At 69.8% G+C, this 54,457-nt stretch carries 58 protein-coding genes and 2 pseudogenes (2 of these 60 cut by a window edge); 22 read left to right on the top strand and 38 right to left on the bottom strand.

Annotation, left to right across the window (positions count from 1 at the left end):
* Positions 1-65: the start of a hypothetical protein gene (locus tag CRP56_RS48525; protein ID WP_257042097.1), read on the bottom strand. 70 nt of this gene lie to the left of the window's left edge; only the first 65 of its 135 coding nucleotides appear in the window; its start codon is at positions 63-65; its stop codon lies off the left edge, out of view.
* Between CRP56_RS48525 and CRP56_RS48520 the strand changes: the two are divergent.
* A pseudogene (locus tag CRP56_RS48520) lies at positions 37-219 on the top strand (LysR family transcriptional regulator); the annotation flags it as partial. The gene CRP56_RS48525 and the pseudogene CRP56_RS48520 sit on opposite strands and share 29 nt — an antisense overlap.
* 3 nt (positions 220-222) lie before the next feature.
* On the opposite strand, the gene CRP56_RS28000 reads toward CRP56_RS48520, so the two are convergent.
* The 10 genes and pseudogenes from CRP56_RS28000 to CRP56_RS48510 form a co-directional block, all read right to left on the bottom strand.
* On the bottom strand, positions 223-1,077 hold the full coding sequence (locus CRP56_RS28000) for a 4'-phosphopantetheinyl transferase family protein (protein ID WP_143664952.1): 855 nt from the start codon (positions 1,075-1,077) through the stop codon (positions 223-225).
* A gap of 458 nt (positions 1,078-1,535) precedes the next feature.
* Complete coding sequence (locus CRP56_RS47220; RefSeq protein ID WP_143664951.1) at positions 1,536-1,796, bottom strand: hypothetical protein; 261 nt, start codon at positions 1,794-1,796, stop codon at positions 1,536-1,538.
* Positions 1,793-2,695, bottom strand: coding sequence for an alpha/beta hydrolase (locus tag CRP56_RS27995; protein WP_097268571.1), 903 nt, complete (start codon positions 2,693-2,695; stop codon positions 1,793-1,795). Before CRP56_RS27995 ends, CRP56_RS47220 begins: the two co-directional genes overlap by 4 nt.
* Entirely contained in the window at positions 2,692-3,687 is a 996-nt protein-coding gene (locus tag CRP56_RS27990; protein WP_097268569.1) for an aromatase/cyclase, read from the bottom strand. Before CRP56_RS27990 ends, CRP56_RS27995 begins: the two co-directional genes overlap by 4 nt.
* Before the next feature lie 33 nt (positions 3,688-3,720).
* Positions 3,721-4,515 (bottom strand): 3-oxoacyl-ACP reductase FabG, encoded by a 795-nt coding sequence (gene fabG / locus CRP56_RS27985; RefSeq protein ID WP_097268567.1) that lies wholly within the window; start codon positions 4,513-4,515, stop codon positions 3,721-3,723.
* Between the two features lie 15 nt (positions 4,516-4,530).
* On the bottom strand, positions 4,531-4,806 hold the full coding sequence (locus CRP56_RS27980; RefSeq protein ID WP_179851133.1) for an acyl carrier protein: 276 nt from the start codon (positions 4,804-4,806) through the stop codon (positions 4,531-4,533).
* Positions 4,807-4,836: 30 nt separating this feature from the next.
* The gene (locus CRP56_RS27975; protein ID WP_097268563.1) at positions 4,837-6,030 is read right to left on the bottom strand and encodes a ketosynthase chain-length factor; all 1,194 of its coding nucleotides are present in this window, start codon (positions 6,028-6,030) and stop codon (positions 4,837-4,839) included.
* Positions 6,027-7,298, bottom strand: coding sequence for a beta-ketoacyl-[acyl-carrier-protein] synthase family protein (locus CRP56_RS27970; RefSeq protein ID WP_097268561.1), 1,272 nt, complete (start codon positions 7,296-7,298; stop codon positions 6,027-6,029). Before CRP56_RS27970 ends, CRP56_RS27975 begins: the two co-directional genes overlap by 4 nt.
* On the bottom strand, positions 7,295-7,627 hold the full coding sequence (locus tag CRP56_RS48515) for a TcmI family type II polyketide cyclase (RefSeq protein ID WP_257041995.1): 333 nt from the start codon (positions 7,625-7,627) through the stop codon (positions 7,295-7,297). The genes CRP56_RS27970 and CRP56_RS48515 overlap by 4 nt, the downstream gene beginning before the upstream one ends.
* 69 nt (positions 7,628-7,696) lie before the next feature.
* Positions 7,697-7,879: pseudogene (locus CRP56_RS48510) on the bottom strand (TcmI family type II polyketide cyclase); the annotation flags it as partial.
* Between the two features lie 154 nt (positions 7,880-8,033).
* Here CRP56_RS48510 and CRP56_RS27960 point away from each other — a divergent pair.
* The gene (locus CRP56_RS27960) at positions 8,034-8,459 is read left to right on the top strand and encodes a nuclear transport factor 2 family protein (protein ID WP_179851132.1); all 426 of its coding nucleotides are present in this window, start codon (positions 8,034-8,036) and stop codon (positions 8,457-8,459) included.
* A 64-nt stretch (positions 8,460-8,523) separates the two neighbouring features.
* Here the strand turns inward: CRP56_RS27960 and CRP56_RS27955 are convergent, their stop codons facing one another.
* The 7 genes from CRP56_RS27955 to CRP56_RS27925 all read right to left on the bottom strand — a co-directional run bounded on the left by CRP56_RS27955 (position 8,524) and on the right by CRP56_RS27925 (position 14,434).
* Positions 8,524-8,718, bottom strand: coding sequence for a ferredoxin (locus CRP56_RS27955; RefSeq protein ID WP_097268555.1), 195 nt, complete (start codon positions 8,716-8,718; stop codon positions 8,524-8,526).
* An 11-nt stretch (positions 8,719-8,729) separates the two neighbouring features.
* Entirely contained in the window at positions 8,730-9,950 is a 1,221-nt protein-coding gene (locus CRP56_RS27950; protein WP_179851131.1) for a cytochrome P450, read from the bottom strand.
* A gap of 100 nt (positions 9,951-10,050) precedes the next feature.
* Positions 10,051-10,854: a response regulator transcription factor gene (locus CRP56_RS27945; RefSeq protein ID WP_373559690.1), complete on the bottom strand. Its 804-nt coding sequence runs from the start codon at positions 10,852-10,854 to the stop codon at positions 10,051-10,053.
* Positions 10,855-10,890: 36 nt separating this feature from the next.
* The gene (locus tag CRP56_RS27940) at positions 10,891-11,319 is read right to left on the bottom strand and encodes a nuclear transport factor 2 family protein (protein WP_097268551.1); all 429 of its coding nucleotides are present in this window, start codon (positions 11,317-11,319) and stop codon (positions 10,891-10,893) included.
* 221 nt (positions 11,320-11,540) lie between these two features.
* Positions 11,541-12,062, bottom strand: coding sequence for a hypothetical protein (locus CRP56_RS27935; RefSeq protein ID WP_143664950.1), 522 nt, complete (start codon positions 12,060-12,062; stop codon positions 11,541-11,543).
* A 148-nt stretch (positions 12,063-12,210) separates the two neighbouring features.
* Positions 12,211-12,858, bottom strand: coding sequence for a TcmI family type II polyketide cyclase (locus CRP56_RS27930; protein ID WP_179851130.1), 648 nt, complete (start codon positions 12,856-12,858; stop codon positions 12,211-12,213).
* A gap of 61 nt (positions 12,859-12,919) precedes the next feature.
* Entirely contained in the window at positions 12,920-14,434 is a 1,515-nt protein-coding gene (locus CRP56_RS27925) for an MFS transporter (protein WP_097268545.1), read from the bottom strand.
* Between the two features lie 355 nt (positions 14,435-14,789).
* Between CRP56_RS27925 and CRP56_RS27920 the strand changes: the two genes are divergently transcribed.
* Positions 14,790-15,449 carry a TetR family transcriptional regulator gene (locus CRP56_RS27920; RefSeq protein ID WP_097268543.1) on the top strand — a complete coding sequence of 220 codons (660 nt, stop codon included), beginning with the start codon at positions 14,790-14,792 and terminating at the stop codon, positions 15,447-15,449.
* On the opposite strand, the gene CRP56_RS27915 is transcribed toward CRP56_RS27920, so the two are convergent.
* A complete protein-coding gene (locus CRP56_RS27915) occupies positions 15,381-16,079 on the bottom strand; it encodes a response regulator transcription factor (RefSeq protein ID WP_257041111.1) in 699 nt (232 codons plus the stop codon). The two genes, CRP56_RS27920 and CRP56_RS27915, sit on opposite strands and share 69 nt — an antisense overlap.
* Positions 16,080-16,415: 336 nt before the next feature.
* A complete protein-coding gene (gene ychF / locus CRP56_RS27910) occupies positions 16,416-17,504 on the bottom strand; it encodes a redox-regulated ATPase YchF (protein WP_097268539.1) in 1,089 nt (362 codons plus the stop codon).
* A 181-nt stretch (positions 17,505-17,685) separates the two neighbouring features.
* Here ychF and CRP56_RS27905 point away from each other — a divergent pair, with 181 nt between their 5' ends.
* Positions 17,686-18,225: a DUF6542 domain-containing protein gene (locus tag CRP56_RS27905; protein ID WP_097268537.1), complete on the top strand. Its 540-nt coding sequence runs from the start codon at positions 17,686-17,688 to the stop codon at positions 18,223-18,225.
* 1 nt (position 18,226) lies between these two features.
* Here CRP56_RS27905 and ppgK read toward each other — a convergent pair whose 3' ends face one another.
* Both ppgK and CRP56_RS27895 read right to left on the bottom strand, forming a co-directional pair.
* On the bottom strand, positions 18,227-18,970 hold the full coding sequence (gene ppgK / locus CRP56_RS27900) for a polyphosphate--glucose phosphotransferase (RefSeq protein WP_097268535.1): 744 nt from the start codon (positions 18,968-18,970) through the stop codon (positions 18,227-18,229).
* A 29-nt stretch (positions 18,971-18,999) separates the two neighbouring features.
* Positions 19,000-20,001 carry a 4-hydroxy-3-methylbut-2-enyl diphosphate reductase gene (locus CRP56_RS27895; protein WP_097268533.1) on the bottom strand — a complete coding sequence of 334 codons (1,002 nt, stop codon included), beginning with the start codon at positions 19,999-20,001 and terminating at the stop codon, positions 19,000-19,002.
* 114 nt (positions 20,002-20,115) lie between these two features.
* On the opposite strand from CRP56_RS27895, the gene CRP56_RS27890 reads away from it, so the two are divergent.
* The 4 genes from CRP56_RS27890 to CRP56_RS27875 all read left to right on the top strand — a co-directional run bounded on the left by CRP56_RS27890 (position 20,116) and on the right by CRP56_RS27875 (position 23,808).
* Entirely contained in the window at positions 20,116-21,486 is a 1,371-nt protein-coding gene (locus CRP56_RS27890; RefSeq protein ID WP_097268530.1) for an APC family permease, read from the top strand.
* Positions 21,487-21,618: 132 nt separating this feature from the next.
* Positions 21,619-22,827, top strand: a complete 1,209-nt coding sequence (gene xseA, locus CRP56_RS27885; RefSeq protein WP_097268528.1) for an exodeoxyribonuclease VII large subunit — start codon at positions 21,619-21,621, stop codon at positions 22,825-22,827.
* 9 nt (positions 22,828-22,836) lie between these two features.
* Complete coding sequence (locus CRP56_RS27880; RefSeq protein ID WP_059192564.1) at positions 22,837-23,073, top strand: exodeoxyribonuclease VII small subunit; 237 nt, start codon at positions 22,837-22,839, stop codon at positions 23,071-23,073.
* Between the two features lie 144 nt (positions 23,074-23,217).
* A complete protein-coding gene (locus tag CRP56_RS27875) occupies positions 23,218-23,808 on the top strand; it encodes a malonic semialdehyde reductase (RefSeq protein WP_097268526.1) in 591 nt (196 codons plus the stop codon).
* 64 nt (positions 23,809-23,872) lie between these two features.
* On the opposite strand, the gene CRP56_RS27870 is transcribed toward CRP56_RS27875, so the two are convergent.
* Positions 23,873-24,406, bottom strand: a complete 534-nt coding sequence (locus CRP56_RS27870; RefSeq protein ID WP_097268524.1) for a DUF4245 domain-containing protein — start codon at positions 24,404-24,406, stop codon at positions 23,873-23,875.
* Between the two features lie 127 nt (positions 24,407-24,533).
* On the opposite strand from CRP56_RS27870, the gene glpX reads away from it, so the two are divergent.
* Positions 24,534-25,568, top strand: coding sequence for a class II fructose-bisphosphatase (gene glpX / locus CRP56_RS27865; RefSeq protein ID WP_097268521.1), 1,035 nt, complete (start codon positions 24,534-24,536; stop codon positions 25,566-25,568).
* Positions 25,569-25,651: 83 nt separating this feature from the next.
* Here the strand turns inward: glpX and CRP56_RS27860 are convergent, their stop codons facing one another.
* Positions 25,652-26,029, bottom strand: coding sequence for a WhiB family transcriptional regulator (locus CRP56_RS27860; RefSeq protein ID WP_097268519.1), 378 nt, complete (start codon positions 26,027-26,029; stop codon positions 25,652-25,654).
* Between the two features lie 185 nt (positions 26,030-26,214).
* A complete protein-coding gene (locus CRP56_RS27855) occupies positions 26,215-26,934 on the bottom strand; it encodes a DUF1707 SHOCT-like domain-containing protein (protein ID WP_097268517.1) in 720 nt (239 codons plus the stop codon).
* Positions 26,935-27,118: 184 nt separating this feature from the next.
* Here CRP56_RS27855 and CRP56_RS27850 point away from each other — a divergent pair, with 184 nt between their 5' ends.
* From CRP56_RS27850 to CRP56_RS27835, 4 genes are all read left to right on the top strand, one after another.
* A complete protein-coding gene (locus CRP56_RS27850; RefSeq protein ID WP_097268515.1) occupies positions 27,119-28,786 on the top strand; it encodes a fumarate hydratase in 1,668 nt (555 codons plus the stop codon).
* A gap of 83 nt (positions 28,787-28,869) precedes the next feature.
* The gene (locus CRP56_RS27845) at positions 28,870-30,255 is read left to right on the top strand and encodes a class II fumarate hydratase (RefSeq protein WP_097268513.1); all 1,386 of its coding nucleotides are present in this window, start codon (positions 28,870-28,872) and stop codon (positions 30,253-30,255) included.
* Positions 30,256-30,327: 72 nt separating this feature from the next.
* The gene (gene fomD / locus CRP56_RS27840; RefSeq protein WP_097268509.1) at positions 30,328-31,020 is read left to right on the top strand and encodes a cytidylyl-2-hydroxypropylphosphonate hydrolase; all 693 of its coding nucleotides are present in this window, start codon (positions 30,328-30,330) and stop codon (positions 31,018-31,020) included.
* 292 nt (positions 31,021-31,312) lie between these two features.
* Positions 31,313-33,370, top strand: coding sequence for a SpoIIE family protein phosphatase (locus tag CRP56_RS27835; RefSeq protein ID WP_097268507.1), 2,058 nt, complete (start codon positions 31,313-31,315; stop codon positions 33,368-33,370).
* An 88-nt stretch (positions 33,371-33,458) separates the two neighbouring features.
* Here the strand turns inward: CRP56_RS27835 and CRP56_RS47215 are convergent, their stop codons facing one another.
* Complete coding sequence (locus tag CRP56_RS47215) at positions 33,459-34,064, bottom strand: hypothetical protein (RefSeq protein ID WP_143664949.1); 606 nt, start codon at positions 34,062-34,064, stop codon at positions 33,459-33,461.
* Positions 34,065-34,145: 81 nt separating this feature from the next.
* Here CRP56_RS47215 and CRP56_RS27830 point away from each other — a divergent pair, with 81 nt between their 5' ends.
* Complete coding sequence (locus CRP56_RS27830) at positions 34,146-34,532, top strand: hypothetical protein (RefSeq protein WP_143664948.1); 387 nt, start codon at positions 34,146-34,148, stop codon at positions 34,530-34,532.
* An 80-nt stretch (positions 34,533-34,612) separates the two neighbouring features.
* Here CRP56_RS27830 and CRP56_RS27825 read toward each other — a convergent pair whose 3' ends face one another.
* A complete protein-coding gene (locus CRP56_RS27825) occupies positions 34,613-36,901 on the bottom strand; it encodes a transglycosylase domain-containing protein (RefSeq protein ID WP_097268504.1) in 2,289 nt (762 codons plus the stop codon).
* A gap of 250 nt (positions 36,902-37,151) precedes the next feature.
* Between CRP56_RS27825 and CRP56_RS27820 the strand changes: the two genes are divergently transcribed.
* The 5 genes from CRP56_RS27820 to CRP56_RS27800 all read left to right on the top strand — a co-directional run bounded on the left by CRP56_RS27820 (position 37,152) and on the right by CRP56_RS27800 (position 41,951).
* On the top strand, positions 37,152-38,084 hold the full coding sequence (locus CRP56_RS27820) for an SPFH domain-containing protein (RefSeq protein ID WP_097268502.1): 933 nt from the start codon (positions 37,152-37,154) through the stop codon (positions 38,082-38,084).
* Positions 38,081-38,317: a hypothetical protein gene (locus tag CRP56_RS27815; RefSeq protein WP_059192575.1), complete on the top strand. Its 237-nt coding sequence runs from the start codon at positions 38,081-38,083 to the stop codon at positions 38,315-38,317. Before CRP56_RS27820 ends, CRP56_RS27815 begins: the two co-directional genes overlap by 4 nt.
* Before the next feature lie 105 nt (positions 38,318-38,422).
* Positions 38,423-38,947, top strand: coding sequence for a PadR family transcriptional regulator (locus tag CRP56_RS27810; protein ID WP_097268500.1), 525 nt, complete (start codon positions 38,423-38,425; stop codon positions 38,945-38,947).
* Complete coding sequence (locus CRP56_RS27805) at positions 38,944-39,630, top strand: ABC transporter ATP-binding protein (RefSeq protein WP_097268498.1); 687 nt, start codon at positions 38,944-38,946, stop codon at positions 39,628-39,630. The genes CRP56_RS27810 and CRP56_RS27805 overlap by 4 nt, the downstream gene beginning before the upstream one ends.
* On the top strand, positions 39,627-41,951 hold the full coding sequence (locus CRP56_RS27800) for an ABC transporter permease (RefSeq protein ID WP_097268496.1): 2,325 nt from the start codon (positions 39,627-39,629) through the stop codon (positions 41,949-41,951). Before CRP56_RS27805 ends, CRP56_RS27800 begins: the two co-directional genes overlap by 4 nt.
* Positions 41,952-41,988: 37 nt before the next feature.
* Here CRP56_RS27800 and CRP56_RS27795 read toward each other — a convergent pair whose 3' ends face one another.
* The 4 genes from CRP56_RS27795 to CRP56_RS27780 form a co-directional block, all read right to left on the bottom strand.
* Positions 41,989-42,417 carry a hypothetical protein gene (locus tag CRP56_RS27795; protein ID WP_097268494.1) on the bottom strand — a complete coding sequence of 143 codons (429 nt, stop codon included), beginning with the start codon at positions 42,415-42,417 and terminating at the stop codon, positions 41,989-41,991.
* A gap of 4 nt (positions 42,418-42,421) precedes the next feature.
* A complete protein-coding gene (locus tag CRP56_RS27790) occupies positions 42,422-42,817 on the bottom strand; it encodes a roadblock/LC7 domain-containing protein (RefSeq protein WP_179851129.1) in 396 nt (131 codons plus the stop codon).
* Positions 42,818-42,859: 42 nt separating this feature from the next.
* Entirely contained in the window at positions 42,860-43,783 is a 924-nt protein-coding gene (locus CRP56_RS27785; protein WP_306459455.1) for a MarR family transcriptional regulator, read from the bottom strand.
* A gap of 179 nt (positions 43,784-43,962) precedes the next feature.
* Positions 43,963-44,931, bottom strand: coding sequence for a LysR substrate-binding domain-containing protein (locus CRP56_RS27780; RefSeq protein WP_097268488.1), 969 nt, complete (start codon positions 44,929-44,931; stop codon positions 43,963-43,965).
* A 136-nt stretch (positions 44,932-45,067) separates the two neighbouring features.
* Here CRP56_RS27780 and CRP56_RS27775 point away from each other — a divergent pair, with 136 nt between their 5' ends.
* Entirely contained in the window at positions 45,068-45,622 is a 555-nt protein-coding gene (locus CRP56_RS27775; protein WP_097268486.1) for a peroxiredoxin, read from the top strand.
* A gap of 6 nt (positions 45,623-45,628) precedes the next feature.
* The gene (locus tag CRP56_RS27770) at positions 45,629-46,162 is read left to right on the top strand and encodes an alkyl hydroperoxide reductase (protein ID WP_097268483.1); all 534 of its coding nucleotides are present in this window, start codon (positions 45,629-45,631) and stop codon (positions 46,160-46,162) included.
* Here CRP56_RS27770 and CRP56_RS27765 read toward each other — a convergent pair.
* The 5 genes from CRP56_RS27765 to CRP56_RS47020 form a co-directional block, all read right to left on the bottom strand.
* Positions 46,095-47,498 (bottom strand): AI-2E family transporter, encoded by a 1,404-nt coding sequence (locus tag CRP56_RS27765; RefSeq protein ID WP_097268481.1) that lies wholly within the window; start codon positions 47,496-47,498, stop codon positions 46,095-46,097. The genes CRP56_RS27770 and CRP56_RS27765 overlap by 68 nt on opposite strands.
* A gap of 158 nt (positions 47,499-47,656) precedes the next feature.
* Positions 47,657-48,340 carry a transglycosylase SLT domain-containing protein gene (locus CRP56_RS27760; RefSeq protein ID WP_179851128.1) on the bottom strand — a complete coding sequence of 228 codons (684 nt, stop codon included), beginning with the start codon at positions 48,338-48,340 and terminating at the stop codon, positions 47,657-47,659.
* A 399-nt stretch (positions 48,341-48,739) separates the two neighbouring features.
* Positions 48,740-50,065, bottom strand: coding sequence for a PhoH family protein (locus tag CRP56_RS27755; protein ID WP_097268477.1), 1,326 nt, complete (start codon positions 50,063-50,065; stop codon positions 48,740-48,742).
* Positions 50,066-50,381: 316 nt separating this feature from the next.
* Complete coding sequence (locus CRP56_RS27745; RefSeq protein ID WP_097268473.1) at positions 50,382-51,155, bottom strand: isoprenyl transferase; 774 nt, start codon at positions 51,153-51,155, stop codon at positions 50,382-50,384.
* An 822-nt stretch (positions 51,156-51,977) separates the two neighbouring features.
* Positions 51,978-52,802, bottom strand: a complete 825-nt coding sequence (locus CRP56_RS47020) for a methyltransferase domain-containing protein (RefSeq protein WP_107484048.1) — start codon at positions 52,800-52,802, stop codon at positions 51,978-51,980.
* Between the two features lie 73 nt (positions 52,803-52,875).
* Here CRP56_RS47020 and CRP56_RS27730 point away from each other — a divergent pair, with 73 nt between their 5' ends.
* Positions 52,876-53,403 carry a DinB family protein gene (locus CRP56_RS27730; RefSeq protein ID WP_257041103.1) on the top strand — a complete coding sequence of 176 codons (528 nt, stop codon included), beginning with the start codon at positions 52,876-52,878 and terminating at the stop codon, positions 53,401-53,403.
* Here CRP56_RS27730 and CRP56_RS27725 read toward each other — a convergent pair.
* Positions 53,378-53,893, bottom strand: coding sequence for a GNAT family N-acetyltransferase (locus CRP56_RS27725; protein WP_257041102.1), 516 nt, complete (start codon positions 53,891-53,893; stop codon positions 53,378-53,380). The genes CRP56_RS27730 and CRP56_RS27725 overlap by 26 nt on opposite strands.
* A gap of 1 nt (position 53,894) precedes the next feature.
* Positions 53,895-54,457, bottom strand: the 3' portion of a protein-coding gene (locus CRP56_RS27720; RefSeq protein WP_097268467.1) for an LLM class flavin-dependent oxidoreductase. The gene runs 325 nt beyond the window's last position; the window shows 563 of its 888 coding nt (coding positions 326-888); the start codon falls outside the window, past its right edge; the stop codon is at positions 53,895-53,897.

Here is a 54,457-nt window from a genome sequence, read left to right as displayed (position 1 = left end):
GCCGGCTCCAGGTCCGAGACGTCGACCGCGTCCGGGGTGGCCGCGGGCAACGCGCCGCTGATCACGATGGGCGGGGTGGTGCCCCGGACGCTGCGCGGGGTGTCGCCGCGCCGGTATGCGCTGGCGCGGCGACGGGAGCAGCCTCCGGGGGCGCTGGTACGGGGGTATGCGGAGGCGTGCCGGGAGGTGGCGGAGCGACTGCGGCAGCCGCCCCGTTGATGCTCAGTTGACGCTCAGCCAGATGTGGGGGTCGGTCTCCTCCTCGTCCCGTTCCGGGCGTTCCGGCGCCACGGCGTCGTCCGCCTCGGCGGGCGGGCCACCGGGGTTCGGGGTGCGGTGCTCCTGGATCGGCCGTGTCAGATGCATGGCGTATGTGCTCCTCTCTGCCCTCTCCTCTGCCTGCTCCCCTGCCACCGGTCCCGTGTCCAGCCCCACCGCGCAGACATAGCCGCCGGGGAGCCGGTGCGCGGTGAACACGCCGGGGGTGTACGAGGTCTGCGCGACCATCGGCCCCCGCGCCCCCTCCCGGCGGCGGAAGCCCACGCGTCTCATGCCCGCCCGCAGGCCCTCGCCGGTCAGCTTCGTCGCGGCCTCCTTCAGCGCCCAGAGCGCCGCCCTGGACTCGGCGCCGTGCGGCGCCGGAGGGAGGGCGGAGATCTCCGCCGGGGTGAGGTAGGCGCTGTCGGGCAGGGCGGCCACCCGGGAGACCTCCTCCACATCGACGCCGACCCGCCCGCCGTAGGCCACGGCAGCCACCGCGTACCGCCCGCTGTGCGCGAGGCTCAGCGACAACCGCGGCCGCCCCGCGACATACGGCCGCCCTCGCGGGTCGCGGGTGAGCCGGAGGCCGGTCCACGGGGTGCCCAGGAGACGGGCGGCGCCTTGGAGGGCGAGCCAGCGGGCCAGCACGGAGCGGGTGCGGTCGCCGGGGCGGCGCAGGCGGGCGATCCGTTCCCGGTCGTCCACGGAGAGCCGGGGCAGCACCGCCCGGGCGGCCACCTCGGCCCCCGGGGTGTGGAGGTCGTAGGCGAGGACGAGGATGTCGGGGGGTAGGGGTGGGGTGGTCGTCGCGGTCATGCGGCCTCCGGGCGGTCGGGACGGGGTGGTCGCCGCAGTCGTGCCGCCTCCGGGCAGCCGGAACGGAATGGACGCCGCAGTCGTGCCGCCTCCGGACGGTCGGGACGGGGTGGTCGCCGCAGTCGTGCCGCCTCCGGGCAGCCGGAACGGAATGGACGCCGCAGTCGTGCGGCCTCCGGACGGTCGGGACGGGGTGGTCGCCGCAGTCGTGCCGCCTCCGGGCAGCCGGAACGGAATGGACGCCGCAGTCGTGCCGCCTCCGGGTAGCCGGAACGGAATGGACGCCGCAGTCGTGCCGCCTCCGGACGGTCGGGACGGGGTGGTCGCCGCAGTCGTGCCGCCTCCGGGCAGCCGGGACGGAATGGACGCCGCGGTCATGCCGCCCTCGGACGATCGGGACGGGGTCGTCGCCGCAGTCATGCCACCCTCGGACCGTCGGCACGAAACGGGCGCCGCAGTCATGCCGCCCTCGGACGGTCGGGGCGCCGTACCGGCGCCGGGGCCCGGCGTTCAGGGGCGCTCGTCGGCGCGTCGCGCCCCGGGGCGCTCGCCAAGGCCTGCGGTCCAGGAGCGCTCGCCGGGACCCGGGCCCTCGGGTCCGGGGCCGTCCCCGCCTCGCTCGCCGAGGCGTCCGCGATACCAGGGGCGAAGATGCTCAGCGCGCCCACCAGGGGGTGTTCGAGGTCGGCGAGGGAAGGTGGGGGCAGGTGCAGCGTCATGGTCGCCGTCCCTCCCCGCCCGGCCGCCGGCGCAGGCACTCCTCGGCGAAGCCCAGCACCCGCAGGTGGTACGACCGTGCCGCCCACCCCAGGCTGATGTTGTGGCCGGCGTCGGGCTGGTGGTCGATCCGGACCCGGGGGGCCGCGTCGAGCCGGTTCCGCAGCCGGGCGAGAGCCGAGGCGTCCCGGCGCCACCAGGCCTCGTGCTCGGCGAACGTGAACCGGACGGGGACGCGGACCCGTCCGGCCAGCGCGGCGAACTCCCCCGGCCACCGGGCGGCGTCCGCCAGCTCACGCTCCGGCGGCGGGGCGACGACCGCGAGGCCGGCCTGGAACGTCCCCGGCGGATACAGCCGCAGCGGACCCCAGTTGAGCTTCCAGCTCCCGGCACGTGTGCCCGGCGCGAGGGGTGGGACCAGGTATTCGTCGCCGCATCCGGAGATGTCCAGCCCCAGCAGCCCCGGCACCTTGTCGTCCGCCGCCATCCGCAACGCCGGTTTGCTGCCGAAGGAGTGGCCCACCAGGAAGACCCCGGCCCCGGTCGCGCCGTACGCCGACAAGCCACGCAGTGCCGCGGACAGGGTGGTGGCCTGGTCCGCCACCCCCTGGCCGTACGGGAGGTGACCGGCCGAGGCGCCGTAACCCGGGCGGTCGACGGCGACCGCGGCGAAGCCGAGTTCCGCGGCGAGGGCCAGCAGCGAGGTCTCCGGGTGGGCCGGGCCGTCGAAGTACGCCGCGCTCATCCCGGCCCCGTGCAGGGCGACCACCGTCGCCCTCGGCGGCACGTGCGTGGGCAGGGCGAGCCGGGCGGACAGCGGGATGCCGTCCGCGTCCAGGGTGATGAGCCGCCGGTCGACCACCGGCGCCGGGGGCGGCGGAGCGGGGGGCGCCGTGGTCATGGCCGGCCCGCCCCGCCGGCCCCCGGAACCCCGGAGATCCCGCCGGACCCCGCCGTCCCGGCCAGGCCTTCCGCGTACGCCTTCGCGATGGTCAGCGTCGCCCTGCTGTTGGTGCTCAGGGCCGTGCGGACGTACTCGATCGCGTCCTGCGCCGTCGCCTCCTTCCCCAACACCCGCTCGATGGCGGCCGTGTTGACGGTGAAGGTGTGCTGCGAGGACGCGTCGACGCCGTCGCCGGCCGGGGTGAAGGTCCAGCGGCCGGTGTGCAGGGTGATCAGTGCGGGCAGGGTGATCTGCTTGTAGACGATGCGGTCGGGGGCCAGTCCCACGCGGTACGACTTCGTGGTGTGCGTGGAGCCGTCCTTGGACAGCGTGTCCATCTCCAGGGTCTGGAGCCCGGGTTCCGGCTGGTCGAGGCGGACCGTGACGACGTGCGGCAGGCGCTCGGTCCACAGGTGGGCTTCGTAGATGAAGTCGTAGACGTCGCTCGCGGCCCCCTTGATGTGGACCACGTCCTCGAAGGAGCAGGTCAGTTCGTCGGTGGCCGCCTTCGACTCGGCGAGCGCCTTCAGGGACTCCAGCTCGGCGCGGGAGTTGCGGTCCACGACCTCGTCGACCCAGGCGAGGTCGGCCTCTTGCACGGCCCGGAAGTCGTGGCCGAGGCGGACCAGGGCCTCGCCGGAGGGCAGGTCCTCGATCTGCCAGGTGCCGCCCATGGCCGCGACGGGGGGTGCGCTGACCTCCTGCCGGAAGACGATGCGCAGCCCCTCGGGGTCCAGGGTGCGGTGCGAGGTCCAGTTCTTGGCGGTGTCGCCGGCGGTCGCCCAGATGCGGATGCGCTCCTCGCGCTCACCGCCCTCCAGCCGGTCGACGTGAATGTTGGGCGGGAACAGCTGGGGCCAGTTCTCCGCCTGGGCCAGCAGACGGTAGACGTCCTCGGCGGGCGCCGCGATCTTGATCTCGTGCTGGGACGTGCGCGGTTGGGACGGCATGGGGCTCCTCGGGTGGGAACGGGCGTTGCGCGGTCAGAAGTTGCCGAGGCCGCCGCAGACGTTCAGGGCCTGGGAGGTGATGGACGCCGCCAGGTCGGAGGCCAGATAGCCGACCAGACCGGCCACTTCCTCGGGCGTCGAGTAGCGGCCGAGGGGGATCTTGGCCTGGAACTTCTCCAGGATGGCGGCCTCGGACGCGCCGGACAGCCGCGCGTAGTTCTGCCGTACGCGCTCTGCCATCGGCGTCTCGACATAGCCGGGGCAGACGGCGTTGACGGTGATGCCGGTGGGGGCGAGTTCGTTGCCGAGCGCCTTGGTGAAGCCGACGACGCCGTGCTTGGAGGCGGAGTACGGCGCCCCGAGCACCACGCCCTGCTTGCCCGCGGTGGAGGCGATGTTGATGACGCGGCCGCGGCTCTTGTCCCGCATGCCGCCGGTGGTGAGGACCTCCCGGGTCAGCCGGAAGACGCTGTTGAGGTTGGTGTCGACGATGTCGTCCCACAGCTCGTCGGTGAGGTCGGCGGTCACCCCGCCGCCGCTGATGCCCGCGTTGTTGACGAGCACGTCGACCGTCCCGAACCGGTCGACGGCGGCCCGGACGTAGCCGCGTACCGAGTCCACCGAGCGGACGTCGAGGACCGCGCCGTCCACCTCCAGTCCCTCCTCCTGGAGTCGCTTGACCGTGGTGAGCACCTTGTCCTCGGTGCGTGAGCCGATGAAGACCCGGTGGTCCTGCTCGGCCAGCAGCCGGGCCACGGCCAGGCCGATCCCGCTGGTCGCCCCGGTCACGAGGGCGACGCGCCGCTCCTGCGGTGTCGTGTCGGTCATCTCTTCGCGTTCCCTTCAGGCGGCCGGTGCGACAAGGTGGTCACCGACAGCGTCGATGAAGGCGCGCGGTGTGGTGGCGTCGCCGATGAGGGACTCGTCGAGGTCGATGCCGTACTCCCGCTCGATGCGGCTGGCGGTCTCCAGCAGGGCGAGCGAGTCGTAGCCGATGTCGCTGAACTCGGTGTCGAGGACGTCCTGGGCGTCTCCGTCGAGGCCGCCGCCTTCGGGGGCGCCGGAGCCTTCGAGGAGGATGCGCTTGAGGTCGTCGAGGGTGAACGTGCGCTGGGACATCAGGTTTCTCCCAAAGATGCTGAAAGACGGTCAGGAACGGACGACCATCGCCGAGTTGAAGCCGCCGTGGCCGCGCGCCAGGACAAGGGCCGTGCGCAGTGCGGCGGGGCGGGCCTGGGCGCCGACGAGGTCGAGGCCATGGCGGTCGGCGGGGTCGGTGTGGATGGTCGGCGGGATCAGGCCCTCCCGCAGCGCGAGGAAGGCGGTGGCGAGGTCCAGGGCGGCGCCGCCGGCGTACAGGCGGCCCGTCATGGTCTTCGGGGCGGTGACCGGGACGCCGCGGCGGCCGAAGACCTCGACGAGCGTCTGCGCCTCGATCCGGTCGAGTTCGGGTTCGGCGGCGGCGTCGGCGAAGACGACGTCCACGTCGGCGGCCGTCAAGTCGGCATCCGCCAGGGCCAGTTCGATCGCCTTGCGCAGGCCTGGTTCGCGGCCGTCGAAGGTGGCGGCGTACCCGGCGATCTCGCCGTACACCCGGGCCCCGCGGGCGCGGGCGGCGTCGGCCGCCTCCAGGATGAGCAACGCGCCGCCCTCGCCCGGGACATGACCGGCGGCCCGCTCGTCGAAGGGCAGATAAGCGCGGCCGGGATCGCCGGCCGTGCTGAGCCGGCCGCTGGTGTGCAGTCCGACCCAGCCCCAGGAGCACAGCAGGGCGTCGACGGCTCCCGCGACCACCAGCGAGGTGCCCTTGCGGATCTGCCGCCGGGCCTGTGCCACCGCGTCGAGGCCGCCGGCCTGGTCGGTGACGACGACGCCGCTGGGGCCCTTCATGCCGTTGCGGATGGAGATCTGGCCGGTGTTGACGGCGTAGAACCAGGCGAAGGACTGGTACGCGCTGACGTACTCGCCGCCCTTGCTCCACAGGCTCTTCAGCTCGTGCTGGCTGAACTCGAAGCCGCCCGCGGAGCTCGCGGTGATGACGCCCATGTCGAAGGCCGGCAGGTCGGCGGGGCGTACCCCGGCGTCCGCGAGCGCCCAGTCCGCGGCGACCAGGGAGAGCCGGGTGACCTGGTCGGTCTGCGGCATGAGCCGGCTGGGCAGGTGCTCCTCGGCGGTGAAGCCGTCGATCTCGCCGGCGAGCTTCGCCGGGTAGGGTGCCGCGTCGAAGCGGGTGAGCGGGCCGATGCCGCTCTTGCCGACGCGGGTCGCGCTCCAGTAGTCCTTCGTGCCCAGCCCGTTGGGGGCGGTGATCCCCAGGCCGGTCACCACCACGGAGGCCGTCATGCCGCCGTCCTTTCGGGTCGGGTCAGCACCATCGCGCTCTGGAACCCGCCGAAGCCGCTGCCGACGGTGAGGACCGTGTCGACGAGCTGGTCGCGGGCGGTCAGGGGCACGTAGTCGAGGTCGCACTCGGGGTCGGGCGTGTGCAGGTTCGCGGTCGGCGGTACGACGTCGTGGCGGATCGCGAGGACGGACGCGGCGATCTCGATGGAGCCGATCGCGCCCAGCGAGTGCCCGACCATCGACTTGATGGAGCTGACGGGGGTGCGGTACGCGTGGTCGCCGAGGCTGCGCTTGAAGGCGGCGGTCTCGTGCCGGTCGTTCTGCTTGGTGCCGGAGCCGTGCGCGTTGATGTAGTCGACGGCCGTGGGGTTCATGCGCGCCTCGTCCAGCGCGACGGTGATCGCCTCGGACATCTCGGCGCCGTCGGGGCGCAGGCCCGTCATGTGGTACGCGTTGCTGCGGGTGGCGTATCCGGCGATCTCCGCGTGGATGCGGGCGCCGCGGCGCCGCGCGCTCTCCAGCTCCTCCAGGACGAACACCGCCGCGCCCTCGCCGAGGACGAACCCGTTGCGGGTGCCGTCGAAGGGGCGGGAGGCGTGCTCGGGGTCGTCGTGGCGGGGTGTGGTCGCCTTGATCGCGTCGAAGCAGGCCATCGTGATCGGTGAGATCGGCGCGTCGGTGGCGCCGGCGACCATGACGTCCGCGGTGCCCTCGCGGATGAGTTCGACGGCGTACCCGACCGAGTCGAGCCCGGAGGTGCACCCGGCCGACACCACGCTGCTCGGCCCCTGCGCCCCCACGGCGCGGGCGACCTCGGCGGCGAAGGAGCTCGGCACGAAGTGGTTGTAGAAGAACGGGTCGGCGTAGGCGTGGTCGACCAGGTCGAGCCGGCCTCCGTCGCTGACGGCGCGGTAGTCCTCGTCGAGGCTCATGGTGGCGCCGACCGCGCTGCCGATGGTGACGCCGATCCGGTACGGGTCCAGCGCCTCGGTGTCGAGCCCGCTGTCGGCTACGGCACCGCGCGCGGCGACCACCGCGAACTGCGCGGCCCGGTCCATGCGCCGCACCTCGTGCGGGGTGAGGCCGTGGGCGTACGGGTCGAAGTCGATCTCGGCGGCCACCCGGGACCGGAACTGGGCCGGGTCGAAGAAGGTGATGCCGCGGGTGGCGGTGCGGCCCTCGCTGAGCAGGGACCAGAAGGCGGCGGTGCCCACCCCGCCGGGCGCCAGCACCTCCATCCCGGTGACGACCACACGACGCCCGCTCATACGGCGGCCTGCCAGCTGTAGAAGCGCGTGGCCATGGCGTCGGAGGGAGAGCGCCAGGTCGGCGGGTCGAAGACGGTGATGTACGGCAGGAGGTCCTGCTGGATCTGTACGAACCGCGGGTCCAGCTTGGCCTGTTCGATCAGCCGGCCGCCGTCGGCGGACTCGAAGTCCTGGATGTGGAAGTACAGGCCCTCGCAGGCGAAGAGCCGGCGGCGCCGGGTGCCCATGGTGTGCGGCAGTTCGGTGCCGGTGTCGAAGTCGGCGAACAGCTTCGCGACGGTGTCGAGGTCGGACTCGTCGAGCCGGGCCACGATCATGGTGCTGTGCATCCGGTGCGGGTGGGCGACCGGCTGTCCGTGCCACTCGTAGAAGCGGGTGGCGACCGTCTCCGAGGCGGTCGTGGCCGGCTCGTGGGGCTCGGCATGGTCCTGCAGCTGGACGTACACGCCCTTGTACTCGAAGAGTTGGCGGCGCAGGAGATTCCGGGTGCTGGACGGTTCGGCGTCGGATTTCGCGAAGTCCGCGGCAATCTGTTCAGTGCTTCCGGGTTTGATCCGGGCCACTATGACACTGCTGTGCATATGTCCTTCTCCATCACGGGAAGCCGTTGATGAGTTCGAGTCTTCCGAGGCGCAATACAGGTTTCAATACGGGCAAGTTCAGGTCTTGTCAGAGGTACGTCAGAAGATTTCAGGAAAGTGGCGCGAGCGTCTTTCGGTGCGCAGCATCACAGCCATGACAGATATCGAGGACTTCTTTCGACTCCAGGCTCTGGTGGCCCGTTTCGCGCGTGCGGTCGATTCCCGCGACCACGAGGCGCTGTCCGCGCTACTCGTCCCGGACGTGACCATGGAGCTGCTGCCGGACATCCGGATCGAGGGCCGTGCGGCGCTGGCCGGCATGCTGCGGGACGACCTGGTCTGGGCGACCACCATGCACACCATGGCGAACGTGCTCCCCGAGCTCCACGGTGACCGCGCGACCGTGTACGCGAACGTCACCGCCGTGCATGTGAGCCCGGGCGGCCCGGGCAAGCACTTCGACCTGGGAGCCCGCTACACCTTCACCGCCGTGCGCGAGGAAGGGAGTTGGCTGTTGTCCCGGATCAGGATCGAGCCCCTGTGGACGACGGGCGACGACCACGGCATGCACGAGCACTGACGGACGGGCAGAAGCCGCGCCGGTTCCGCCGGCGCGGCTTCTGCGTGGGGGGAACCGCGGGGGGTCAGTCCTCCGCGAGGGACAGGGCTTTGGCCGGACAGATGAAGACCGCCTTGTGGGCGGCGGCCTCGTCGGCGCCCCGCGGCCGCTCGATCAGGACCTTGACCAGCCCGTCGTCGTCCTGGTCGAAGATCCTCGGATCGGTCCGTACGCACTGCCCCGCGCCGATGCAGCGGTCGTGGTCCTTCTCCAGTCGCATGGCGCTCTCCTTCACCAGGTCACGGGCAGTTCGTAGAGGCCGTAGACGAGGGCGTCGCTCTTGAAGTTCAGCTCCTCGGCGGGCACAGCGAGTTGGAGGTCCGGCAGCCTGCGGAAGAGCGTGTCGAAGACGACCTGGAGCTCGACGCGGCCGAGGTTCTGCCCCAGGCACTGGTGGGGGCCGTAGCCGAAGGCCACGTGGTGCCGGGCGTCGCGGGAGAAGTCCAGCTCCTCCGGGTCGTCGAAGACGGCGGGGTCGCGGTTGGCGGCGAAGGTGGAGGCGATGACGGCCTCGCCCTTGCGTATGAGGACGCCGCCGATCTCGACGTCGTCCATCGCCAGCCGGTGCGCGCCGAAGTCCGGGATCGTGTAGAAGCGCAGGAGTTCGTCGACGGCCTTGGGGGTGTTCGCCGGGTCCGCCTTGATCTGGGCGAGCAGTTCCGGCCTGGTCAGCATCGAGAAGACACCGAGGTTGATCATGTTGGCGGTGGTCTCGTGGCCGGCCAGCAGCACCAGCAGGCACAGGCTGGCGAGTTGGGGCCGGTCGATGCCGCCGTTCTGCCGCTGGAGCTCGATCTGGCGGCTGAGCAGGTCGTCGCCGGGGTTGGCGATCTTCTCCTCGACGAGTTTGTCCATGTACGCGCGCAGCTGGACGGAGATGTTGATGCGGCCCTGTTCGTCGGTGGTGCGGCGGAGCAGGACCTCGGCCAGCTCCATGAAGTACTCGTGCCCCTCGTAGGGCATGCCGAGGATCTCGGAGACCACCAGCGAGGGCACGGGCAGGGAGAAGACCTGGTTGAGGTCGACGGGCCGGGGCAGCTTCAGCATCTCGTCGATGAAGTGGTCGACGATCTCCTGGATGCGCGGCTTCATGGCGGCGACGCGGCGGACCGAGAACTCGCTGATGACGGGCCGCCGGGCCTCCGCGTGCTCCGGGTCGTCGAGGATGATCATGAAGGGTGCGTGCTTGGCGAGGGCCGCGTTCTGCCCGGGGACCACGACCGGGAAGTCCTTCTTACGGCGGTCCGAGCTGAGCTTGGGGTTCGACATCACGGCCCGCACGTCTTCGTACTTGGTGACCAGCCAGGCCTTTCCGCCGTCCGGGAGGACCACCTGACTGACCGGCGCCTCCTCCCGGAATTTCGTGTAGACCGGCGGAATGGCGAAAGGGCACGTGCGCTGAATGGGAAAGCTGACGAGTTCACTGGCCTCGTCGATATCGATGTTCGTCATGTCACCCCTCGTTCGGAGTTTCCGCTTCCTGCGGTCCGACGATAACGAGGGAAATTACATGTACGGGTTCAGCGAACGTCAATTCAACGGCAATGTATTGTCAGCGCATGCTGCGGAGCTTGAAACCGACCCCGCGAACGGTGACGATCCATTCCGGTCCGCCGAGTTTGCTGCGCAGACTGCTGACATGGGTGTCGACCGTGCGACGTGACCAGGACTCGCCCCACACCTCGCGCATGATGGACTCCCGCGAGATCACCTGCCCCGGGGCGCTGGCCAGCAGGGCGAGCAGATCGAACTCCTTGCGGGTGACCGGCACCGGCCGGCCGCCCATCTCGACCTCGCGCGAGTCGCTGTCGATCCGCAGGGGGCCGTGTTCGAGCACCGCCCCGCCGTCGGCGTCCGGGACGGTGTGCGGGGTGCGGCGCGCGCGGCGCATCACGGCGTCCAGCCGGGCCATGAGTTCGCGGATGCCGTAGGGCTTGATGACGTAGTCGTCGGCGCCGGCCTGGAGGGCGAGCACACAGTCGAGTTCGGAGGCGCGCGAGGTGACGGTGATGACGGGGATGTCGCCGGCCACCCGGATCTCGCGGCAGACCTCGAGGCCGTCCAGATCAGGCAGGTCGAGGTCGAGCAGAACGAGGTCGGCGGTCTCGAACCAGGCCAGTGCCTCGACGCCGGAATCGACGGCGTCGACATGATGGCCGTGTCGCTCGAGTGCCTCGGTGAGGTTCGCACGGTCGGCCCTGCTGCCTTCGACGACCAGGATCCGCCAGGTGTCCGCGAGGTTCCGGACGGGCGCCGGCGGTGAGGTCGTCGCACCGGTTCGGCCGCCGAAGGTCGCTCGGGCCGCCGTACGGTGCTCGGTGTCGTGGGTTTCGAGTATCTCTGGTCGAGAACTCACTTTCACTTGTGCTGATCGCATAAATGCCCACCCAACTCAGTCCGGCGGGTTGCCGGTCTTCCATATCAGGTCGAACGAAAGACGGGAAAGGCGCCAGCCCCGCTCGGTGTGCACCGCGTCGCCGGTGACACAGGTGCCCGACACATAGTGCGGTCGTATCTCGCCTTCCCGCTCGTGGTGCACATGCACGGACGTCATGTTGGCGCGGAGCCGCGCCCGGTCCCCGGAGACGCTCACGACCGACGGCGTGTTCAGATGGTGCGTTCCGGCCCACATGGCCAATGCTCGCCGGTGGTATTCGGCGAGTCCGTCGATGCCGGTGTGCCGACTGATCGGGAATTCGATGACAACGTCGTCGGAGAACAGCTCGGCGGCCCACTCGTCATCGAGTTTGTCGTAGTCGAGCCCGAGGACATAGCGATCGAGGAGTTCGCCTATTTCAGCTTTTGACCATCTCGCGTCCACGATTCCACCCTCCAGCTTCCCCCTTGGTCACGCAAGCACAACCGTAGCCATGTGAGTGGCTTCACCACGGATCGATTCCTTCACGAAACCACAGGGGTTCGTTAATTTTCCTTGACGTTCTGCGGACATCGAAAAACGAACGTCCCCAGCGGTACCGGGCCCGGGCACAGCCAGCGTACACGAGTCGAACTCACATCGGAATCAGAGTTGCTCTTTAATTCTTACGACTCCACATTCAGACTGACTCGCATGATCTGGACAGCCTCGGGGTGATCATGTGCGGAGGGGACAACGGGCAGGTCACGCAGCAGGCGGCGCAGCTTCCGGCTCTCCGCGCCGGCATCCGGGTGGGAGGAGCCGGCGAAGTGGACGGTGACGAGGTTCGGGTAGACCGTGGCGAGATCCCGCCTCCACACGTCGAGTACGTGTTCGGCGGCGGCGTCGAGATGGAAGACGAGGCGGCCGTGTCCGTCGCGGTGGCGCAGTTCGAGCCGGCCGGGCGTGCCGCGGACGAGACGCAGACCGGGGGCGAGCCGGTGGACCAGGTAGCCGAGGAGGATCGACTCCGCCTCCAGGTGCAGACAGGCCGGGCCCGCCGACGCCGCGCGGATGCCGAGGACCCCCTCGTCCAGGGGCTCGACGTCCCGCGCGTACTCGGTGAGCGCCTCCCCCATCCGCTGCTCGATGCTCAACTGCCCCGCGCACACCGCCTCCTCGGCGGTACGGCTCTGTTGTCCTGCCATCGGTCGCCTCACGCGTCTCGGCGTTTCCCTGTGCTGCTCTGCGTTGCTCTGCGTCTCTTCGGGGGCGGGCGTGCGGACCGGCCGGGCCGGCACCGCCGCCCGGTCCGGCCCGGCCGCTGCCGCTGTCAGCGGCTCTTCGCGTGGTGCGTCAGGACGCCTCCCATCCGTAGAAGCGGATCGCGTGTCCGCCGGGCGTCGGCTCCTGCGGGGCGAGGCGCGGCAGTTCCCGGAGCACATGGCCGAACCAGATGTCCGTCGCGGCCTTCTGCGCGATGTCCGCGTCGTCGCGACCGGCGTGGTCCTGGATGTGGATGCACAGGTCCTTGAAGACGAACAGCTGGCGCCGGCGGATGCCCATCAACTGCGCGGTGGCGTCGAAGTCCCGGAAGATCTCGGTGACTTCGGGAATCGCGTCGGCCTCCATCCGGGCGAGGGTGACCGTCGTCTCCGTCGGCCCCGGCCTCCCCTCCGGCTCCCCCTCCCAGGCGTAGAAGCAGGAAGCCGCGGAGTCGGCCGGGGAGTTCCACGTCTCGGGCTCGTACGGCGTCACGAACGGCTGGAGGTCGGCCGAGAGCCTGGCCATGCGCGGGTCGGACTTGACCTTCTCCAGCGCGGCCTGGTCGGACTTCTCGACGAAGTCGTACAGGTGGACCTGGACACCATGGTGAATGAACAACTGCCGGCGGTGCAGTCCGATCAGCCCCGGGATCTCCGTGCTGTCGAACTCCGCGAACAGCTTCGACACCTCGGGGATCGCGTCCCGGTCCATCTTCGAGACGGTAACCATGCTGCGCATGTGCATCACTTCCTCGTGGGAGAGTCTCGATGTGCGGTGCGTTCGGTGACGCTGCTGCCGGCTAGGCGACCGATGCGGTCTCCGACTTGGGCAGCTTGGTCGTGGATTCCGCCGGGCGGCTCTTGGTGGCGACCGCCGAGAGCAGCAGGCCGACGACCGCGATGGCGGCGCAGACGACCAGCAGCAGGTCCATGCCGCTGAGGAACGCCGTCTGGACGTCGTGGAGCATCGAGTGGTCGCCGAGTTTGTCGGCCACGGCCACTCCTGAGCCGACGCCGTCGGAGATCGGCTCACGGTCGAGCGGGCCGAGTTCGGAGTGGTACCGGGTGGACAGCACGGTGCCGAGCACGGCCACGCCGGTGGTGCCGGCGGCCTGGCGCAGCGCCGACAGCAGGGCCGATCCGGCGCCGGCCCGCTCGGGGGTGAGCGCGCCCACGGCCAGGGACATGGAGGTGGGCAGCACCAGCCCGATACCGAGGCCAACGATGACCATCCAGGTGGCGACGAAGCCGTACGAGGTGTCGATGTCGGTCATCGCGCCGAGCCCCATGCCGAGCGCGAGGGCCCCGAAGCCGAGCATCAGCGTCAGCTTGAGACCGATCTTGTCGCTCAGGCCCTCCAGGAAGTTGGAGGCCACCAGCAGACCGCCGATCATCGGCAGCATCCGCAGACCGCTGCCGAGCGAGTCGACGCCGAGCACCGACTGGAAGTACAGCGGGATGGTGAAGAACAGCCCGAACATCGCGAAGGCGTTGATCAGCTGGAAGAACGTCCCCATGCGGAATCCGCGGTCGCCGAAGAGGCTGAGGTCGGCGAGGGCGTGTTCCCGGGTGCGCTCCCAGGCGACGAAGCCGATGATCAGCAGCAGGCCCGCGCCGAAGGTCGCCCAGGCGATGCCGTCGCCCCAGCCCTCGTCGCCGAAGCGGATCAGGCCGTAGGTCAGTCCGACCAGCCCGGCCGCCGAGAGCAGCACGCTGACCGGGTCGATGGGCCGGCGGGTCTGGCTGCGCGTCTCGGGCACCAGCAGGCCCACCGCGGTCGCCCCGATGATGACCGTCGGGATGTTCACCAGGAACACCGAGCCCCACCAGAAGTGGTCGAGCAGCAGTCCGCCGACGATCGGGCCGAGCGGCATGCCGAGGGTCACCGCGGTGATCCACACGGTGGTGGCGCGACCGCGCTCCGCCGGGTCCGGGAAGAGCACCGGGATCATCCCCATCGACAGGGACATCAGCACCGACGCCGCGATCCCGAGCAGCACCCGCGCCATGATCAGCTCGCTCGACGACGAGGCGAACGCGCACCAGATCGAGGCGCCGCCGAACAGGACCAGCGCCCCGAACACGAACTTCTTCCGGCCGAACCGGTCCCCGAGCGCACCGGCGGGCAGCATCACGCCCGCCAGCGTCAGCGTGTACGCCGTGCTGAACCACTGCAGCGCCGCGGTGCCGGCGTGCAGATCACGGGCGAGCGTGGGCAGGGCGATGTTGAGCACCGTCATGTCGAGCCCCACGGTCAGCATCGCGAGTGCGAGTGCGCCGAGGGCCAGCCAACGACGCGTTGCGGTGACTTCCATGAGCTCCCCTCAAATTTTCGAAGTAACTACGAGTTCAGAGTAGATACGAGATTCCTGAGCGTGTCAATACCGATGCACTCAGCTTCCGTACTCACTCGCGGATACGCCTGACAAAGCGACGACTTCGCAGTTCAGAGGGGGTGCGATGGGGAAGTCGAGGCTCCCGAACGAAGGCGTGGCGAGCCTCGACAAACGGGGACAAAACACCCGCTAGGACCGCCGGAACGCGCCTCCGACCAGCCTCTTCTCGCCGACGATCACAGACAGACCGCGGCCCGGCCCTGTACGCTCACTCAGCGGATCGGCGCCCCTGATGCCGCGCCGAGGACGACGGTCGTTGCGAGAGGGTGCCGGAGTGGCGGGACTGCGAGAACGGAAGAAGGCGCAGACGCGCAAGCGCCTGGCGGACACCGCGTTCACCCTGTTCCGCGAGCGCGGATTCGAGAACGTGACCGTCGCGGAGATCGCGGACGCCGCGGAAGTGGCGGTGAGCACGCTGTTCGCGTACTTCCCGTGCAAGGAGGCGCTGGTCTTCGACGCCGAGGACGAGTACGAACGCGCGCTGACGGCGGCGGTCCGCGACCGCGCGCCCGGGACGTCGATGCTGGACGCGCTGGAGGCACATCTGGTGCCCGCGGCACAGCCCGCACCCGACGGCCCGTCCGGCGAGGACTTCGTCGAACTGGTCAAGTCCACACCGGCGTTGCTGGAGTACGCCGGCCGGGTGCGGCGGCACTGGGAGGCGAGCCTCGCCGCCACCCTCGCCGAGGAGGCCGGGCTCCCGGAGAACGACCTCCTCGCGACGACGCTCGCCCGTTTCGTGCTGGAGGCCAACTTCCTCGCCACGTACGGCGATCACTCGCCGGAGGACCTGAAGGCCGTCTTCGACCGGCTGCGCCACGGCTGGGCGGACTTCGGCACCAGCACGGGGCAGCCGGTGCGGGGATCAGGCCTTGGCCATCATGAATCCGACGCCCCGAACCGAGACGATCAGGCCACGGTCACCCAGCTTTGACCGAAGATTGCTGATATGCGTGTCGACGGTGCGCTGGGACCAGGAACTCCCCCACACCGCACTGACGATCTCCTCGCGTGAGATCACCTTTCCGGGATTTCGCGCAAGGAGCAGAAGCAATTCGAATTCCTTGCGGGTCAGCCGCGGAGAACGCCCGCCGTATTTCACTTCCCGCTTCTGCACGTCGATGCTCAGCCGCCCCCTTTCCAGCAGAGGGGGCGCCTGCCTGCACGACGAGGCCCGCCGCATGACGGCGCCGATCCGTGCCATGAGTTCGCGCAGGCCGTACGGCTGCGCCAGATAGTCGTCGCCGCCGGCCCGCAGGGCCAGCACGGTGTCCAGTTCCGAGGCGGCGGAGCCGATGAAGATGACGGGTGTGTCCGTGGTGGCCCGGAGCAGGCGGCACACATGCAGGCCGTCCAGGTCCCGCAGCTTCATGCCGAGCAGGACGAGGTCGTGCTCGCCGGCGCGGTCCAGTGCCTCCTGGCCGGTTTCCACGGCCACGACGTCCTGTCCGCTCCGGGACAGGTCGGCCACGAGGATCTCCCTGCTCGTCGCATCGCTCTCCACGACGAGGATCGTCCACGGGCCCACCTCCCCGGACTTCTGCTCCGGCAGCGCGGACGACACCGCTAAAGGCGAGCCCATAGAAATCTCCCCCAAAATCTCCGCAGGTCTGACTCGATAAGCCTAGCCTCACATGAGGGCGCACCTGCTTCAACGGCTTTCCCGGCCGCTCACAGAAAGCGCAACACCGCCTTGACGGCCCCCTCCCCGCAACAAAGAGCAGCCCAAGGGCGGTTAAAGAAACGATTTAGAGGACAAAGGGCAGGGAAAGCAGGGGAAATTTTCCGGACACCCCGATTCCGGAAGGGCGGAACATGAAAAGGAATGCGCCCGGAGTCGCCCGGGCGCGAAAACGGGGCCGCCCCCCGAAGGGGCCGACCCCGCACCGTCGTACCGTCGCTACACGTTGAACCGGAACTCCACGACATCCCCGTCCTGCATGACGTACTCCTTGCCCTCCATCCGCGCCTTGCCCTTGGCGCGGGCCTCGGCGACCGAGCCGGTCTCGACGAGGTCGTCGAAGGAGATGACCTCCGCCTTGATGAAGCCCTTCTGGAAGTCGGTGTGGATCACGCCGGCCGCCTCGGGGGCCGTGGCGCCCTTCTTGATGGTCCAGGCGCGGGATTCCTTGGGGCCGGCCGTCAGGTAGGTCTGCAGGCCGAGGGTGTTGAAGCCGACGCGGGCGAGGGTGGCCAGGCCCGGCTCCTCGGCGCCCACCGACTCCAGGAGCTCCAGCGCGTCCTCCTCGTCGAGCTCGGCGAGGTCCGCCTCCAGCTTGGCGTTGAGGAAGATCGCCTCGGCGGGGGCGACCAGGGCGCGCTGCTCGTCCTTGAAGGAGTCGTCGGTCAGCTCGTCCTCGTCGACGTTGAAGACGTAGAGGAAGGGCTTGGTGGTGAGCAGGTGCAGGTCGTGCAGGAGCTCGGCGCGCTCGCTGCCCTGGACCAGGCCCTGCGAGAAGAGCGTGTCGCCCTTCTCCAGGATCTCCTTGGCCGCCTCGACCGCCGCCACCTTCGGCGCCACGTCCTTCTTGATCCGCGACTCCTTCTGCAGGCGCGGCAGGACCTTCTCGATGGTCTGGAGGTCCGCGAGGATCAGCTCGGTGTTGATCGTCTCGATGTCGTCCTTGGGCGAGACCTTGCCGTCGACATGCACGACGTTCTCGTCCTTGAAGGCGCGGATGACCTGGCAGATCGCGTCCGACTCACGGATGTTCGCGAGGAACTTGTTGCCCAGGCCCTCCCCCTCGGAGGCGCCGCGCACGATGCCCGCGATGTCGACGAAGTCGACCGTCGCCGGGAGGATGCGCTGGGAGGAGAAGATCTCGGCCAGTTTCGTCAGACGCGCGTCCGGGACGCCCACGACGCCGACGTTGGGCTCGATCGTGGCGAACGGGTAGTTGGCCGCGAGCACGTCGTTCTTGGTCAGGGCGTTGAACAGGGTCGACTTGCCGACATTCGGCAGACCGACGATTCCGATCGTGAGCGACACGTTGCGACTTCCCGTACGTGAGGAGGGGTGAAGGAGAGCTGGGGCCTGCCCTGGCGGGCCGATCCACCAGTCTACGGCGTGCACGGCCCCGCCCCGGCGACGAGTCGAACGCTTGGCCAAGGTCCGCCCCTCGGCGTGTCTGAGGCGGGATTCTGCACATAAACCGACCTAAGTTGGTCCGGTGGAGCAACACAGGACGCGACCCCCGCACATCCGAGCGCGCCGCGAGAGGCCTTCCCTGCCCCCGCAGGCGGCCCGCGGCGGGCGCCGTCCTGCCGCGGCGGCGCCCGTACGACGCCCGGCCCCACCGGTGGTCCAGGCGGTCCGCCGCTTCCCCAACCCACGGCTCACCGGACTCGGCGGCGGCCTGTTCTGCATGGCGGCCATGCTCGCGCTCGGCGCCCTGAACGCACTGCTGTTCGGCTCGTCGCTGACGGCGTACGGGGTGCTGTTCCTGCCGGTGTGCGTGCTGACGGCCGTCTGGGTCCGGCGCGGCGATCTCGCGACCGCGCCCGTGGTGGTGCCGATCGCCTTCGCGGCCGGCCTGGTGCCGGTCACCGACGGGGAGGGGTTCGGGGGCCGCCTGATGGGCCTGGTGACCGCCCTCGCCACCCAGGCCGGGTGGCTGTACGGGGGGACGCTGATCGCCGGTCTCATCGTGACCGTACGGAAGGTCCGCCTGATGGCCCGTCGGCGTCAGGCGAACCGCCGCCCCGGCTGAGCTACCGCTTCGCCGCCCGCATCGCCGCTCCCACGATCCCCGCGTTGTTCTGCAACTGCGCCGGGACGATCTCCGCCTTGATGCCCTCGATGTGCGGCAGGAACTTGTCCGCCTTGCGGCTGACGCCGCCGCCGATGACGAACAGCTCCGGCGAGAACAGCATCTCGACATGGGCGAGGTACTTCTGGACCCGGTGGGCCCAGTGCTCCCAGGTCAGCTCGCCGTCCTCCCTGGCCTTGCTGGAGGCACGCTTCTCGGCGTCGTGGCCGTGCAGTTCGAGGTGGCCCAGCTCGGTGTTGGGGACGAGGACACCGTCGACGAAGAGCGCGCTGCCGATGCCGGTGCCGAAGGTCAGCAGGATGACGGTGCCGTGACGGCCGTGACCGGCGCCGAACTCCATCTCGGCGACGCCCGCCGCGTCCGCGTCGTTGACCACCGTCACCGGCAGACCGCCGAGCCGCTCGCTGAACAGCGCACGCGCGTCGGTGTCGATCCAGCTCTTGTCGACATTGGCCGCCGTACGGATCGTGGCACCGCCGGTGACCACGCCCGGGAAGGTCAGCCCGACCGGTCCCGTCCACCCGAAGTGGTCGACGACCTCCTTCACACCGTCCGCCACCGAGTCCGGAGTCGCCGGGTGCGGGGTGAGCACCTTGTGGCGCTCCTGGGCGAGGTCGCCCCTCGCCAGGTCCACAGGGGCGCCCTTGATCCCAGAACCGCCGATGTCCACGCCGAAGATCTGCATGGCCCTACGTTACGACGGACGACTGACGGTCACTCCCCGGAGGTGCCCTTGCGCTCCGCGACCAGGGCCGCGGCCTCCTCGCGCAGATCGCGGCGCAGCTCCTTGGGCAGCGAGAAGGTGATGGACTCCTCGGCCGCCTTCACCAGCTCGACGTCGCCGTAACCGCGCTCGGCGAGGAACTCCAGGACCTCTTCGACCAGCACCTCGGGCACGGACGCGCCGGACGTGACGCCGACCGTGGTCACGCCCTCCAGCCAGGCCTCGTCGATCTCGCTCGCGAAGTCGACGAGGTAGGCCTCGCGGGAGCCCGCCAGCTTGGCGACCTCCACCAGGCGCTTGGAGTTGGAGGAGTTGCGGGAGCCGACCACGATGACCAGCTCGGCCTCGGCGCCCATCTGCTTCACCGCGAGCTGACGGTTCTGCGTGGCGTAGCAGATGTCGTCGCTGGGCGGGGAGATGAGCTGCGGGAACTTCTCCTTGAGCGCGTCGACGGTCTCCATCGTCTCGTCGACGGACAGGGTCGTCTGGGACAGCCAGACCACCTTCGACTCGTCGCGGACCTCGACCTTGGCGACGTCGGCGGGGCCGTCGACGAGCTGGATGTGGTCGGGGGCCTCGCCGGACGTGCCGATGACCTCTTCGTGACCCTCGTGTCCGATCAGGAGGATGTCGTAGTCCTCGCCCGCGAAGCGGACGGCTTCCTTGTGGACCTTGGTGACCAGGGGGCAGGTGGCGTCGATGGTGGCGAGCTTGCCGCGCGCGGCCTCCTCGTGGACGGCGGGGGCGACGCCGTGCGCCGAGAACATGACGATGTTCCCGGGCGGCACCTCCTCCGTGCGCTCGACGAAGATGGCGCCCTTCCTCTCCAGGGTCTGCACGACGTACTTGTTGTGGACGATCTCGTGCCGGACGTACACCGGAGCGCCGTACTGCTCCAGGGCTTTCTCGACGGCGATCACGGCGCGGTCCACGCCCGCGCAGTAGCCCCGGGGGGCGGCGAGCAGGACACGGCGGCCAGGCGAAGCAGTCATGCGTCCCATCGTAAGGCCGCGCTCGAGCGGTCCTTGAGCGTGCCTGCGGCGAGACTGGCCGGGAAGTGTGAAGGACGGGGAAGGCGCGACGACTGGCGACCGGCGGAGGCATCGATGTCCGAGACCGACACGGCGAACCGAGCGCCCGACACGGGCCACGACCTGCGACGCAGTCTTGGCTTCCGGGATCTGGTGGTCTACGGGCTGCTCTTCATCGCCCCCATGGCGCCCGTCGGCGTGTTCGGCACGCTGGACGCCAAGTCGCACGGCGCGGTCGCGCTCGTCTATGTCGTGGCCACGGTGGCGATGGCGTTCACCGCTTTCAGCTACGCGCAGATGGTGCGGGTGGTCCCCCGCGCGGGCTCGGTGTACGCCTACGCGCGCGTGGCGCTCGGCAAGGACGCGGGGTTCGTCGCCGGGTGGATGGCGATGCTGGACTACCTCCTCATCCCGGCGGTGGCCTATCTGTTCTCCGGGATCGCGATGAACGCGCTGGTCCCGGAGGTGTCGCGGTGGGTGTGGACGGCCCTCGCGGTCGTCGTCACGACCCTGCTGAATCTGTGGGGCGTACGGGCGGCGGCCCGGGTCGGGTTCCTGGTGCTGGCGATGGAGATCGTGGTCCTGCTGGTGTTCGTGGTCTCCGCGGTCGTGGTCCTCGCGCGTGACGGCGCGGAACGCGGCTGGCTGTCGCCGCTGTCGGGGGACGGCACGCAGGGGGCGTTCGCGCTGACGGCGGTGATCGGGGCGGTGTCGGTGGCGGTCCTCTCCTATCTGGGCTTCGACGCGATCGCGTCCTTCGCCGAGGAGGTCACCGGCGGCTCGGAGAAGGTGGCGCGGGCCGTGCTGTTCTGCCTGGCCTTGGCGGGTGTGCTGTTCGTGGCGCAGACGTATCTGGTGGCGCTCCTGGAGCCGGTCACGTCCGCCGAGCTGGCCGCCGACCCGGGCAAGCAGGGCTCCGCCTTCTACGACGCCGTCGACGTGTCGGTCGGCACCTGGCTGCACGACCTGGTGGCCGTCAGCAAGGCCATCGGCGCGGCGTTCGCGGCGCTGGCGGGACAGGCCGCGGCGGGGCGGCTGCTGTTCGCGATGGGCCGGGACCGGCGTCTGCCGAAGGCCCTGGCCAAGACGGACTCGGGCGTGCCACGGGTGGCGCTGCTGGTCGCGGCCGTGATCACGCTGGTCGCGGCCGTGTGGGCGGCCCGGCGGGACGACGGCATGGACCATCTCGTGTCGGTGGTCGACATCGGCGCGCTGACGGCGTTCACGCTGCTGCACGCGAGCGTGGTCAGCTGGTTCGCGGTACGGCGGGCCGGGGGCCCGGTGAGCTGGTGGCGGCATGTGGCGATGCCGGTGGCGGGCGCGGCGATCACGATCGCGGTGATCGTGGAGGCGTCGGAGGCGGCGCAGGTGGTGGGGGCGGTGTGGTTCGTGGTGGGGGTGGCGGTGCTGGTCGGGCAGCGGGGGCGGGTGGGTGTCGACGGGTGAGGCCCTCACGCTGCCCTGGGGACCTTCCTCAGGCCTGGTGAGGACCCCTGCGGCGACGCCGTGCCCATACGGTCCGCTTTCCGGCCTCGGCGCGCCGCATCGATGTCGGTGCCTGCGGTTACGCTCACCGGCATGGCTGTGAACACGTCCGCGGAATCCCCCATCCCCGTCGGTGAGGTGTCGCGGCTCATCGGGGGCTGGATCGACCGGCTCGGGGCCGTGTGGGTGGAGGGCCAGATCACCCAGCTCTCCCGCCGCCCCGGCGCCGGCGTCGTCTTCCTGACGCTGCGCGACCCCTCGTACGACATCTCGGTGAGCGTCACCTGCTACCGGCAGGTGTTCGACGCGGTCGCCGACGTGGTGAGCGAGGGCGCGCGGGTCGTCGTGCTGGCGAAGCCGGAGTGGTACGCGCCGCGGGGGCAGCTGTCGCTGCGGGCCGCCGAGATAAGGCCCGTGGGCGTCGGTGAACTGCTCGCGCGTCTTGAGCAGTTGAAGAAGGCGCTGGCCGCGGAGGGGCTGTTCGCGGCCGAGCGGAAGAAGCCGCTGCCGTTCCTGCCGCAGCTCATCGGCCTGGTGTGCGGGCGGGCGTCGGCCGCCGAGCGGGACGTGCTGGAGAACGCGCGGCACCGCTGGCCCGCCGTCCGCTTCGAGGTGCGCAACGTGCCGGTGCAGGGTGTGCACGCGGTGCCGCAGGTCGTGCAGGCGGTCAAGGAGCTGGACGAGATCGACGCGGTGGACGTGATCATCGTCGCGCGGGGCGGCGGCAGCGTCGAGGATCTGCTGCCGTTCTCCGACGAGCAGCTCGTCAGGACCGTCGCCGACTGCCGCACCCCGGTCGTCTCCGCGATCGGGCACGAGCCGGACACCCCGCTCCTCGACTACGTCGCCGACCTGCGCGCCTCCACGCCCACCGACGCCGCCAAGAAGGTCGTACCGGACGTGGGCGAGGAGTTCGAGCGGGTGCGGATGCTGCGGGACCGCGCGCGGCGGTGTGTGGAGGGGTTCATCGAGCGGGAGGAGCGCGGGCTGGCGCACGCGCTGGCCCGGCCGGCGATAGAGGACCCGCACCGCATGATCGACGAGCGCGCCGACCAGGTGGCCTCCCTGGTCGACCGGACCCGGCGCTGTCTCGGGCACCACCTCGACCGTGCCGAGTCCGAGCTGACGCACACGCACGCGCGCGTGGTCGCCCTGTCGCCCGCGGCGACCCTGAAGCGCGGGTACGCGGTCCTGCAGAAGGCCGACGGCCATGTCGTGCGCGACCCGGAGGAGGTCACCGGCGACGAGGTGCTGCGGGCGCGGGTGTCCGAGGGTGAGTTCAGTGTCCGAGTCGACTCTTAGGGTGGGCGCATGACCAGCAGCAAGGTGGATGAGGCGCTCGGCTACGAGCAGGCGCGCGACGAGCTGATCGACGTCGTACGACGGCTGGAGGCGGGCGGTACGACGCTGGAGGAGTCCCTCGCGCTCTGGGAGCGGGGCGAGGAGCTGGCCAAGGTGTGCCGGCGCTGGCTGGAGGGGGCGCGAGCGCGGCTGGACGCGGCGCTGGCGGAGGAAGAGGAGGCCGAGGACCAGGAAGCCGGCGAGTAGTCGACAGACCGTTCACTGTGAAGCGGATCACTAGGCCCCGCTTTTGGTTGAACCTTGAAATTTACTGGCGTACGGTCATGCCTGTCAGCCGAAACGGACCGCGGTCCGGTAACGGACCCAGGCTACAGCCGAGGAAGCCCCCGTATGTCTCTCGTTCTTGACCCCGCCGCCCAGGACCTGCTGTTCCGCGAGGCCCACACCGCGAACGCCTTCACCGACGAGCCGGTGACGGACGAGCAGGTCCAGGCGATCTACGACCTGGTCAAGTTCGGCCCGACCGCCTTCAACCAGACCCCGCTGCGCATCACCCTGGTCCGCTCCGCCGAGGCCCGCGAGCGCCTGGTGCAGCACATGGCCGAGGGCAACCAGCCCAAGACGGCCACCGCCCCGCTGGTCGCGATCCTCTCCGCGGACAACGAGTTCCACGAGGAGCTGCCGACCCTGTTCCCGGCCTTCCCGCAGGCCAAGGACCTCTTCTTCAGCGAGCGCCCGGCCCGTGAGTCCGCCGCCCGCATGAACGCCGCCCTCCAGGCCGCGTACTTCATCGTCGGCGTCCGCGCCGCCGGTCTCGCCGCCGGCCCGATGACCGGCTTCGACCACGAGGGCGTCCGCAAGGAGTTCCTCGACGGCGACCACACCCCGCTGATGGTCGTCAACATCGGCAAGCCGGGCGAGAACGCCGCGTACCCGCGCTCGCCGCGCCTCGCCTACGACGACGTCGTCACGACGGTCTGACCCACCCGCGCATGAGGAAGGCCCCCGGCATGTGATGCCGGGGGCCTTCCTCATGCGCGTCCGGTCACTTGTCCTTGAGCGCCTTCGCCAGCTGCGCCAGCTGGTCGTAGCCGCCGGTGCCGGCCAGGACGGTCGTCGCGTCGTCACCCTCGTGCACGAGCGCGTCGTAGCGGCCGCCGTCGTAGCGGGTCCAGGTGCGGCCGCCGATCTCCGCGGTGGTCTTCGTCTCCTCGCCGCCCTGGCTGGCGGTGTCGATGAACTCGTCCGGCTTCTTCGTCGCCGACTGCTCGATCTGGGCGTACTCACCGCCCGGAGTGGAGAAGCCCAGGTGCCAGGACTCGTCGTCGGCGCCGTCGTACCGGACGGAGGTCGCCTTCCAGTCCGCGGACAGACCCTCCGGCGCGAGCACCGGGTACGAGGCCGCGCGACGCGCCGTGAGCAGCTCGACGCGGTAGTCGACCCGCTTCACCTCGGGATCGGAGTCGTCGTGCGGGATGAACAGGTAGATGACCCCTGCCATGAGACCGATCAGGCCCAGGGAGAGCACCATGTCCCGGACCGTCTTCTGCTTGCCGCTTCTGCCGTTCGAACCTGCCACGCCCCCTATCGTCGCAGGTGCCCGGCCCGCTCATCCGTGGGGTCCCCTGCTCATTTTGTCGGACTGACGATAGAGTCGAGGATCGAACCCTCATCCGGCCGTCGTCGTATCAGAAAGGTGCGCCTCGATGACCGAGCATCATCATCTGCCGTCCGAGCTCGAAGTCCCCAGTGAAGCCCCCGACCGCAACCTCGCCCTGGAACTCGTCCGGGTGACCGAAGCCGCCGCCATGGCCGCGGGCCGCTGGGTCGGGCGCGGCGACAAGAACGGCGCCGACGGCGTCGCGGTGCGCGCCATGCGGACCCTCGTCTCCACCGTGTCGATGAACGGCGTGGTCGTCATCGGTGAGGGCGAGAAGGACGAGGCGCCGATGCTCTTCAACGGCGAGCGGGTCGGTGACGGCACCGGTCCCGAGTGCGACATCGCCGTCGACCCGATCGACGGTACGACGCTGGCGGCCAAGGGCATGCCGAACGCGATCTCCGTGCTGGCCGCGGCCGACCGGGGGTCGATGTTCGACCCGTCCGCCGTGTTCTACATGGACAAGCTCGTCACCGGTCCCGAGGCCGCCGACTTCGTCGACATCAACGCGCCGGTGTCCGTGAACATCCGGCGGGTCGCCAAGGCGAAGCGGTCCACGCCGGAGGACGTGACGGTGGTCATCCTCGACCGGCCGCGGCACGAGGGGATCATCAAGGAGATCCGCGAGGCCGGCGCGCGGATCAAGCTGATCTCCGACGGTGACGTGGCGGGCTCCATCTACGCGCTCCGCGAGGGCACCGGCGTCGACATGCTGCTGGGCATCGGCGGCACGCCCGAGGGGATCATCTCGGCCTGCGCGGTGAAGTGCCTCGGGGGCACGATCCAGGGCAAGTTGTGGCCGAAGGACGACGAGGAGCGGGCCCGGGCGGTCGACGCCGGGCACGATCTCGACCGGGTGCTGATGACCGACGACCTGGTCGCCGGGGACAACGTGTTCTTCGTCGCCACCGGGATCACGGACGGGGAGTTGCTGCGGGGTGTGCGGTACCGGTCGGAGACCGCCACGACCGACTCGATCGTGATGCGGTCGAAGTCGGGGACGGTGCGCAGGATCGACTCGGAGCACCGGTTGAGCAAGCTGCGGGCTTACAGCGCGATCGACTTTGACCGGGCGAAGTAGGCAGACACACCAAGGGCCTTGCGGGCCCCGGTGATCACAAAGGGCGCCCCCGGTGCGGTGGGGGCGCCCCTTGTCGTTGCTGTCTAGCCGGCCTGCGCTATGCGGTCCGCCGTCCTGGCCGCCTTCTTCAGTTCCATCTCGCGACGGCGGCGCCGGGCCAGGACCACTCGGCGTTCCGCGGCGGTCAGGCCGCCCCAGACGCCGTAGGGCTCGGGTTGCAGGAGGGCGTGCTCGCGGCACTCGACCATGACGGGACAGCGGGCGCAGACCCGCTTCGCGGCCTCTTCGCGGGAAAGCCGCGCCGCGGTGGGTTCTTTGGAGGGGGCGAAGAACAGGCCGGCCTCGTCGCGGCGGCACACCGCCTCGGTGTGCCATGGTGCGTCTTGGTCCCTGTCTCGCACTGGCACCCGCTGAGCCGGAACAACAGCTACCTGCAGGGACGAATGCGGCGGTTGCAGCACGGTCTACTCCTGACGACGGCTTCGCGAGCGAGAGACGATGCAGCAAGGCCTACCCGTTGTACGCGTGCCTATGCACTGAGTTCCGAACCGCTGGATTCCGGGTGGTGCCGCGCGGGACCCCGAGTGGGCTGTGAGCGGACTGTGGGTGGACCAACTCCCCTCGGGCGGCCCCGGATTCACAACCGTCAACGGTCCAGGTGTTTGCGCAAACTCCTGTCGACCTTGTGCTGGACGCGATCGAGAATGTCCGCGACGAGCCTGCCGCGCCGGGGCCTGCCCTCGATGTTCCCGAGGACGGCCCAGCCGTCCACGTAGACCACCGGGGCCTCGGGGTCGGCCGCGTCCAGCGTGTGCACCTCGAAGTTGCCGAGGACGCCGCCGCCGGTGCCGCGCAGCGACACGTTCTCCGGGACGCGGACCTCGATGCTGCCGAAGACCGAGATCGCCTTGACCACGACCTGCTGGTACTCGAAGAGGGCCTCGCTGAGGTCGATCTCGACGCTGCCGAAGATCGCGTACGCGTGGATACGGCGGCCCGCGCGCCAACGGCCCTTGCGGACGGCGGTGCTGAACACCGCCACCACGTTCTCGTCGGGGTCGACCGGGACGGCGCCCGCGGTCGGGCGGTTCGGGGCCACGGTGTACGTCGTCGCCGTCTCCCGGTGGGCGTGCGCGGCCGGCAGGTCCTGGATGAAGGCGTCCAGCTCGCCCACGGTCTTGGCGGCCAGCACACCCTCGACCCGCTCGGCGTGCTCGTCGGCGGTGAGGCGGCCCTCGGCGAGCGCCTCGCGCAGGATGTCCGCGACGCGGTCGCGGTCGGCGTCGGAGGCGCGCAGGTCGGCGGGGCGCGTGGCGGTGGCGGCGGACGGGGTCGGCTGCTGCAGGTCCTGCTTCTGAAGGTCCACGGCAGCAGCGTACCCAAACGCGATAGATCGCGACTAGGCCTGTGGGAAACCGGGCGCCTGTGGAAAACCGGGTGCCCGGCGAACTGAGCCTTACCTCACAAGCTTCCCGCCTCGGACAGGTTCTAGGCTGGTGAGGCCTGCCAACGGAGGCCGGCCGCCGTCGTCGAGTGAGGAATGGGCTGAGATGCCTGAGTTCGCGTACACCGATCTGCTCCCCATGGGAGAGGACACCACCCCCTACCGGCTGGTGACCTCCGAGGGTGTCTCCACCTTCGAGGCCGACGGGCGCACGTTCCTCAAGGTCGAGCCGGAGGCGCTGCGCAAGCTCGCCGAAGAGGCCATCCACGATATCCAGCACTATCTGCGCCCGGCCCACCTGGCCCAGCTGCGCCGGATCATCGACGACCCCGAGGCGTCGAGCAACGACAAGTTCGTGGCCCTCGACCTGCTGAAGAACGCGAACATCGCGGCGGCGGGCGTCCTGCCGATGTGCCAGGACACCGGTACGGCGATCGTGATGGGCAAGCGCGGCCAGAACGTCCTCACCGAGGGCGGTGACGAGGCGGCCCTGTCGAAGGGCATCTACGACGCCTACCTGAACCTGAACCTGCGCTACTCGCAGATGGCCCCGCTGACCATGTGGGACGAGAAGAACACGGGCTCGAACCTCCCGGCCCAGATCGAGCTGTACGCCACCGACGGCGGCGCCTACAAGTTCCTGTTCATGGCGAAGGGCGGCGGCAGCGCCAACAAGTCCTTCCTCTACCAGGAGACCAAGGCCGTCCTGAACGAGGCCTCCATGATGAAGTTCCTGGAGGAGAAGATCCGTTCGCTGGGTACGGCCGCCTGCCCGCCGTACCACCTGGCGATCGTGGTCGGCGGTACCAGCGCCGAGTACGCCCTGAAGACGGCGAAGTACGCCTCCGCGCACTACCTGGACGAGATCCCGGCCGAGGGCTCGGAGCTCGGACACGGCTTCCGGGACAAGGAGCTGGAGGAGAAGGTCTTCGAGCTGACGCAGAAGATCGGGATCGGAGCGCAGTTCGGCGGCAAGTACTTCTGCCACGACGTACGGGTGGTGCGCCTCCCCCGCCACGGCGCGTCCTGTCCGGTCGCCATCGCCGTCTCCTGCTCCGCCGACCGCCAGGCGGTCGCGAAGATCACGGCCGAGGGTGTCTTCCTGGAGCAGCTGGAGACGGACCCGGCGCGGTTCCTGCCGGAGACGACGGACGAGCACCTCGACGAGGCCGGCGACGTCGTCAAGATCGACCTGAACCAGCCGATGGAGTCGATCCTCGCCGAGCTGACGAAGTACCCGGTCAAGACCCGCCTGTCCCTCTCCGGCCCGCTCGTCGTCGCCCGTGACATCGCGCACGCCAAGATCAAGGAGCGGCTCGACGCGGGTGAGGAGATGCCGCAGTACCTGAAGGACCACCCGGTGTACTACGCGGGCCCGGCGAAGACGCCCGAGGGGTACGCCTCCGGTTCCTTCGGTCCGACGACGGCCGGCCGTATGGACTCCTACGTCGAGCAGTTCCAGGCGGCGGGCGGCTCGAAGGTCATGCTGGCCAAGGGCAACCGGTCCGCCCAGGTCACCAAGGCCTGCGACACCCACGGCGGCTTCTACCTCGGCTCCATCGGCGGCCCCGCCGCGCGCCTCGCCCAGGACTGCATCAAGAAGGTCGAGGTCGTCGAGTACGAGGAGCTCGGCATGGAGGCGGTCTGGAAGATCGAGGTCGAGGACTTCCCGGCGTTCATCGTGGTCGACGACAAGGGCAACGACTTCTTCCAGGACCCGGCGCCCGCACCGACGTTCACGACGATTCCGGTGCGGGGGCCTGGGCTGGCGTAGCACGCCGGGTCCACCCGGGGGTTTGTCGCCCCCGGGCGGCCCAACCCCGGAACAACCGCCCGCTCCCCCACGCTGTACCCGGCATGAGCGAATACCGCATCGAGCACGACTCCATGGGCGAGGTCCGCGTTCCCGTCGACGCCAAGTGGCGGGCGCAGACGCAGCGGGCCGTCGAGAACTTTCCCATCTCCGGGCAGCGGATCGAGCGGGCGCACATCGAGGCGCTCGCGCGGATCAAGGGGGCCGCCGCCAAGGTCAACGGGCGGCTGGGAGTGCTCGACAAGGACGTCGCCGAGGCGATCCAGGAGGCGGCCGAGGAGGTCGCCCGCGGGGACTGGGACGAGCATTTCCCCATCGATGTGTTCCAGACCGGGTCCGGCACCTCGTCCAACATGAACACCAACGAGGTCATCGCCACCCTCGCCACCGAGCGGCTGGGCCGGGACGTGCATCCCAACGACCACGTCAACGCCTCGCAGTCGTCCAACGACGTCTTCCCGTCCTCCATCCACATCGCCGCCACCGCCGCCGTCACCCGTGATCTCATCCCGGCCCTGGAGCATCTCGCCGGCTCCCTCGGGCGCAAGGCGGACGAGTTCGCCGACGTCGTGAAGTCCGGGCGGACCCACCTCATGGACGCCACGCCGGTGACCCTGGGGCAGGAGTTCGGCGGGTACGCCGCCCAGGTGCGGTACGGCGTGGAGCGGCTCTACGCGTCCCTTCCCCGGCTCGCCGAGCTGCCGCTGGGCGGGACCGCCGTCGGGACCGGCATCAACACGCCGCCCGGCTTCTCCGCCGCCGTCATCGAGGAGGTCGCCCAGGTCACCGGGCTGCCGCTGACCGAGGCCCGCGACCACTTCGAGGCGCAGGGCGCGCGGGACGGGATCGTCGAGACCAGCGGGCAGCTGCGGACCATCGCGGTCGGGCTGACGAAGATCGCCAATGATCTGCGGTGGATGGCCTCGGGGCCGCGGACCGGGCTCGCCGAGATCTCGCTCCCCGACCTTCAGCCGGGGTCCTCGATCATGCCGGGAAAGGTCAACCCCGTCATCCCGGAGGCCGTGCTCATGGTCTCCGCCCAGGTCGTAGGCAACGACGCCACCGTGGCCACGGCAGGCGCCGCCGGGAACTTCGAGCTCAACGTGATGCTGCCGGTCATCGCGAAGAACGTGCTCGAATCCATCAGGCTGCTCGCCAACGTCTCCCGGCTGCTCGCCGACCGGACCGTCGACGGGATCGTCGCGCACCGCGAACGCGCGCGTGAGTACGCCGAGTCGTCACCCTCCGTCGTCACCCCGCTCAACAAGTACATCGGGTACGAGGAGGCCGCCAAGGTCGCCAAGAAGGCGCTCGCGGAACGCAAGACCATTCGCCAAGTCGTCCTGGAGGGCGGGTACGTGGAACGCGGGAATCTCACCCTCGAACAGCTCGACGAGGCGCTGGATGTCCTGCGGATGACGCATCCGTAACAAGAAATGCCGCACCGGAGAACCGTGACGCGTGCCGCAGCGTCGTATGGCCATGGCACCTAATATCTGTGCATGGCAGAGGGTGGAGCGGTGAGAGCGGCGGAAGCGGGTACGGCGGCGTCCTTCTGGGAGCCCGGGAGTCAGATCCTGTGGCGCTACCGGGAGAACGGCGGCGAGCGCTTCCACATCGCACGCCCTGTGACCGTCGTACGGGACGACCCCGAGCTGCTCGCCGTGTGGATGGCGCCGGGGACCGAGTGCGTGAAGCCGGTGCTCGCCGACGGCACGCCCGTGCACGCGGAGCCGCTGGAGACGCGGTACACCAAGCCCCGTGCCGTCCAGCGCGACCGCTGGTTCGGCACGGGCGTGCTGAAGCTGGCGCGGCCCGGCGAGCCCTGGTCGGTGTGGCTGTTCTGGGAGCCGGGCTGGCAGTTCAAGAACTGGTATGTGAATCTTGAGACGCCGCTGACCCGTTGGGACGGCGGGGTGGACTCCGAGGACCACTTCCTGGACATCTCCGTGCACCCGGACCGCAGTTGGCACTGGCGTGACGAGGACGAGTTCGCGCAGGCCCAGCGGGACGGCCTGATGGACGCCGGACAGGCCGAACAGGTGCTGGCGGCGGGCCGGTCCGCGGTGGAGGTGATCCGCGCCTGGGGCCGGCCGTACGCCGACGGCTGGCAGCACTGGCGCCCGGATCCGTCGTGGGCCGTACCGTTGCTCCCGGATGACTGGGACCGTACGCCCGCGCACGTGTCCTCATGAGACCCTTGATGCGCCCCCGGGCAACAAACGTAGGATCGTCCTCCGCAAGAGCGCGCGGCGGCAACTACCGGAGCGCGCACTGAGCTTGACCATTCGTCACCGAGGGGCGGCAGGACGTGATCGAGGGGTACGACGGCAACACGGACGCGGTCGGACGGTCCGGCCGTGGCACAGGAACTGCCTCTGACCACGCGGGAATTCCGTTCCTGGGGCAGGTAATCCGGGTATCGGCATTTCTGCGGGACGAACTGCACGCGCGGCGCGCAGCCCCCAACGGACGGAATCGACACGCGTGACGGAGCAGCCCACCTCCTTCGAGCGCCCCCAGACGGGCGCCGACCCCGCGGACCCCCGCGGGGCGCTCCTGCGTGCCTCCACGCCCCCGTACAACGCCTTACCGGTACAAGCCCGCGCCGGTGAGACGCCCGCTCCCGGATCCGACATGACCACACCGCCGCCCGGCAGCGACCCCGAGCACTCCCAGCCCACGGTCGCCGCCGAGCCCGACACCCATCGACCGAGGCCCGTGTCCGAGCTGCCCGACGTGATCCCGGCCCAGACCGGGGGCGACTCCGCGTCCAGTGAGCGGCGTACCGGACAGGGCCAGCCGCCCGGCCGTCCGACGCCGATGCGACGGGACGGGGACCGGCTGCGCTTCGTGGGCGCGGCGACCCGGCGGATCGCCCGCGGCATCGACCTCGACGAGATCGTGATGGGGCTGTGCCGGGCGACCGTGCCGACGTTCTCCGACGCGATCCTGGTCTATCTGCGCGACCCGCTGCCGGTCGGCGACGAGCGGCCCACCGGCCCGCTGGTGCTGCGGCTGCGCCGCACGGACCGCATCCCGGAGGAGCGGGACACCGAGGGCGGTTTCGTCTCGCCCGCGCTCCAGCCGGAGCCGACGGAGCTGACCGAGCTGTCGGCCGTCACCGCCGAGCTGTGCGAGGTGCGGACGGGCGGTGCGCTCGCCGAGGTGCTGCGGGGCGTCCGCCCGGTCTTCACGGACTCTCCCGCGGCCCGCGCCGCACTGCCCGAACTGCTCGGCGAGGGCGGCGAGTTGATCGTGCCCGCCGGTCAGCGGGCGATCCTCGCCCCGCTGCGCGGCCGGCGCCGGGTGATCGGCGCCGCGCTGTTCCTGCGCCGCCCGGACCGCATCGCGTTCGAGCCGGACGACCTCCTGGTCGCCGCCCAGCTCGCCACGCACAGCGCGCTGGGCATCGACAAGGCGGTGCTGTACGGCCGTGAGGCCTACATCGCCGACGAACTCCAGCGCACGATGCTGCCGGAGACCCTCCCGCGCCCCACCGGCGTCCGGCTGGCCTCGCGCTATCTGCCGGCCGCCGAGACCGCGCGCGTGGGCGGCGACTGGTACGACGCCATCCCGCTGCCGGGCAGCCGCGTCGCGCTGGTCGTCGGTGACGTGATGGGTCACTCCATGACCTCGGCCGCGATCATGGGCCAGCTGCGCACCACCGCCCAGACGCTGGCCGGGCTCGATCTGCCCCCGCAGGAGGTGCTCCACCACCTCGACGAGCAGGCGCAGCGGCTCGGCACGGACCGGATGGCGACCTGCCTGTACGCCGTCTACGACCCGGTCTCGCACCGGATCACCATCGCCAACGCCGGGCATCCGCCGCCGGTCCTGCTCCACCTCGGTGGCCGGGCCGAGGTGCTGCGGGTGCCTCCGGGCGCCCCGATCGGTGTCGGCGGCGTCGACTTCGAGGCCGTGGAGCTGGACGCCCCGGCCGGAGCGACCCTGCTCCTGTACACGGACGGGCTCGTCGAGTCCCGGCTGCGGGACGTGTGGACCGGTATAGAGCAGTTGCGGGAGAAGCTCGCCGCGACCGCTCAGCTGACCGGCCCCGACCATCCGCCGCCGCTGGAGGCCCTCTGCGACGAGGTGCTCGACATGCTCGGCCCCGGCGACCGGGACGACGACATCGCGCTGCTCGCCGCCCGCTTCGACGGGATCGCGCCCAGCGACGTGGCGTACTGGTTCCTGGAGCCGGAGGACGCGGCACCCGGCCGCGCCCGGCGACTGGCCCGGCGGGCCTTGTCGCGCTGGGGCCTGGAGGAGATGAGCGACTCGGTGGAGCTGCTGGTCAGCGAGGTCGTCACCAACGCGGTGCGCTACACCTCACGACCGGTGACGCTGCGGCTGCTGCGGACCGATGTGCTGCGCTGCGAAGTGGGCGACGACGTGCCCCAGTTGCCCCGGCTGCGCCAGGCGCGGGCCACGGACGAGGGCGGCCGCGGCCTGTACCTCGTCAACCGGCTGGCGCGCCGGTGGGGGGCGACCCGGCTGAGCACCGGGAAGGTCGTCTGGTTCGAGCTGAACCGGGGCGGCTAGGCCGCCCAGTGCCTCGCAGGCGGAGAAGGGCGTCCGGTGGAGACCGGGCGCCCTTCTCCGCGTGGGTCACGAGGTGCCGCGGTCCACGTCACGGGCACGCTTCGGCCACGTACAGACGCACGTCCGCCGACCGGTCGAACTCCGTGCCCGCCGCGGGTCTCTGTGTGCACACCCGCCATTTCGCCAGCGGTTCGGGAGCGGTGACCTGCGTCTCGGGATCGTCCGCCTTGAACACCTTTACCCGATCCGGGCGATAACCGGCCACGAGTGCGTCCACCAGGGATGTGTCGACCCGATGTCCGGTGAGGTCGGGAAACTCCGGAGCCGCCGCTTTCGCCCCCAGTTTCTCCGGGCATTTCTCTGCTTTGGGTACCGCATAAAGGTCCACGGCCTGAAGTTTGGGAACCTCTTTCCGGAAGCAGGCAATATATTCGTCAACCTGACCATGGTAGACATATCGCCCCAGGGCCGTCGCGTCCTTGAGGGCGAAACCCTTACCGGCATCGGCCACATCTTTCATCGCGGTGAGCAGCTTCTCCCTGGAAGGCTCCTGACGGACCTCTTGAGCTGCGCTTTCCTCAGCACCGCCGACCGGGTCGCCTTTGTCATTCTGTCCACAACCGGATATCGACGCCGAAAACGCTACGGCCAGCACGACGAGAACCGCTCCCCGCAATATCTTCATGCCGGCCACAATTACACGGAATACTTCCCTCCGCAATCATTCGCCGGTTATCGTCCGAACGGTTATCCGAACACAAGAGGGGGAACACTTATGAAATCACTTGCGCGTATTGCGGTCGTCGGTGCCATGGCGGCGGCGATCGCGACCACCACTGTCACCGCGGCCGTCGCCGAGGACGCGACCGTCTACAGCATCGGCAACCGAGGCGCCAAGGTGGACTGGGTGGCGTACGGCGACGACATGTACATCACCGACGAAGTAGCCGACGGGCACTCGGCGGTCGGCACGTACCAGTGGGGCGAAACCCAGTACTTCTACTGGAACAGCAACGGCAAGGGGACCACGCGCTATGTGAATCTCAACCTCACGGAACACGCCTACTTCGCTTTCGGCGCCATCCTGGGTGATTGGCAGGGCACCCCCACCGGCGGTCTCCTCTGGAACACCCTCAACACCAAGGACGTCTGGACCACCTGAGACCGCAAGGCGCCGACCGTGTTCATCGACGGCTGGGCGCATGCGAAGGAGCGCCCGACTCCGTCGGGCGCTCCTTCTTGTTACTGCAAGCCCCCCGGGTCCACCGGATCCGAGTCGTCCACCGGCGGCTTCGTCGTCGGCGTCTGGGTGGGTGTCTGGGTCGGCGTCTGGGTGGGGGTCTGGGTCGGCGTCTGCGTCGGGGCCTGAGTCGTCGGGGCCTCGGTGGTCGGTTCCTGGGTCGTCGGCTCCTCCGTCGGCGTCTGCGTCGCCGTCTGGCTGGGCGTCTGCGTCGGGGTGTACGACGGCTCGACCGCCGCGCCCTGATCGGTGTCCAGGTCGAACTCCGCGGACGTGGACGTCACGCCGAACATGTACGCCGCCCAGATCTTGGCCGGGAAGCCACCGCCGTTGACGCGGTCGAAGCCGCCGGCGCCGTACATCTTGGCCTGTCCCGGCTTGGCGTGGTTCTCACCGAACAGGCCGACCGAGGTGACCAGGTCGGGGGTGTAGCCGGTGAACCAGGCCGACTTGTTGTCGTCGGACGTACCCGTCTTGCCCGCGACCTCCTGGCCGTCGCGCAGCGGGTTGTCGCGGACGGACGTCTTGGCCGTACCGTCGTCGACCACGCCGGTCAGCACCGAGGTCACCGTGTCCGCGGTCTCGCGGCTGATGACCTGCTCGCCGATCGGGTCCGGCATCTTGACCTCGCTGCCGTTGCGCTCGGCCGACTTGATGATGGTCGGGGTGACCTTCTTGCCGTGGTTGTCGAGGGTGGCGTAGACGCTGGCCATCTGGATCGGGCTCGCACCCATGGTGCCGAGGGTGTAGGCGGGCAGCGCCTTCAGGTCGCCGGTGTCCATGCCGAGCTTGTCGGCGGTGTCCAGGACCTTCTTCATGCCGACGTCGACGCCCAGCTGCGCGAAGACGGAGTTGATGGACTTGTTCATCGCCGTCTGGACGGTGACGGGGCCGTAGTCGGTGTCGTCCTCGTTCTCCGGGGCGAAGGCGATGTCGCTGCCCTTGACGGGCCGCTTGCTCGTGCCGTCGTAGACCGTGTCCGCGCCGATCTCCTTGCCGTCCTGGGTCTTGGCGCCCGCCTCCAGGGCGGCGGCCAGGATGACCGGCTTGAACGTCGACGCGGGCTGGTAGTCCTCGCGGTTGGCGTTGTTGTAGTCGTGCTTGATGTAGTCCGCGCCGCCGTAGAGCGCGACGATCTTCCCCGTCTTGGGGTCGACGGAGACGGCGCCGGCCTGGATGTTCTTGTCGACCTCGCGCTTCTTCGGGTCGAGATTGTCGGTCAGCTGGGTCTTGACCGCCTTCTCCAGCTGGGCCTGCTTCTTCTTGTCGATGTTCAGGGTGATGGTCCAGCCACCCTTGTCGTACTGCGCCTGCGCCTCGTCCTCGGTGAGACCGTCCTGCTTCATCAGCTGGGCGACGAGCTGCTGCTTGGCGAGCTTGACGAAGTAGCCCTTCTGCCCCTTGAGCCCGGCTTCGGCCCGCTGCTTCTTCGGGTACGGGAACTGCATCTTCGCGCGCTCGCCGGCGTTGAGCCAGCCCTCCTCGACCATGTTGTCGAGGACGTAGTTCCAGCGCGCCTTGACCAGCCTCTTGCCGGTGTCCGAGGCGACCGCCCAGTCGTACTGGCTCGGCGCCTGGAGCAGCGCGGCGAGATACGCGCCCTGCTCGACGCTGAGCTTGTCGGCGTCGACGCGGTAGTAGGCCTGGGCGGCGGCCTGGATGCCGCTGGCGCCGCGGCCGTAGTAGCTGGTGTTGATGTAGCCCTCGAGGATCTCGTCCTTGGACTTCTGGCGGTCCACCTTGAGCGAGATCACCAGCTCCCTGAGCTTGCGGGTGATCGTCTGGTCCGGGGTCAGGTAGTAGTTCTTGACGTACTGCTGGGTGATCGTCGAACCACCCTGCTTGCCCTTGCCGGACAGCGTGTTGAGCAGACCGCGGGCGGTGCCCTTCAGGTCGACGCCGGAGTCCTGGTAGAAGGTCTTGTTCTCGGCGGCGACGAACGTGAGCTGCACCTTCTTGGAGATCTTGGCGAGCTCCACGTTCTCGCGGTTCACCTTGCCGTCGCGGACCAGGACGTCACCGTTGCTGTACTTGATGGTGTTGCTCTGGAGCTTGGCGTCGGCGTTCCCCTCGGGGACCTCCACCATCATGTACAGCACGATGAAGGCGCCGATGCCGAGCAGGCAGAAGCCGAGGAACGTGCCCAGGATCTTCTTCCAGGTGAACAGCCTGCGTATGAGGCTCTTCTCGGCGCCGACGCTGCCGCTTGCGGCCGCCCGCGACGAACGGCGCTTGGGCGCGGCACGGCGACCGCCGCGCTGCCGCGCTCGTCTTTCTTCCGCTCGTCCCATGGGTCCGTTCCGCTCCGCTTCGTTCATGTGTGCACGTCTGTCACACAGGTTTCGCCGCTCAGGTCAGCTCAGAAAACTAACACCGGGAGATACGACAAAGGGCTGCCGATCCGGTCTTTTGCGGACGTGACAATCAGCACCCGCCCCTATGGAACCGACGTGCGACGCGCGTAAAGGGTTGCTCTCGTCGGGAAAAGTGATATCACTTAGATAGACCGACGCTAGGACAGCCGAAGAACCGGGGGAACCCATGACCACACACGACGTCACCACGGCCGACGTACCCGAGATGCCCGCCCCACGCGTGCGGGAGTTCACCGCGCACAGCATCGGCGGCGGACTCGCCCTGCTGCTCGGCCTGCTCGGGCTGTTCGCCGGTGCCGGAATGATTGCGGGCGCTACGGCGGTGTCGGCGACCGGCGGGAAGGCGGCGCTCATCGTCGGCGGCATCCTGATCGGTCTCGCCGCCTTCCTCGCCATGTGCGGACTGAACACGGTGGCGCCGGGCGAGGCGCGGGTCGTGCAGCTCTTCGGGCGGTACCGGGGCACGATCCGGCAGGACGGCCTGCGCTGGGTGAACCCCTTCACCTCGCGCACCAAGATCTCCACCCGGGTCCGCAACCACGAGACGGCGGTCCTGAAGGTCAACGACGCCTACGGCAACCCGATCGAGCTCGCCGCGGTCGTGGTGTGGCGGGTCGAGGACACCGCGCAGGCCACCTTCGAGGTCGACGACTACATCGAGTTCGTGTCGACGCAGACCGAGGCGGCCGTGCGGCACATCGCCATCGAGTACCCCTACGACGCCCACGAGGAGGGCGGTCTCTCGCTGCGGGGCAACGCCGAGGAGATCACCGAGAAGCTCGCCCTCGAACTGCACGCGCGCGTGGAGGCGGCCGGTGTGGAGATCATCGAGTCCCGCTTCACGCATCTCGCGTACGCTCCCGAGATCGCCTCGGCGATGCTCCAGCGGCAGCAGGCCGGCGCGATCGTCGCGGCGCGGCGGCAGATCGTGGACGGCGCGGTGGGCATGGTGGAGGCGGCGCTCGCCCGGATCAGCGAGCAGGACATCGTCGAGCTGGACGACGAACGGAAGGCGGCCATGGTCTCCAACCTGATGGTGGTGCTGTGCGGGGACCGCGCGGCCCAGCCCGTCCTCAACACCGGGACGCTCTACCAGTGACGGATCCCCAGGAGGAGTCCACGCCGAAGGCGCGGCGGCCGCAGCAGCGCAAGCAGGTGCTGCTGCGGCTGGACCCGTCGGTGTACGAGGCGCTGGCCCGCTGGGCCGGGGACGAGCTCAGGTCGGCGAACGCGCAGATCGAGTTCCTGCTGCGCAAGGCCCTCGCGGACGCCGGCCGGCTGCCGGGCGAGGCCAAGCCGATCCCTCGGCGGGGAAGGCCGCCGACGCAGTAGCAGAACCGTGACAATCGGCTCCCACCTGCGCCTTCACGCTCCCCGCAGCCATCTACACACTCCGCGTATACACACCGGGTATACGCCGTGTGTACTGTCCTCCCCATGTCCATCGGTCACACCCTCCTGGGACTCCTGGAGTCCGGGCCCCGCCACGGCTACGACCTGAAGCGGGCCTTCGACGAGAAGTTCGGTCACGACCGGCCGCTGCACTACGGCCAGGTCTACTCGACGATGTCGCGGCTGCTGAAGAACGGCCTCGTCGAGGTCGACGGCATCGAGCCCGGCGGCGGGCCCGAGCGCAAGCGGTACGCGATCACCGAGGCCGGCGTCACCGACGTACAGCGGTGGCTCGCCACGCCCGAGAAGCCCGAGCCGTATCTGCAGTCGACGCTCTACACCAAGGTCGTCCTCGCCCTGCTCACGCACCGGGACGCGGCCGACATCCTCGACTCCCAGCGTTCGGAGCATCTGCGGATGATGCGGATCCTCACCGACCGCAAGCGGAAGGGTGACCTCGCGGACCAGCTCATCTGCGACCACGCCCTGTTCCATCTCGAAGCCGACCTGCGCTGGCTGGAGCTGACCGCCGCGCGTCTCGACAAACTCGCCCAGGTGGTGGCCCAGTGACTCCTGCCGGTTCCCTGCTCGTGGCCGACGGCCTGCGCAAGACGTACGGCCCGACCGTGGCGCTCGACGGCGCCGAGTTCTCCATCCACCCCGGTGAGGTCGTCGCCGTGATGGGCCCCTCCGGGTCCGGCAAGTCGACGCTGCTGCACTGTCTCGCCGGGATCGTGACGCCCGACTCGGGCTCGATCCTGTACAACGGGCGCGAGATGGCGACGATGAACGACGCCCAGCGCAGCGCTCTGCGGCGCTCGGAGTTCGGGTTCGTGTTCCAGTTCGGCCAGCTCGTGCCCGAGTTGACCTGCGTGGAGAACGTCGCGCTGCCGCTGCGGCTGAACGGCACCTCCCGCAAGGAGGCCGAGAAGACCGCTCTGACGTGGATGGAGCGCCTGGAGGTCGACGACCTCAGGAAGAAGCGGCCCGGCGAGGTCTCCGGCGGTCAGGGCCAACGCGTCGCCGTGGCCCGGGCGTTGGTGACCAGCCCGCGTGTGCTGTTCGCCGACGAGCCCACCGGCGCGCTCGACTCGCTCAACGGCGAACGGGTGATGGAGCTGCTGACGGAGGCCGCCCGGTCCACCAACGCCGCCGTCGTCCTCGTCACGCACGAGGCGCGGGTGGCCGCCTACTCGGACCGCGAGATCGTCGTACGCGACGGCAAGTCCCGGGACATGGAGCGGGCCGTATGAGGCAGTGGGCACGCGACCTCGGGATGGGGGTCAGATTCGCGTTCGCCGGCGGGCGCGAGGGCTGGACCCGGGTGCTGCTGACGGCCGTCGGGGTCGGGCTCGGGGTGGCGTTGCTGCTGCTGACGACCGCGATCCCGAACGCCATGGCGACGCGCGACGAGCGGGAGACGGCGCGCTCCGACATGACGTACAGCGCGACCCGGCTGAAGAAGGCGGACGACACCCTCGTCGTCGGGGCCATCACGACGACCTACCACGACAAGAACGTGCGCGGCCGGGAGTTGGAGCCCGAGGGGCTCAAGGCACCGCTGCCGCCGGGCGTTTCGGCCTTCCCCGCGCCCGGCGAGATGGTGGTCTCGCCGGCGCTGAAGAAGCTCCTGGAATCCGACGACGGGAAGCTGCTGCGGCAGCGGCTGCCGGAGCGGATCGTCGGAACCATCGGGGAGAGCGGGCTGATCGGCTCGGCCGAACTCGCCTTCTACCGTGGCGCCGAGAACCTCGCACCGAAGATCGACGGCGGCAGCGTGGACCGCATCAAGCGGTTCGGCGCCCCGCAGCAGCCCTCGGATCCCCTGGACCCGGTGCTGATCCTGCTGATCCTGGTCGTCTTCGCGGTGCTGCTGACGCCCGTCGCCGTGTTCATCGCGGCGGCCGTGCGGTTCGGCGGCGAACGGCGCGACCGGCGGCTCGCCGCGCTCCGGCTGGTCGGCTCCGACGCCCGGATGACCCGGCGGGTCGCGGCGGGCGAGGCGATGGCCGGGGCCCTGGTCGGCCTGGTCCTGGGGGCCGGGTTCTTCCTGGTCGGACGGCAGATCGCGGGTTCCGTCGAGGTGTTCGACTACAGCTTCTTCCCGAGCTATCTCAACCCCTCCCCGCTGCTGGCCCTGCTGGTCGCCGTCGCGGTGCCCGCGGCCGCCGTGCTGGTCACGCAGTTCGCGCTGCGCGGGGTCGTCATCGAACCGCTGGGTGTGGTGCGTACGGCGAAGCCCTCGCGCCGCCGGCTGTGGTGGCGGCTGCTGCTGCCACTGGGCGGGCTCGCGATGCTCTACCCGATGATCGGCCAGGGCCGTGACAGCGGGAACTTCAACCAGTACCTCACCATCGGCGGCGTCATGCTGCTGCTGGTCGGCGTCACCGCGCTGCTGCCGTGGGTCGTCGAGGCCGTGGTCGCCCGGCTCGGCGCGGGCCCGGTGGCCTGGCAACTTGCCGTACGCAGGCTCCAGTTGAGCAGCGGCACGGCGGCTCGCATGGTCAACGGCATCGCGGTGGCGGTGGCCGGCGCGATCGCCCTGCAGATGCTGTTCGCGGGGGTCGACGGCCAGTACACGGACCGGAAGACGGAGAAGGTCGCCGGCGCCCAGATCGCCGTGGACGTGCCCGCGGGGAGCCCGGTGGCCGCGGCCAAGGAGAAGTACGCGGCGACCCGGGGCGTCGACTACGTCTACGACATCTCCGAGGGGTACCTCGGCAACAGCCGCGTCGACCCGCAGCACTTCGCCCCGGTGTCCGTCGGCACCTGCGCTTCCCTGCGCAAGATGGCGAAGCTGCCCTCCTGCCGGGACGGCGACGTGTTCGTCCTGCAGGCCGGCGAATACGCCTACGACACGAAGGAGATGGTCAAGGGCGGCAGCAAGCTCTGGTTCGACGACTCCGACGACGACAAGACGACGAAGTCGGTCTCCTGGACCGTCCCGGACCGTCTCACGACCGTTCAGGGCACCGCGGACGCCGACCGGGTCGGCCGCGCGGGCTTCCTGCTGACGCCGTCGGCGCTGCCCTCCGGAGCCGACCGGCTGCTCACCGGCGAGCTGTATCTGAGGCTCGACACCGCCGTGCCGGACGCCCTGGAGTACGTCCGCAACACGGGGGCGGCCCTCGACCCGTACAACGAGCCCGTCGAGTTCGTCTCCAGCGTGCGCGACAAGAACTACGCCGCCATCCGCGGTGGCCTGTTCATCGGCGCCACCTGCGTGCTGCTGCTGATCGGCGCGAGCCTGCTGGTCTCCCAGCTGGAGCAGCTGCGCGAACGCAAGAAGCTGCTGTCGTCCCTGATCGCCTTCGGCACCCGGCGCTCCACGCTGAGCCTGTCGGTGCTGTGGCAGACGGCGGTCCCGGTCGGCCTCGGGCTGGTGCTGGCGGCGACGGTGGGGCTGACGCTCGGCGTGGTCCTGCTGAAGATGACGGACACCCCGGTGTCCGTGGACTGGGCGAGCGTTTTGCAGATGACGGGCGCGGGCGCCGCGGTCGTCCTCGCCGTCACCCTGCTCAGCCTGCCGCCGCTGCTGCGGCTGATGCGGCCGGACGGTCTGCGCACGGAGTGAGGAGAGGGGCCCCGAGCGGGGCCCCTCTTCCGTGCGCTCAGAGGCTGTACTCCCGCACCACCCGCCTGACCTGGGCGAACAGCATGCCCACATTGACCGACTTACGGCACACCACCACGGCCACCACGTCCTGCTGCTCGGTCAGCCGCACGAACAGGTGGGTGAGGTTCTCGCTGTTGACGAGGATCTCCTGGAAGAAGTGGTTGTCGCTGCCGACCCCGCGCCGCTCCTTGAAGACGTCCTCGATCATCACGACGGTGCGGCCCTGGAACAGGTCGAGGGTCGCGCCCGCCAGCAGGTCCAGGACCTCGGGCGGGTGGTTGTCGACCGTCTCGTACGACAGCAGCATGCCCGTGGCCATGTCGACCACGCCCGCCGCCACACAGTCCGGGGCGTCGGTGCGGAGAGATTTGACCAGGCCCATCACCTGGTCGGAGAAACCGGGGGTCATACGCTTCGTCGCCATCCCTTCAGACTCCTTCCGCCGCTTTCCCGGCGGGCGCGCTCAGGATCGTGTCGATACGGTCCAGGGCCGGCTGAGTGGCCCGGTGCAGTCCGTCCACGTCCATGCCCTCGTCGCCGATCACGACCATGAGCGCGGTGTCGCCGACGGCGTAGAAGGCGGCACAGCCGTGGCTGCCGTAGGTCACCGTGCGGCGCAGGGTGCCGCGGGCGGTGGCGCCGACGGTGCGGCGCGCGAGGCCGAGACCGGCCGCGGCGAGGGCGGCGAGGCCCTCCGGGTCGATCGAGTCGGCGGTGTCGGCCGCGATGAGCAGCCCGTCGGCGGCCGCGACCGCGGTGTCGGTGATACCGGTCACCTGCTCCCGCAGTCCCCGCATTTCCAACGCCAGTGCTTCGCGATCCATGCAATCAACTCCCCTGTTTCTGTTCACATCTGATCGGCTTCTTCATTTCGAGGCTCCATTTCGCAGGCGGAAGAACCCTTTCCAGCTCGCTCCGGTCCTTTCCGGGGCGAGTGCTTCGGCGATACCGCTGGCGCCGGGACGCCTGCGGGGCAGTTCGTCGGGCACGGCGGGCGGTACGGCGCTGACGGGCGGCGCGGCGGTTCGCGATGCGGCCGGCTCCGGTTTCCGCTGCCGGACGCCCTGGCCGTCGGGGGGCGGGCGGACCGCGATGGGGACGGGTGCCTCGGGGCACTCCAGGAGCCCGTCGGCGAGCATGCGGGCCAGCTCCACGGTCACCGTGTAGACCCCGCGGCCGGCGCGGAAGGCCAGGTCACGGGCGGTGCTGCGGCCGTCGGCCTGGTCGAGCAGGACGCGTTGCAGGGGGGTGAGCGGGCCGCGGTCCACGCCGGGGACGGGGGTCGGGCGCTCGCCGTCGGGGCGCAGCGGGCGCGGCAGGGTCGCGAGGGCGGCGAGCCGACGGGTGGCGTCCTGGAGCAGCCGTACGCAGGTCTCGCCGACGGCGACGGTGGCGAACGGCTCGGCCTCGGCGACGCGTTCACAGCCGTGCACGCGGCCCGCGACGATCGCGAAGGCCGCGTCGTAGAGCGCCATCACGCAGACGACCCTGAGCTGGGCGGCTCCGGTGTGGCCGCGGCCGATCAGCCCGGCCGCGGGCCAGTGCTCGCCGCCCGACTCCCGTACCACCTCGGCCCATTGCTCTCCGCTGACCCGTCCCGAGCGCAGCAGGAGCGTCTCCGGGCCGGGTGCCCCGGGGCTCTCGGCGCCCACGACCAGCCCGGCCCGCAGATGAAGGGTGCCGCCGGGTGCCCCCGCCACCCGCAGCTGACCGCTGAACTCCTCGCGCCCGCACCGGTGCAGGGCGTGCGCCAGAAGGTCGTAGCCGACGCGGTCGAGGGAGTACCGCATGCCCGCCATCACTCCCCCCCGGCATTTCGCACATACGCCTGGCGCGTAGCACTGAGGGGGGTAGGTGTATCAGCCGTAGGGCATATGTCGGAGGGAGTATTCCTACCTGCCTCCACCTGACGGAATTTGAAATCCGGCGCCGCACAATTCGCTTTGTTCGGCGGTCATTTGAACGAATCTCAGGCGGGATTCTCCGGTCGGTCGAGCACCCGTACGGGCAGCGGCCGCAGCGCTTCCCGCAGGGCGCCGGCCAGTTCGCGGTACTCCGCGCCGCGGGCCGCGCCCGTGCGCAGGGCGAGGGCGACCCGGCGGGCCGGGGCGGGTTCGGCGAAGGAGGCGGTCAGGAGCTGGTCGCTGCGGGAGGTCTCGACCCTGACGGCGGTCCGCGGCAGCAGGGTCACCCCGAGCCCGCCGGCGACGAGTTGGACCAGGGTGGCGAGTCCGGCGGCCGTGGTGGTGACGGGGGCGTCGGCGCGTCCGGCCTCCCGGCAGATGTCGAGCGCCTGGTCGCGCAGGCAGTGGCCCTCGTCGAGGAGGAGCAGGTTGAGCTCCTTGAGCGCCTCGCGCGGGACGCCCTCGCGCCCGCCGAGCGGATGCCCGAGGGGGGTGACGAGCACGAAGTCCTCGTCGAAGAGCGGGAGTTCGACGACCCCGGGCACCCCGAGCGGGACGGCGAGCAGCAGCAGGTCGAGGCGGCCGGTGGTGAGGCCGTCGATGAGGCTGGTGGTCTGTTCCTCGTGGACCTGGAGGTCGAGGTGCGGATAGCGGTCGTGGACGAGCTTCAGGACGGTCGGCAGGAGATACGGCGCGACGGTGGGGATGACACCGAGGCGCAGCACGCCGGTGAAGGGGGCGCGTACCGCCTCGGCCTCTTCCATGAGCGCCCCGACCTCCGCCAGTACCGCCCTGGCCCGTACGGCGAGCCGCTCGCCGGCGGGTGAGAGGAGGACCTTGCGGGTGGTGCGCTCCAGCAGCGTGACCCCGAGGGTCTCCTCCAGCGCCGACACGGCGCCGGACAGGGCGGGTTGGCTCATGCCGATCGCGGCGGCGGCGTCCCGGAAGTGGAGGTGCTCGGCGACGGCGGCGAAGGCCCGCAGCTGGGCGAGGCTGGGCTGGCGTCTCTTGGCCCCGACGCTACTCACGGTCACTGATAGTTCCTCTCGATCAACACCCCCAAGTGTAGCGATTTCTGCAATCAATGCACCTTGTGGAAACATCACCTGCGTCCAACCCACGGGAAAGGCCCTTCACAAGAGGGCGCTTTCCTCGCTGCAAGGAGAGTTTGTGCTCACTGTCGGTGACAAGTTCCCCGCGTTCGAACTGACCGCCTGCGTCTCGCTGGAGAAGGGCAAGGAGTTCGAGACGATCAGCCACAAGTCCTACGAGGGCAAGTGGAAGATCGTGTTCGCATGGCCCGCCGACTTCACGTTCGTGTGCCCGACGGAGATCGCCGCCTTCGGCAAGCTGAACGAGGAGTTCGCCGACCGCGACGCCCAGATCCTCGGCTTCTCCGGCGACTCCGAGTACGTCCACCACGCCTGGCGCAAGGACCACGACGACCTGCGCGACCTGCCCTTCCCGATGCTGGCCGACACCAAGCGCGAGCTGATGCGCGACCTGGGCATCGAGGGCGAGGACGGCTTCGCCAAGCGCGCGGTCTTCATCGTGGACCAGAACAACGAGATCCAGTTCTCCATGGTGACCGCCGGCTCGGTCGGCCGTAACCCCAAGGAGGTCTTGCGGGTCCTCGACGCGCTCCAGACGGACGAGCTCTGCCCGTGCAACTGGACCAAGGGCGACGAGACCCTGGACGCGGGCAAGCTGCTCGCCGGGGAGTGACCTGAGATGTCCCTCGACTCCCTCAAGTCCCGCATACCGGACTACGCCAAGGACCTGAAGCTCAACCTCGGCTCGGTCATCGGCAATTCGGACCTCCCGGCCCAGCAGCTGTGGGGCACGGTGCTGGCGACCGCGATCGCCTCGCGCTCTTCGATCGTGCTGCGCGAGCTGGCGCCGGAGGCCGAGGCGCACCTGTCGCCCGAGGCGTACCAGGCGGCGAAGGCGGCGGCCGCGGTGATGGCGATGAACAACGTCTTCTACCGCACCCGCCACCTGCTGTCCGACCACGAGTACGGCACCCTGCGCGCCGGGCTGCGGATGAACGTCATCGGCAACCCGGGCGTCGACAAGGTCGACTTCGAACTGTGGTCCTTCGCGGTGTCCGCGATCAACGGCTGCGGGATGTGCCTGGACTCCCACGAGCAGGTCCTGCGCAAGGCGGGCCTGGAGCGCGAGGTCGTCCAGGAGGCGTTCAAGATCGCGTCGGTGGTTCAGGCGGTCGGTGTGACGCTGGAGGCTGAGGCGGTTCTGGCCGAGTAGCGGCCGCTTCCCCTTCACCCGGGTCCGGGGGCGGTGCCCCCGGACCTTCCGCGTTCCGGGCCACCGCGGGGGCGGGTGGCGCTGGCGCCGCCGTCTCGTGGGCGTACGCCCTCAGATAGCCGACGACCGTGTTGGTCACCGCGACCAGCGGCACCGCGACGACCGCGCCGCCGATCCCGGCCACCATGCCGCCCGCCGCGACCGACAGCACCACCGCCAGCGGGTGCACCCGCACCGCGCGACCCAGGATGAACGGCTGCAGGATGTGGCCCTCGATCTGCTGCACCGCGAGCACCACCGCCAGCGTCATCACCGCCGTGAACACGCCCTGCGTCACCAGCGCCACGACCACCGCCAGCGCGCCCGACACCACCGCGCCGACGAGCGGGATGAAGGCGAACAGGAAGATGAAGACGGCGAGCGGCACGGCCATCGGGACGTCGAGGAAGTAGATGCCGAGGCCGATGAAGATGGCGTCGATCAGGGCGACTATCACCGTGCCGCGCACATAGGCCGTCAGCGTCCGCCAGGCCCGGGGGCCCGCGCCGGCGACACCCGGCCGCGCCGCCGCCGGGACCAGCTTGAGCGTCCACTCCCAGATGCGCCGGCCGTCGTACAGCAGGAACAGGGTGGAGAAGAACGTCAGCAGGATGCCGGTCAGCGCCTCCACCACGACCTGGACGCCTTCCAGGCCCGCCGAGGTGATCTGGTCGGTGTTGGCGCCGACCGCGTCCGCGAGGTTCTTGGAGATCTGGTTGATCTGCTTCTCGGTGACGTGGAACGGGCTCTTCAGCAGCCAGTCGCGCAGATCGTCGATGCCGTTCTGGATCTGGTTGGAGAGATCGTCGATGTTCTCCATGACCTGCCAGGTCACGAACCAGCCGAGCAGCCCGAGGACGACGAAGCCGAAGATCGCGGTGAGCGCGGTGGCCAGGCCGCTCGGGACGCCGTACCGCTTCAGCCGGGCCACCGTCGGCTGCAGCAGCGCCGTGATGAGCAGGGCCACCACGAAGGCGAGGACGACGAGTTGGACGGCGCTGATGACCCGCATCAGCACCCAGACGGTGCCCGCGAGCACCAGCAGTCGCCAGCCGGCCTCGGCGGCGACGCGTACGCCCCAGGGGACGGCCTGCGCGGGGTCCGGACGGTTCGGTACGACGGTCACGTGCTCGGCGAGGGGCCGGGGGTGGTCCTCCGGCACAGCCTGGGCCGGCGACGGCGGCGCGTCGGCCTCGGCCTCCTCGCGCTCGACCTCCGCGCGGCGCTCGTCCAACCGCTCACCCATCTCACTCAGTCCGGCACCCACCCGACCGAGCCACCGTGGCACTCGCGACATGATCCGTCCTCTTCCCCCGCTGCCCCTCACCACTCCCCCCTGGAGTCGTCGGTTCCGACCGTACAGGCAGGGGCTGGACAAGACCGAAGCCCCTCACCGTAAGGACGGTGAGGGGCTCGGAAAGGTTGATCAGGGTACGGTCCGGTACCCGTGGCGGCCTAGTACCAGTTGTTGGCCTGCCAGAAGGACCACGCCTCGCACGGGCTGCCGTAGCGGCTGTCCATGTAGTTGAGGCCCCACTTGATCTGGGTGGCCGGGTTGGTCTGCCAGTCGGCGCCGACCGACGACATCTTGGAACCCGGCAGCGCCTGGAAGAGACCGTAGGCGCCGGAGGAGGCGTTGACAGCGCGGTAGTTCCAGCTGGACTCGTGGTCCACGATGTTGCTGAAGCACTGGAACTGGCCGCTCGGCACCATCTGGCGCGCCATCGCCTGGATCTGCGCGACCGTGTAGGAGCCCTGCACGGGGAAGCTGGACGCGGACCGGGACGCGGCCGTCTTGGCCTCGGCGCGCTCCTTGGCTTCCTTCGCCGCCTTCTCGGCGGCTTCCTTCTTCTCGATCGCCGACTTGGCAGCAGCCTTGCGAGCCGATTCCTCGGCGTCCTTCTTGGCGCTCGCGTCCGCCTGAATCGCCTGGACGTTGGCCTGCTGCGTCAGCGACGCGGTCTGCACCTGGGCCTGCTGGCCCGCGGGTATGTCCGCGAGGAGCGTCGTCTCGGCTGCTGTCGCCTCGGCGTCGTTCGTCTGCGCGGTGCTGCCCGAGGCAACGCCTACGACGCTTCCGACAGCGGTGACCGCGGTGGCAGAGGCCACTGCGAATCCCCGGACCGAAATCGGACTCACACGGTTTCCTTCCAGCGTCGTCCGCTTCGGTGACCCTGGCGGACGCAATCTTGCCCCTGACGCTGACCTCCCCACTGCTGGGTCACGGGAGGTACGGGCCCGGTGGGCAACTCCCGTGCGGGAGGCGCCGCGTGGTGCTCGGGCGGCATACGACGTCGACTATGGAGTTGAAGCTGGTGTTGCTGTGGTGCCGTACCGCTGGCGGTACAGGTGTGTCGTATGCGGGGCCTGACAGGAGTGAGACTCTGCCGTAACCGGACGCCGGGTGGCAATTCTGAGTTGCGTGTGAAAGCTCACATGCCGTTTGAGCCTGGGGATTTCGAGAAACCTCCACGCACGAAGACGCCGCCCGGCTAGGCTCTTGGCCTTTCCGGACGGCGCCAACTGGCGGGTACTACCTCAGATTTGCCCGTCCTCCAGCATTTCGGTCACAAGGGCCGCAATCTGGGACCTCTCGGACCGCGTCAGCGTGACGTGGGCGAAGAGGGGGTGTCCCTTCAGCTTCTCCACGACGGCGACGACACCGTCGTACCGCCCCACCCGCAGGTTGTCCCGCTGGGCCACGTCATGGGTGAGCACCACCCGTGAATTGGCGCCGATCCGGGACAGAACGGTGAGAAGCACGTTCCGCTCCAGCGACTGGGCCTCGTCCACGATCACGAACGCGTCGTGCAGCGAGCGGCCGCGGATGTGGGTGAGCGGCAGGACTTCGAGCATCCCGCGCGCGGTGACCTCCTCGATGACCTCGCGGCTGGTGACCGCGGACAGCGTGTCGAAGACCGCCTGCGCCCAGGGGCTCATCTTCTCGGCCTCGGAACCCGGCAGATAGCCGAGCTCCTGCCCGCCGACCGCGTACAGCGGCCGGAAGACCATGACCTTCTGGTGCTGGCGGCGCTCCAACACCGCCTCCAGGCCCGCGCACAGCGCGAGCGCCGACTTGCCGGTGCCGGCCCGGCCGCCCATGGACACGATCCCGACGTCCGGGTCGAGGAGCAGATCGAGCGCGATCCGCTGCTCCGCACTCCTCCCCTTGATGCCGAACGCCTCCCGGTCGCCGCGCACCAGCCGGATGTTGCCCTCGGCGGTGACCCGGCCGAGCGCCTTGCCGCGCTCGGAGTGCAGGGTCAGCCCCGTGTGCACCGGCAGCTCGGCGGCCTCGGGCACATACACGTGCCCTTCCTCGAAGAGGACGTCCACCTGGTCGCCCGGCAGGGTCAGTTCGGACATTCCGGTCCAGCCGGAGGCGTCCGTGATGGCGAGCTCGGCGCGGTACTCCTCGGCGAGGAGACCGACCGAGGACGCCTTGATCCTGAGCGGAAGGTCCTTCGACACAACGGTGACGTCGAACCCCTCGGCCTGCAGATTGCGGGCGACCGCGAGGATGCGGGAGTCGTTGTCCCCCAGGCGGTAGCCGGTCGGCAGAACGCTGGGGTCCGAGTGGTTGAGCTCGACACGGACGGTGCCGCCGAGTTCCCCGATCGGGATCGGGGCGTCGAGGCGACCGTGCCTGACCCGGAACTCGTCGAGCAGACGCAGGGCCTGCCGGGCGAAGTAGCCGAGTTCGGGATGGTGCCGCTTGGCCTCCAACTCCGTCACCACGACGATGGGGAGCACGACCTCGTGCTCGTCGAAGCGGTTCAGGGCGTTCGGGTCGGCCAGCAGGACGCTGGTGTCGAGAACATAGGTGCGCCGGTCAGGCATACGGCGCTTTGTGCTGGTCACCACGGAAGGACGTACCCCCTCGGATGAGGTCGGGGAGCGACGGAGTGGAGCTGGACCGGTCGACGGCCCGTCTGCACGGGCCGGGAACCGGCCCTCCGCCTGTTCGTCCGTGCGGTGACCGCACGATCGGGCTGGTGCAAAGGGCCTCCCGGGCGGACGGCCCCGTGCCGCCCGCTGAGGATCCGACACCCGTGGTTCGGGTGACGACCTGCTTGGCTTATGCCCTCGAACATGCGGTGCCATGCCGACGCATATGACGGCGCCCTGGTGAACTCCTTGTTACTTGCGCCCCAAATGGGGTAGACGGCGGGTTCTGTACTCAGCCGCCGTAACGCCGGTGTCGCGCCGCGTAGTCGCGCAGGGCGCGCAGGAAGTCGACCTTGCGGAAGGCCGGCCAGAAGACCTCACAGAAGTAGTACTCGGAGTGGGCCGTCTGCCACAGCATGAATCCGGACAGCCGCTGCTCGCCGCTGGTGCGGATGACGAGGTCGGGGTCGGGCTGGTCGCCGGTGTAGAGGTGCCGGCCGATCGCGTCGATGGTGACGGACTCCGCGAGCTCCTCCAGCGAGGTGCCCTTGTCGGCGGCGTCCAGCATCATCGAGCGCATCGCGTCGACGATCTCCTGGCGGCCGCCGTAGCCGATGGCGACGTTGACGAGTATCCCGTCGACGTGGGCCGTGGACTCCTCGGCCTCCTTCAGCGCCGTCTGCATCGGTGAGGGCAGCAGGTCCGCGGTGCCGACGTGGTGCACCCGCCAGCGTCCGTCGGCCGCGAGCGTGCGGACGACGTCCTCGATGATGCCGAGCAGCGGCCCGAGTTCCTCCTGCGCCCGGTCGAAGTTGTCCGTCGACAGCAGCCACAGCGTGACCACTTCGACGTCCGTCTCCGAGCACCAGCCGAGGAACTCCTCGATCTTCTCGGCACCCGCCCGGTGACCGTGCACGGTACTGGAGCCGGAGGCCTTCGCCCAGCGGCGGTTGCCGTCCATGATGACGCCGATGTGCTTGGGCACCTGAGCGTGGTCCAGGTGGCCTTCCACCCGGCGTGCGTAGAGCCTGACCAGCAGGCCGCGCAGCTTGTCGCGCAGGTTCACGTGATTGTCAGCCCCTCCGTACAGATACGGTCCCCGCGCGCGGAAGCCTACCGGGGTGACGGAGGAAGGCTTGAGCGTGGGTCGAATGCGGGCGCGAGCCAGGGGGCGGGCGGGGCGCGCGGCAGGGAAGCCGGAGGGGCTCCGACAGGGAAGCGGGCCGGGCTCGCGGCGGGGAAGTCGGGGCACAAAAAACGGGCCGGTCCGTGGGGGGGAGACGGACCGGCCCGAGGGGGGGTTTCCACCATAACCCTTCGTAAGTGATGCTGCGTGCATCGGCGTGCCACAACTACTCTCCGGAGTCATGCGGCGACGGCCCGCTGGCCGCGAAACACCGCATTCACGGCGGACTCATGGCCGGAACACAGCGGATTCCCAGGGCAAACGTGTGAGTGACGCCGACATCCAGAGGCTCCAGGACACTTCCCGCGCCACGCCGCCACAGCCTCTTCGCATCCCCCACGCGGGTGACCCCACCCCCGCGCGCACCCTTGACGCACCCGATCAACGCCACGAGCTGCAAGGCAGGGCACCGCGCAGCCCCCTCCGCCGCGCGGTGCCACCCCGCGCTGCTTTGCTGGCGCGAATTACCTTGGTCTGAACTTACGTGAGACGAGGGTAAGAAGCGAGCTGATGGTGATAACGATGTGGAAACCTCGTGAATGCCGTGGAAGTAAAGGGGGAATGGGGGATAGATGCACTGATTGCCCGATTTGCGATCTTCGATGACCCTCCATGATCGTCGGCTCAACCGGCAGTTCTTAGCCACTCTCAGCCACTTCCGTGTCAGACCGTGTCCGAGCTCGGAAATTCGGATGCCGGGCGTCAGCCGGTGGGGCTGTGCGGCTTGCGGGCGTCGAAGAGGTGGCGGGTGCTGTGGGCCACGAAGGGTCCCTCGGCCTCGATGCGCTCGTGCAGGGACCGGAGTTGGGGCTCGTACTTCTCGACGGTGAAGTCGGGGACCATCCACACCACCTTGCGCAGGAAGTGGACGACGGCGGCGATGTCGTAGAACTCCATCCGGAGCCGTTCCGAGCGCAGGTCGACGATCTCAAGACCGGCGGCCTCGGCGCCCGCGCGCTCCCGCTCGGGGAGGCGGGCGGCGCCGCTCTGCCCGTCCGGGCGAGGTCCGAGGAAGTGGTCGACGAGCTCGACCGCGCTGCGAGCGCCCACGTGCTGGGCGAAGTAGGTCCCGCCGGACCGCAGTACGCGCGCGATCTCCGGCCAGTTGGGGCTCACCGGGTGCCGGCTGGTGACCAGGTCGAAGGCCTCGTCCGCGAACGGCAGCGGCGCGTCCTCGGGCGCGGCGACGACGGCGACCCCGCGGGGGCGGAGCAGGGCGGTGGCCTTGGCGACGTTCGGCGGCCAGCCCTCGGTGGCGACGGCGAGGACGGGGGCCTTCGGCTCGACATGGGCGAGGGCGAAGTCGAGCACCTCTCCTCCCCCGGTCTGGATGTCGAGGGCGGCGGTCGCGCCGGCGAGCCGGGCGGCCATGGCGGTGGCATAGCCCCAGGAGGGCCGCGCCTCGGTGGCCCGCCCCTCGAACCAGGAGAAGTCCCAGCCGGCGGTGGGGACGGCGGCGCCTTCGGCGACGAGGTCATCGAACGTACCGCGGCGACCGGGGGCGGGGGTTTGTCGGGTGTCGGGCATGCCGTTGATCGTCCCAGAGCGTTGTCAGTGGGCGCTGCTAATTTTTCCGGCATGACGATTGCTGAGGTCGCGCATGACGAATGCTGAGATCACGGGGGACATGGCGGCCGGTATGCCGTACCGCGGCAGCGAGAAGGAGACGCTGCGGGCGAGCCTGGACCGGCATCGGGACGCGGTGCTGTGGAAGCTGGAGGGGCTGGACGACGAGCAGCTGCGCCGCCCGATGACCCCGTCGGGCACGAGTCTGCTGGTCCTGGTCAAGCATCTGGCGTCGGTGGAGTACGGCTGGTTCGCGGAGACCTTCGGCGGCGAGGTCGAGGAGTTCTGGTTCGACCCGTACAAGGAGGAGGACATGCGGGCCGACCAGGGCGAGACGACGGCACAGATCGTCGAGTTCTACGGCCGCGCGAGAGCGTCGTCGGATGCGGTGATCACGCGGGTGCCCCTGGAGGGGCTGGGCCGCCCGTCGTGGCGCGACCATGAAGTGTCCCTGCGCTGGGTCCTGGTCCACATGATCGAGGAGACGGCTCGGCATGCGGGACATATGGATGTGGTGCGGGAGTTGATCGACGGGGCTACGGGGGATCATCCGGGGGGATGACGGGGCTGGCGGGTGGTGGGGGTGGCGTGGGCGGCAGGACGAGGAGGGCGTGTTCGTCGTCGCCGTGCCGGAGAGTGCCGGAGTGGTGGAAGCCGAGCTTCTCGAGGAGCCGTACGGAAGCGGTGTTGCCGGTGAAGGGGTCGGCATACAGCGGCCGCACGGGCTCTTCGTCATCGAGATAGCGCCGCAGGGCGGCGGTGCCGATCCCCCTCCCCCAGTACGGCCGCCCCAGCCAGTACCCGAGGAACCGCCGTTCCCCCTCCCACCAACTGACGACATGACCGGCGGGCTCGCCGCCCACGGTGACAGTGCGGACGAGGCAGGTCTCATCGCCGAGAACGCTGTCACGCCAGTGGTTCATGAAGCGGTCGCGCGGGCGAGGGGTGAAGCGGGAGCGCCGTAAGGCTTCCTCGTCATGCTCGAAGACGAGGAACGATTCGAGGTCGGCGTCCCGGACGGCCCGCAGTCGCACGCCGACGTCGGGATTCACGTCATCGCACCAGGGGCCGTACCTCTTCGGCGGCGAACCGCACGAATCCCTCCGGGTCGGGCTCGTCACCGGTCGGCTGAAGGATGACGGCGTCGGCACCGGCCTCTGCGAGCCGCTGAACGGCTTTGGCGACGGCACCGGCGTCACCGGCGACACCCAGGTCGGGCACGTCCTGGAGCCCTTCGTCGCCAAGCTCGGCGTGCAGGCGCCGGGCGGCGTCGGGCCCCGTGGCGGTGAGCAGATAGACGACGACGCGGTGGGACTCGGGAAGGGTGGCCCCACTGCGCAGGGCAGCCTCCCGCCCCTCATCGATGAGTTGCCGTGCTCGTCGTACCCCGTCGGCGGTGGTGGAGGCGGTGAGGATGGTGCCGTCGGCGGCTTCGCCGGTGAGGCGGAGGGTACGGGGGCCGGTGGCGCCGGCGAGGACGGGTACGGGGGTGGCGGGCGGCCAGTCGAGGCCGACGTCGTCGAGACGGACGTACCGCCCCTCGGTGCTGACGCGTTCCCCTCTCAACAGGGCCCGCAGCGCGACGAGATGCTCCCGCAGCAGTGTCACCGGCGACT

The organism is Streptomyces sp. TLI_55 (assembly GCF_900206255.1).
GTDB classification, from domain to species: domain Bacteria; phylum Actinomycetota; class Actinomycetes; order Streptomycetales; family Streptomycetaceae; genus Streptomyces; species Streptomyces aquilus.
The sequence above is the reverse complement of the archived record's forward strand: the minus strand, read 5'-3'. Positions and strand labels throughout refer to the sequence as shown.

What these genes read in the sequence shown, in the direction of transcription:
- CRP56_RS27890 (WP_097268530.1), top strand. Translation starts at nt 20,116, where the DNA reads ATGTCCGAGACCGACACGGCGAACCGAGCGCCCGACACGGGCCACGAC.
- CRP56_RS27970 (WP_097268561.1), bottom strand. Translation starts at nt 7,298, where the DNA reads ATGAGCGGGCGTCGTGTGGTCGTCACCGGGATGGAGGTGCTGGCGCCC.
- CRP56_RS27730 (WP_257041103.1), top strand. Translation starts at nt 52,876, where the DNA reads ATGACGAATGCTGAGATCACGGGGGACATGGCGGCCGGTATGCCGTAC.
- CRP56_RS27995 (WP_097268571.1), bottom strand. Translation starts at nt 2,695, where the DNA reads ATGACCACGGCGCCCCCCGCTCCGCCGCCCCCGGCGCCGGTGGTCGAC.
- CRP56_RS27980 (WP_179851133.1), bottom strand. Translation starts at nt 4,806, where the DNA reads ATGTCCCAGCGCACGTTCACCCTCGACGACCTCAAGCGCATCCTCCTC.
- fabG (WP_097268567.1), bottom strand. Translation starts at nt 4,515, where the DNA reads ATGACCGACACGACACCGCAGGAGCGGCGCGTCGCCCTCGTGACCGGG.
- fomD (WP_097268509.1), top strand. Translation starts at nt 30,328, where the DNA reads ATGGCAGAGGGTGGAGCGGTGAGAGCGGCGGAAGCGGGTACGGCGGCG.
- CRP56_RS27765 (WP_097268481.1), bottom strand. Translation starts at nt 47,498, where the DNA reads ATGTCGCGAGTGCCACGGTGGCTCGGTCGGGTGGGTGCCGGACTGAGT.
- CRP56_RS27830 (WP_143664948.1), top strand. Translation starts at nt 34,146, where the DNA reads ATGAAATCACTTGCGCGTATTGCGGTCGTCGGTGCCATGGCGGCGGCG.
- CRP56_RS27935 (WP_143664950.1), bottom strand. Translation starts at nt 12,062, where the DNA reads ATGGCAGGACAACAGAGCCGTACCGCCGAGGAGGCGGTGTGCGCGGGG.
- CRP56_RS27925 (WP_097268545.1), bottom strand. Translation starts at nt 14,434, where the DNA reads ATGGAAGTCACCGCAACGCGTCGTTGGCTGGCCCTCGGCGCACTCGCA.
- glpX (WP_097268521.1), top strand. Translation starts at nt 24,534, where the DNA reads ATGACCGAGCATCATCATCTGCCGTCCGAGCTCGAAGTCCCCAGTGAA.
- CRP56_RS27990 (WP_097268569.1), bottom strand. Translation starts at nt 3,687, where the DNA reads ATGCCGTCCCAACCGCGCACGTCCCAGCACGAGATCAAGATCGCGGCG.
- CRP56_RS27850 (WP_097268515.1), top strand. Translation starts at nt 27,119, where the DNA reads ATGCCTGAGTTCGCGTACACCGATCTGCTCCCCATGGGAGAGGACACC.
- xseA (WP_097268528.1), top strand. Translation starts at nt 21,619, where the DNA reads ATGGCTGTGAACACGTCCGCGGAATCCCCCATCCCCGTCGGTGAGGTG.
- CRP56_RS27950 (WP_179851131.1), bottom strand. Translation starts at nt 9,950, where the DNA reads ATGACGAACATCGATATCGACGAGGCCAGTGAACTCGTCAGCTTTCCC.
- CRP56_RS27770 (WP_097268483.1), top strand. Translation starts at nt 45,629, where the DNA reads ATGTCCCTCGACTCCCTCAAGTCCCGCATACCGGACTACGCCAAGGAC.
- ppgK (WP_097268535.1), bottom strand. Translation starts at nt 18,970, where the DNA reads ATGCAGATCTTCGGCGTGGACATCGGCGGTTCTGGGATCAAGGGCGCC.
- CRP56_RS27790 (WP_179851129.1), bottom strand. Translation starts at nt 42,817, where the DNA reads ATGGATCGCGAAGCACTGGCGTTGGAAATGCGGGGACTGCGGGAGCAG.
- CRP56_RS27800 (WP_097268496.1), top strand. Translation starts at nt 39,627, where the DNA reads ATGAGGCAGTGGGCACGCGACCTCGGGATGGGGGTCAGATTCGCGTTC.
- CRP56_RS47020 (WP_107484048.1), bottom strand. Translation starts at nt 52,802, where the DNA reads ATGCCCGACACCCGACAAACCCCCGCCCCCGGTCGCCGCGGTACGTTC.
- CRP56_RS27875 (WP_097268526.1), top strand. Translation starts at nt 23,218, where the DNA reads ATGTCTCTCGTTCTTGACCCCGCCGCCCAGGACCTGCTGTTCCGCGAG.
- CRP56_RS27975 (WP_097268563.1), bottom strand. Translation starts at nt 6,030, where the DNA reads ATGACGGCCTCCGTGGTGGTGACCGGCCTGGGGATCACCGCCCCCAAC.
- CRP56_RS27845 (WP_097268513.1), top strand. Translation starts at nt 28,870, where the DNA reads ATGAGCGAATACCGCATCGAGCACGACTCCATGGGCGAGGTCCGCGTT.
- CRP56_RS28000 (WP_143664952.1), bottom strand. Translation starts at nt 1,077, where the DNA reads ATGACCGCGACGACCACCCCACCCCTACCCCCCGACATCCTCGTCCTC.
- CRP56_RS27955 (WP_097268555.1), bottom strand. Translation starts at nt 8,718, where the DNA reads ATGCGACTGGAGAAGGACCACGACCGCTGCATCGGCGCGGGGCAGTGC.
- CRP56_RS27785 (WP_306459455.1), bottom strand. Translation starts at nt 43,783, where the DNA reads ATGCGGTACTCCCTCGACCGCGTCGGCTACGACCTTCTGGCGCACGCC.
- CRP56_RS27895 (WP_097268533.1), bottom strand. Translation starts at nt 20,001, where the DNA reads ATGACTGCTTCGCCTGGCCGCCGTGTCCTGCTCGCCGCCCCCCGGGGC.
- CRP56_RS27795 (WP_097268494.1), bottom strand. Translation starts at nt 42,417, where the DNA reads ATGGCGACGAAGCGTATGACCCCCGGTTTCTCCGACCAGGTGATGGGC.
- CRP56_RS27930 (WP_179851130.1), bottom strand. Translation starts at nt 12,858, where the DNA reads ATGCGCAGCATGGTTACCGTCTCGAAGATGGACCGGGACGCGATCCCC.
- CRP56_RS27880 (WP_059192564.1), top strand. Translation starts at nt 22,837, where the DNA reads ATGACCAGCAGCAAGGTGGATGAGGCGCTCGGCTACGAGCAGGCGCGC.
- CRP56_RS47220 (WP_143664951.1), bottom strand. Translation starts at nt 1,796, where the DNA reads ATGACGCTGCACCTGCCCCCACCTTCCCTCGCCGACCTCGAACACCCC.
- CRP56_RS27820 (WP_097268502.1), top strand. Translation starts at nt 37,152, where the DNA reads ATGACCACACACGACGTCACCACGGCCGACGTACCCGAGATGCCCGCC.
- CRP56_RS48515 (WP_257041995.1), bottom strand. Translation starts at nt 7,627, where the DNA reads ATGCACAGCACCATGATCGTGGCCCGGCTCGACGAGTCCGACCTCGAC.
- CRP56_RS27960 (WP_179851132.1), top strand. Translation starts at nt 8,034, where the DNA reads ATGACAGATATCGAGGACTTCTTTCGACTCCAGGCTCTGGTGGCCCGT.
- CRP56_RS27810 (WP_097268500.1), top strand. Translation starts at nt 38,423, where the DNA reads ATGTCCATCGGTCACACCCTCCTGGGACTCCTGGAGTCCGGGCCCCGC.
- CRP56_RS27825 (WP_097268504.1), bottom strand. Translation starts at nt 36,901, where the DNA reads ATGGGACGAGCGGAAGAAAGACGAGCGCGGCAGCGCGGCGGTCGCCGT.